Below are 54,133 nucleotides of genomic sequence, written 5' to 3'. Positions count from 1 at the left end.
CGGAACCGACGATGAGGACGTCGTACTCCGTTGCGCGCTGCTTGCTCATCACTCGACCTCCAACGACACCTGAGTTATTACTCGCCAGTATGCACCCCGCGGCTGTGACAGCTGCCACAAGGGTCACCTAACTGTAACGAGAGGTATCAGGAACGGTCGCGATACCCGCAAACGCACGTCGCCCGATGCCTCACCAGTGCAGTTGAACTGCACCGATGTGACATCGGGCGACGAGAGAAAGCAGTGACGGACGGACGCCTCAGGCGCGGACCGTCAGGCCCACCTTCTGGAATTCCTTCAGATCCGAGTACCCCGACTTCGCCATCGACCGGCGCAGCCCGCCGACGAAGTTCAGCGAACCGAACGGGTCATCGGACGGACCCGTGAGGACCCGGTCGAGCGACGGACGGTCACCGAACGAGACCGGCAGCATCGTGCCGCGCGGAACCGAGGGGTGCGCCGCGGCCGACGGCCAGTACCAGCCGCCGCCGGGAGCTTCCGCGGCAACGGCCAGCGGTGCGCCCAGGACTGCGGCGTCCGCGCCACAGGCAATCGCCTTGGCGAGGTCGCCCGAGGACGTGATGTCGCCGTCCGCGATCACGTGGACGTAGCGTCCACCCGTCTCGTCGAGGTAGTCGCGGCGGGCAGCAGCGGCGTCCGCGATCGCCGTGGCCATCGGAAGACCGATGCCCAGCACCTCACCGGTGGTCGTGGCGCCCTCGGTGGAGCCGTATCCGACGATCACACCGGCCGCGCCCGTGCGCATCAGGTGCAGTGCGGTGCGGTGATCGCTCACCCCACCGGCCACCACGGGGACGTCGAGCTCGGAGATGAACGTCTTGAGGTTCAGCGGCTCGCTGTCGCCGTGCGCGACGTGCTCGGCGGAGATGATCGTGCCGTGCACGACCAGCAGGTCGATGCCCGCCTCCAGCAACTGCGGGGTCAGCGCCCGGGCGTTCTGCGGGCTGACCCGCACCGCGGTCGTGACACCTGCATCGCGGACCTGGGCCACGGCAGCGGCCAGAAGTCCCGGCTGCAACGGCGCCGCGTGCAGTTCCTGCAGCTTCTTGATCGGCGCCTCGACGTCGACGTCCGACTCGGCCAGTGCGACGAGTTCGGCGAGCTTCGCCTCGACGTCCGCGTGCCGGCCCCACAGACCCTCACCGTTGATGACCCCGAGGCCACCACGCTTGCCGAGTTCGATCGCGAACGACGGCGAGACCAGCGCGTCGGTCGGATGCGCCAGCACCGGAATGTCGAACCGGTATGCGTCGAGCTGCCAGGACGTCGACACCTCCTTGGAGGAGCGGGTCCGGCGGGAGGGGACGATGTCGATGTCGTCCAGCTCATAGGTTCGTCGGGCTGTTCGGCCCATGCCGATCTCAACGAGGTCGCGCACGCGCGCCCCTTTCTCGTGAATCGTGACTGGTTGCTAGCGAGCGGTGTAGTTGGGAGCTTCGACCGTCATCGTGATGTCGTGCGGGTGGCTCTCCTTCAGACCCGCAGCCGTGATCTGCACGAACTGCGCGTTCTGCAGCTCCTCGATCGACGACGCTCCCGTGTAACCCATGGCGGCCCGCAGACCGCCCGTGAGCTGATGGGTGACCTGGGACAGCGGACCGCGGAACGCGACCCGGCCCTCGATGCCCTCCGGAACCAGCTTGTCCTCGGACAGCACGTCGTCCTGGAAGTAGCGGTCCTTGGAATACGACTTCGCGGCGCCACGGCTCTGCATCGCGCCGAGGGAACCCATGCCGCGGTAGCTCTTGTACTGCTTGCCGTTGACCAGGATCAGCTCGCCCGGCGACTCCGCGGTGCCTGCGAGCAGCGAACCGAGCATGGCCGTCGACGCGCCTGCCGCCAGGGCCTTCGCGATGTCGCCGGAGAACTGCAGTCCACCGTCGGCGATCACCGGCACACCGTGCGGCTTGGCCGCGGCGACCGCTTCGAGGATCGCCGTGATCTGCGGGGCGCCGACACCGGCGATGACACGGGTGGTGCAGATGGAGCCGGGGCCCACACCGACCTTCACCGCGTCCACACCGGCTTCGATGAGAGCGGCCGCACCACTGCGGGTGGCGACGTTGCCGCCGATGATCTGCACACGCTCGTCGACCTCTGCCTTGAGCTTCGAGATCATGTCCAGCACGCCGGCCGAGTGACCGTGGGCGCTGTCGACGACGAGCACGTCCACCCCGGCGTCGGTGAGGGCCATTGCGCGGCTCCACGCCTCGTCGCCCACACCCACGGCGGCGCCGACGAGGAGCCGGCCGTCGCGGTCCTTGGTGGCGTCCGGGTGCTGCTCGGTCTTCACGAAGTCCTTGACCGTGATGAGGCCCGTGAGCTTGCCCTGACCGTCCACGATCGGCAGCTTCTCGATCTTGTGGCGGCGGAGCAGGCCCAGCGCCACCTCCGCGGTCACACCCTCCTGGGCGGTGATCAGCGGGGCCTTCGTCATGACCTCGGACACGGCGCGGTTCTGATCGACCTCGAAGCGCATGTCGCGGTTGGTGATGATGCCGACGAGCTGCCCGGCCTCGTCGGTCACCGGAAGTCCGGAGATCCGGAAGCGGGCGCACTTGGCGTCGACCTCGGCGAGGGTGTCCGACGGCTTGCAGGTGACCGGGTCGGTGACCATTCCCGCCTCGGACCGCTTGACCGTCTCCACCTGCCCGGCCTGCGCCTCGACCGACAGGTTGCGATGCAGGACGCCCATCCCGCCGGCGCGGGCCATGGCGATGGCCATCCGCGCCTCGGTGACGGTGTCCATCGCGGAGCTGACGAGCGGCACTCGCAGCCGGATGTCCCTGGTCAGCTGGCTGGACGTGTCGACCTGGCCGGGGATGACATTCGACGCCGCCGGCAAGAGCAGGACGTCGTCGTACGTGAGACCCAGCATCGCGACCTTGTTCGGGTCGTCACCGCCGGTGTGTACATGCCCTGCTGAACTTGTCATGCGGTTCGGGCCCTCCATGGAACATAGGTGCGGCGCCGGTGGCGCCGTCTGTGGACATTCAGATCTTCGATCTGGTGGAAACTTTCGGGAACACGGATACAAGAAAAAGGCCGGAGCGACGATCGATATTCCCAGCTCCACAAACCATGATATCGGCTCGACGCGATCACCACGGAGCCCACCCACGCTGGGCGTACGCCGAACGGCTGGCGCAGACCGGGCTGACCTGCGTACCGTGGTGCTGTGCGCGATCAACTGCCTCCAGGTCTGCCCCCGGACCCCTTCGCCGGCGACCCCGCCGACCCGTCCGCAGCTCTCGATGCGATCGAACCGGGCCAGCCACTCGACCCCCACGAGCGTCTCGCCGTGGAGGAAGATCTGGCCGACCTCGCCGTGTACGAGGCGCTGCTGGCGCATCGCGGGATCCGCGGTCTCGTCGTCTGCTGCGAAGACTGCCAGCAAGATCACTACCACGATTGGGACATGCTCCGTGCCAATCTCCTCCAGCTTCTGGTCGACGGCACCGTGCGCCCGCACGAGCCCGCCTACGACCCGACACCCGAGGCATACGTCACCTGGGATTACTGCCGCGGCTACGCGGACGCCTCGATGAACGACGCTCTGCACGGCGACGGTTTCGACGCCTGATCCGGCACAACCCGATACAGACCACTGTGGCCCGACACGCGAAGTGTCGGGCCACAGTGGTCTGTGCGGAAGGGCCGCCGAACCGCTAGCTGGTGGGCGGCGGCACCGGGACCGGGGTCGTGGTGGTGGGTAGCGGCACCGTCGAAGGCTCCTGCGGCGGCTGCTGGGTGGATGGCTCCGTCGCCGGAATGTCCGAGGGCAGCGTCGGAACCAACATGATCGTGGGATCCGGGCTCGTGGACGGCAACGTCTCGGGCGGAGGCGGCAGCGTGGGCAGCTGCGGCAGCGGAATGGGCGGCAGTCCCGGAATCTGCAGATCCGTGGGCAGGGTTCCCGGCAACTGCTCGACTCCCGGCGCGGTCGTGGAACCGGGTGTCCCCGGCACCGTGGCCGGCAACTCGGTGGTCTGTGTCGGCGCGTCGGTGGTGGTGGTTCCCGGCGTCGTCGCCGCGGGCGGCGTGGTGGGAGCGATCTTCTCGACCTCCGCGGCGAGCTTCGCACGCCACACGTCGAGTTCGTTGCGCAGGTCGGCGTCGAGCACCCCGCCGGAACGGCCTGCGGCGCCCTCGAGCAGGTTCTTCGCCGCCTCCGCGTCGCCCGCGGCGATCAGCCGCTCGGCCTCCTGCAGCTGCGACGTGGTGTCGATCTGCGCGACGGTCGAATCGGCCTGCTGGCTGAACACGACCGACTTGACGCTCCACAGCGGATCGCCGGGTGCGGCGTTGTACGAGAAGATGGTGACGCCACCTATGACGACCGCGATCGCGGCGGCAGCGCCGGCGATGGGTCGCAACAAGCGGAGCTTGCCGCGGGCAGCGCTGCGTGCGGAACGGGCGTCCGAGGCGTCGATCGCCGCGATCACGTCGTCGAGCACCGGCCCGGTCGGCATCGGCGTCGCCACGATGTCGGCGCGCCAATTGGTCAGCAGAAGCGCGAGCTCGTACTGCTCCGGCGAATCCGTCGCGACAGGACCGCCACCGGCGATCGCGTCGATCAAAGCGTCGTCGCGGCGCACTGCCGCGACGTCCACCGGTGCGTCGTCTCCTGGGAGATCGGCATCGGGATTGCCGTTGCGCTTGATGCCCCTAGCCAAACCTCTCACCTGCCCTCGTCACTTCTTTTTTCAGTTTCGCGATGGCTCGGTGTTGAGCCACGCGGACAGCTCCCGCGGTACTACCCACGGCCGCGGCCGTCTCCTCGGCTGACATACCGACCACGAGGCGGAGGATCAAGATCTCCCGGTGCTTTTCCGGCAGCGTGCTCAGCAGTTCGTTCATCTGCCTGCTCGCTTCCGAGTCCAGCGCCCTCTGTTCGGGTCCGTCATCGTTGGCTACGACATCCGGTACTTCGGCGACGGGCTCCGACTTGTTACGGGCGGAGTTCCGATGCGCGTCGGCGACCTTGTGCGCGGCGATCCCGTAGACGAATGCCATGAACGGGCGGCCTTGATCCTCGTAGCGAGGTAAGGCCGTCATCACGGCGAGGCACACTTCCTGTGCCACGTCATCCGCGGAGAGTTGTCCCCTCTCCGCAGCACCGACCCTGGCTCTGCAGTAACGCACAACCAAGGGCCGAATGTTTTCCAGGACCAGAGCTAAAGCGGCCCGGTCACCCTGCGTTGCAGCGGCGACGGCGGAGTCCAACTCCTCGCTCGTATTAGTCATCGTTGCTGAATATCCTGGCGTTACAGTGGCACCTCCCCCGATGGGTGTGCTCCCGCTCTCAGCGGAACACTCCAAGAGTAACGGTGCGGACCGAACGGTATTCGCCCGGATTCGCAGCGATTCGCGCGCAACCCGCCCGTACGGGGCCGAGCAGCGGAGTCAGATTCGGAAGCGCCCACCTCGCGCCCTGATGACGGCTTCGCACTCCACACGCACGGCCTCCGCACGTGAGTCGGATGTCACACCACTCAGCAACATCGCAGCTGCCCACTTCAGAGGTATCAAGCCGTACCGATCGCACCGGTCGAGCACATCCGCGGCAAGCCGTGCCGCCGGACCCGAATCGGGCTCCCCTGTCATCGACGCGCTCCGCAGCAGATCCGATTTGACGTGGTGCCGCACAGATCCGGCAGCCTCCGAAATTTCCGCTGCGGTCTCGGCGTGGCGGCGCGCCGAGGCGAAGTCTCCGCCCGCGAGAAACAACTCGGCGCTCACCCAGTGCCTGCGGACGCGCTGTCGCCACAGTTCGCCGGGAGCACGCTCGTCGAGGTATTCGGAGCACCTGTCGAGCAGCCGCCGGCCCAGTGCCAGCCGGCCGCACCCCAACGCGTCGGCCGCCAGCCCCGTCATCGCGTCACACCGCGCTTCGTGAACGAGGACGTCGTCGCCGTCGCCGGGACCCGTCCCGACGACGGCGAGAGCCCGGCCGTCGAACCCGGACGCCACACCGTGCCAGCCGAGCTGCCTCAGCAACGACGCCTGCGTGCTCCACGCGAGTGAGGCGACCGCGGGTTCGGCCACCTCGCCGCGCGTCAGTGCGTCCAGCTCTGCGCGGGATCGGGCGTAGTGCCCCCGGGCGCCCCACGCCACCGCTCGCATCCAGCGCTCGACGGGAACGTCGGACGCCGATAGCGGGCACGCGCCCGGATCGGCGCCGAACGCCGCGCGGATCAACGAATTCGTGGGGTCGGACCGGAGAGTGGAGTCGGGCACGCCGAGATCATTGCATCGTCCGGCCGCTCTGCGGTCAGGTGACCGCGGTGACGGCGTCCACCGCCTCGTCCAGCGTGCCCAGCACCGCTATCGACCGTGGAAGTGACTGCGTCCGGCATCCGGGGCCGCCCGCGAGCATCGTCAGCCCGGTGCGCCGCCGGCGGATCGCCCGCAGGAGAGACGGGAGGGCGCATCCGGCGGCGGGCAACCACAGGACGATCACGTCCGGCTCGGCGTTGGTCACGGAGGCGAGGAGCGCCGACCGGCACAGTGGCAGCGCCATCCGCGTGTCCACCGAGGCAGTGGCCAGGGCGGCGCCCAGTGCCCGGAATTCGAGGCCGTACGGATCGGCGGGAACCGTGTCCTTCGAGTCCGCAGGCACGTGCACGAGCAGGACACGGCCACCGCCACCGATCGGCGCGTCCAGCGTCATCGTGGACAGAATCCCTGCGACGCATTCGGCGAAGACGCGGACACTCGCAGCGGCGGCGTCCGAATTCCTGCCCTCGTCCGCCCATTCGAGCACCGGAACGACCAGGGTCGTCCACATGGAGCTGAATCCCCGCTCCGCGACGGCCCGCACGATGATCCGCCGGATGGTCACGACGTCTCGCGCCAGCAGCGCACCCGATAAATTCCGGACGGATGCCTCGGCGCCACCGAGGCCGGAAAAAGGTGACAAAAGGTTCGACGGGTCTGTTTTCATCCCGTTCACCGAGTTGTCACCCAGATTTTTCACACCCGGTCGGCGGTCGCTTTCTGACGAATACGTAGCCATTGCGTTAATCGCATATCTCGCGGCCTCCGCGGAGTTTGCACCACCGTCCAGCGCATGTTGCATGCATTCGAGCCGGGCGACGTCGCGCGGCGTGTACCGCCGGTGACTTCCCTGCACGTGAACGGAGGGCCCGATGCCGTATCTGCGGTCCCAGGTGCGGAGCGTCGACGGAGCCACCCCGAGCTTTCTGGCCAGGGCCGATACCGAGATCGTGGGTCCCTCGTCCGGGGATCCGGAAGAGGGCTGGGTTTCTGGCTCCGCGGGCTGGGGCACCCGGACATCGTTACCCGCGCCCCGGGGTCTTTCAACCCGAAACGGAATCACGGAACCGCGGGAAAGTAAATATTTTCCAGGTTAACTTTCAGTTCGTGGGATATGTAAATCGCCACTGTGAACAACTATTGACGCGATTTCACAACCGACTCTACGGTTAGCGACGTGAATGATTCAGTGGCTTGAACGTACCTACGAGCCCACGGTCCGCTCGTCGCCCGAGGCGAGCTTGCAGCTAAGGAGTCCACATGCCTGCACCCAACCACCTGCCCGGCCCGAACGCCGATATCTGGGATTGGCAGATGCACGGACTGTGCCGCGGGGTCGACTCCTCGATGTTCTTCCATCCCGACGGAGAGCGTGGCCGAGCTCGTGCGCAGCGAGAGACCCGGGCCAAGGAAATGTGCAGACGCTGCCCGGTCCTCGCCCAGTGCCGCAATCACGCCCTGAGCGTGTCCGAACCGTACGGGATCTGGGGCGGAATGTCCGAGACGGAACGCGAGATGCACGCCCGGCACAGACGCGGCCGGATAGCAGTCTGACCGCTCGACCACACTCATCGGGGAACCCTCGTCGCCGCACGGGGGTTCCTCTCGTCACATCGGCACCCTCCCACCCATCCACCGCGACGCGGTCTCCGAATGCCTACCGGCTGGAGGAGATGAGTGGATGTGCACGCTACCGTGGTTCTCGATGAACCGAGATGAGTGCCGGTGACGAACCCCGAGGGCAACACTCCAGCAGAAGACGTGTGTTCGGCGGACGCAGCCGGGGCACACGGGGCCCGGACCACCGAATCCGCGGAACTGTATGAGACCATGGCCCGCGTCGCGAACGGGGACGCCGACGCTTTCGCCGAACTCTACGACCGGACGAGCGCCCGGGTCCACGGCATGGTCCTGCGGGTCCTGCGGGATCCCGGGTACGCGGAGGAGACGACGCAGGAAGTCTTCCTCCAGGCGTGGCGCACCGCGTCCAACTTCGATCCGGCCCGCGGTTCCGTCCTGTCCTGGCTGATGACGCTCGCGCACCGCCGTGCGGTCGACCGCGTGCGGTCCGAGCAGGCCGGCACCGACCGCGAGGCGCTCTACGAGACCACCAACATTGCAGGGCCGTTCGACCACGTCACCGAGGAGGTGACCCGCCGGCTCGAGCATCAATCGGTGCTCGCCTGCCTCGACTCGCTCACGGACACACAACGTGAGTCCGTCGCGATGGCGTACTACGACGGCCGCACCTACCGAGAGGTCGCCTCCCAGCTGGGGGTCGCCCTGTCCACGGTGAAGACGCGCATCCGTGACGGATTGACGCGTCTTCGCGGGTGCCTGGGAGGTCTGTGACATGAACGACGAACTCGTGGGCATGGCGTACCCGTACGCACTCGATGCGCTCGACGACAGGGAGCGCCGCGAACTCGACACCGATCTCGCCACCGCCGACGAGGACACCCGCTCCACCTTCACCGACGAGGTCCGGCGGATCCGGGAAGCTTTCGCGGTGGTGAGCGCGGTGGGAGCCGTAGAACCCCCGCCCCGGGTGCGGACTCGAGTCCTCGACGAAGTCCGGCACTCCGCCGCCGGGCCGACGTCGCTGACCGAACGCCGCTCCCGCCGGCGTCGCTGGCAGATCGCCGTCGCCGCTGCCGCGGCAGTCGGGGTGCTCGCCGGCGGGACGGTGATCGTTCGGCAGCTCACGGAAGGTCCGTCGCCGACTGTGGCGGAGCAGGTTCTCGACGCCTCCGACGTGCACTCGTCGACGAGTGCGATTGCCGCCGGCGGGTCCGCGACCGCCAACTACTCGAAGTCGCAGGACGCCGTGGTGTTCGTGCTGGACGGTGTCGCCCCGCCCAGCGCCGACACCGTGTACCAGCTGTGGTTGATGCCCGCATCCGGGGACGCGCCCGTGCCCGCGGGAACCATCTCTCCCGGAGAGATGCAGCCGACCACGACGGTCGTCCTCGACGACGTGGGGTCGATGTCGAAGCTGGCCGTCACCGTCGAACCGCCCGGAGGATCTCCCCAGCCGACGTCGGAACCGTTCGCGGTGCTGCAACTGAGCTGATCCGGCGCCTGCAGGCAGAAGAAACCCCCGCGCGGTGATCCGCACGGGGGTGTCTTCGCTCGAACGATCGGAGCCCGATCGGTCGCGACGCCAGAGCCTAGTGGCTGTGCCCGTGACCGGTCTGCTGCTCGTCCTCTTCCGCAGGCTTCTCGACCACGGCGCTCTCCGTGGTGAGGATCATCCGCGCGACCGAGGCCGCGTTGACGACCGCGGAGCGGGTGACCTTCACGGGGTCGACGACACCGTCGGCGAGCAGGTCGCCGTAGGTCAGGGTCGCGGCGTTGAAACCGTGGCCCTTGGGCTGCTCGGCAACCTTGCTGGTGACGACGGAACCGTCGAGACCGGCATTGCTGGCGATCCAGAACAGCGGCGCCTGCAGTGCTTCGCGCACGACCTTGACGCCCGTGGCCTCGTCACCGGTCAGACCGAGGTTGTCGGCCAGCTCGGTGCTCGCCTGGACGAGAGCGGAACCGCCACCGGGGACGATGCCCTCGGCGACAGCAGCCTTCGCGGCGTTGACGGCGTCCTCGACGCGGAACTTGCGCTCCTTGAGGTCCGTCTCCGTGGCCGCGCCGACCTTGATGACGGCGACGCCACCGGCCAGCTTCGCCAGACGCTCTTCGAGCTTCTCGCGATCCCAGTCGGAGTCGGTGTTCTCGATTTCGCGGCGCAGCTGCGCGACGCGACCCTTGATGTCGTCGTCGGTTCCGGCGCCGTCGACGATCGTGGTCTCGTCCTTGCTGACCACGACGCGGCGTGCGCTGCCGAGCAGGTCCAGCCCGGCGTCCTTCAGCGTGAGGCCGACGTCGGAGTTGATGACCGTGCCACCGGTGACGACGGCGAGGTCGTCGAGGAACGCCTTCCGGCGGTCACCGAAGAACGGCGCCTTGACGGCGACGGCCTTGATGGTCTTCCGGATGGAGTTGACCACGAGCGTCGAGAGAACCTCGCCCTCGACGTCCTCCGCGATGATGAGGAGGGGCTTGCCGCTCTCGGCAACCTTCTCCAGCAGCGGCAGGAAGTCGGGCAGGGACGTGATCTTCTCGCGGTACAGCAACACGAGCGCGTCCTCGTACACGGCCTTCTGTGCATCGAGGTCCGTGACGAAGTACGGCGACAGGTAGCCCTTGTCGAACTGGACGCCCTCGGTGATCACGAGCTCGGTCGCCAGGGTCGAGGATTCCTCGACCGTCACGACGCCGTCGGTGCCGACGCGGGTGAGCGCCTCGCCGACCATTTCGCCGATCTCCTCGTCACGCGAGGACACGGTCGCGACCTGGGCGATGGACGTCTTGCCCTCGACCGGCTTCGCGGCGGCGAGCAGTGCCTCGACGACCTTGTCGGCCGCGGCGTTGATGCCGATGCCGAGTGCCATCGGGTTCGCACCCGCGGCGATGTTCTTCAAACCGCCCCGCACGATGGCCTGAGCCAGCACGGTGGCGGTGGTGGTGCCGTCGCCGGCGACGTCGTTGGTCTTGGTGGCGACGCTCTTGACGAGCTGCGCGCCGAGGTTCTCGAACGGGTCCTCGAGCTCGATTTCCCGGGCGATGCTGACACCGTCGTTGGTGACGGTCGGGCCGCCGAAGGCCTTCGCCAGCACTACGTGGCGGCCACGCGGACCCAAGGTCACCTTGACCGCGTCGGCAAGCTTGTCGACTCCACGCTCGAGAGACCGGCGTGCGACCTCGTTGAACTCAATCTGCTTGGACATGTGTTCTGTCTTCTCCTGGATCTCAGGGTTACGCGCGTGAACGCACTCCGCCCCGGGATCCTGTGGGGACTCCGGGGCGGATCACGTATGGCTTACTTGGAGACGACAGCCAGCACGTCGCGTGCCGACAGGATCAGGTACTCCTGGCCGGCGTACTTGATCTCGGTTCCGCCGTACTTGGAGTAGATGACCGTGTCACCCTCCTTGACGTCGACCGGGATGCGGTTGCCCTGCTCGTTGACGCGGCCTTCGCCGACTGCGACGACGGTGCCCTCCTGGGGCTTCTCCTTGGCCGTGTCGGGAATGACCAGGCCGGAGGCAGTCGTCGTCTCAGCCTCGTTGGCCTGGACGAGGATCTTGTCCTCGAGCGGCTTGATGTTGACGCTCGCCACGATGAGCCCTCCACTTTGGGGTATGCGGATCCGGAGACTTCTCCGGACTCCTGTTTGAGTGTTCCGTTTACGGCACTTCACACAGCCCCGTCGTCGCGGGTGCCGGAGCTCGATCGGCGCCACTTGGCACTCTATACGTGAGAGTGCCAACGCTCAAGGAGAAGGGGGTGGTAGACCGCGCCGAGCCGAATATCGGCTTGTCTCACGGGTCGTCACCTAAGGTTCCTCTGGTGTCTGACATCACTCGGCGTAAATTCCTGACATTTGCCGGACTCGGGGCGATCGGGGCAGTGGGATTCGAAGCACGCCCGTGGGGGTTGCAGTACGCGGGCGCGGCGCCGCTTCCCACGTCCGGGGCCGGCACCACCCTCGAAGCGGTGGCCGTCCCCCTCGGCGACTCCGGATACCGCAGGCTCGGCGCGGGACCGGGGTGGCCGACCATCGTTCGCACGGAACTCGCCGAGGCCCGCAGCGGGCGCGAGGACCGGCGCACCGCCCTCGCCTCCCTCGTCCAGCTCACGGACGTCCACCTGGTCGACGCCCAGTCCCCGATGCGTTTCGAATACGTGCACCCCTTCACGGGGTCCGCGTTCCGCCCGCACGAGACACTCACCGCCCAGGGTCTCGTCGCCCTCGTCGCACGGGTCAACGCGCTCGCATCCGGCCCGCATACCCAGCGCCCGTTCGACGCGGTCGTGAGCACCGGCGACAACACCGACAACAAGGAATTCGCCGAACTCGGCTGGTTCCTCACCGCGCTCAACGGCGGCACCATCGTCCCCAACACGGGCGCACCCGACCGCTACGAAGGCGTGCAGAACTCGGGCGCCGATCTGTACTGGAACCCGGAGTCGTCCATCCAGGACATGTACAAGAAGGCCGGGTTCCCCGAGATACCCGGCCTGCTCGGCGCGGCGATCTCTCCCGTCACGAGCCCCGGCCTCCGCACCCCCTGGTATTGCGTCTTCGGCAATCACGACGACTCGGTGCAGGGCACCGTCCCGAGCGGCATCCCACCGCTCGAAGCCATGTACACCGGTTCGCTGAAGTTCGAGGTCCCGGGATCGCCGGAAGAGGCGAAGTCGGTCGACATCGCCACCAGGTTCGATCCCGGCGCCATTCCCGCCGCCCTGTCCGCGATCACGACCCCCGCGCGGGTCGTCACACCCGACCCCGCACGCGCGCCGTTCACTCCCCGCCAGTTCATCGCCGCACACCTGGACCCGGCCAACACCGGCCCCGGACCGGTCGGTCACGGCTTCGCACCTGATGCCGGCGAGACCGGGATCGGCTACTACTCGTTCGAGATCGCACCCGGCGTGGTCGGCATCAGCATGGATTCCACCAACCGGGCGGGGTTCGTCGACGGCTCGCTCGGTGCTGCGCAGTTCCGGTGGATCGAGGACACCCTGGTGGCCGGCAGCAGCCGGTACTTCGACACGGCGGGCAACCCGGTGTCCCAGGTACGCAACGACACCTGGTTCGTCCTGTTCAGTCACCACACCAGCGGCAGCATGGACAACGTCGTCCCCGACCCCTCCGCCCCGGCGGAACCCCGGATCCGGGGTTCGCGACTGGTGGATCTGCTGCACCGATTCCCGAACGTCCTCGCCTGGGTCAACGGGCACACCCACGAGAACCGGATCACGCCGTGGCCCGGATCGACTCCGGAGCAGTCGTTCTGGGAGATCAACACGGCCTCGCACATCGACTTCCCCCAGCACGGGCGGATCGTCGAGGTGGTCGACAACGTCGACGGAACCGTGTCGCTGCTCACGACGCTGTTCGAGGCCGACAGCCCCTACTCCGTCGACCACACCGATCTCTCACCGCTCGGGTTGGCGTCGCTGTACCGGGAGTTGTCGTTCAACGACATTCACGCGGACCCCGACCTGCTCGGCGGGACACCCGACCGGAACGTCGAACTGGTACTGGCGTCGGGTCGCTAGACCCGGCGCCTGCGGGCCCAGTCGACGGCCGCGACGACCGCGCGGATGCCGACGCCGAGAAGGATCAGATTTCCGATGATCTGCACACTCACGACGGCTCGCGACGGATCGGTCGTCGCGGCGATGTCGCCGAACCCGACGGTCGAGAAGACGGTGAGCGAGAAGTACAACGCACCCATCCGCGTGAGGGGCTCGGTGAAGTAACCCGGATCACTTTCGGACATCAGGCAATATCCTGCCGAGAACCCGAGCAGGTAGAGCGGCAGGATCAGGGCCAGCGCCTCGATCGCCTGGAGCGCCGGTACGTCGGACTTGACGATCCGCCAGATCTGCCAGGCCGCGACGAGCGCGACCACGAGCAAGCCGCCCGCCAGGAAGAACAGGGCGGACACTTCCCCGAGCGACGTCCACGGCAGGGCGAAGTAGACCACCGTGCACAGGAAGACGGTGACCAGCGGGCGCAGAACTGCACGCAGCAGAAGCCGTCGGCGCTCACGTCTCGTGAGGTTGCGAAAATCGCTGGCGCGTCGCATCAGATTCCTTTGGACAACTGTGCAGGTGAGACCGGATATCGAGCGCCATCCTCGTCTCCCGGGGCCGGAAGTCGGGAGCGAAATCCGTTTGTTTTCTGTAACGTTCAGATAACAGTCGCCGATTCAACGGGCAGGGATTCCCCGCTGAACAGGGCGTTCCGACAGAGACAGCAGGTCACGCGTCGAAAACGTGAGGGGGTGTGTGAGATGGGTATGTCCTTGGGGATGTCGACCGGTGCGGCCGGTGTGGGTTCCGCCCTCGTCACCACCGCCTCCAACGGTACGCAGAACGTCGAGTTCCGTTACCTGTCCGCCGATCAGGCGCACACCGACCTCGGCGACCTGGTCCGTTCCTCCATCTCGCTGATGACCACCCAGGTTCCTGCCGACCCCACCACACCCGACGCGTTCGCTGTCGCGTACCGGACGGCGGAGCAGGCGCATTCGATCCGCAGCGCCGTCAGCAGGCAGCGGCACCGCGTGCATCTCGTGCCCGAGACCGCCGCCACCCTCACCTATCTTCGGCACACCGGCGAGGTCGCCCAGCATGCCACGGTCGCGATCGTCGACTTCGGCGAGTCCGGACTGTCCGTCGCCGTCGTCGACCAGGTCGACGGCACCGTCCTGCACGCCGACCGCACGACCCACGTGAGCGGCACCGGAATCGACGACCTCGTCTTCCACCACGTCGTCGGCAGTATCGCCACCCCGCATCCCCTGCGGCACCTGGACCGCGGCCTGCTCTCGGCGCGGTGCCGCGTCGCCAAGGAGCAGTTGTCCTCGGAGCCGAATGCGCACGTCGACATCGACCTGCACGGCATCCGCCCGATCGAGATCAGCCGCACCAGGTTCGACGAGATCGCCGCACCGACCGTCCGGGTCGCGGTGGAGTTCATCCGTGCCACCGTCGCCGACTCCCCGCGTCGACCGGACGCCCTGGCCCTGGTCGGTGGCGGCGCGAACATACCCGCGATCACCGCCGCCGTCGCCGACGCGTTCACCGCACGGGTCATCGCTGTGCCCGAACCCGACACGGCGACCGCGAAAGGTGCGGCGTTGCTCGCCGTCTCCTCCGCCATCCGCGACTACCCGGCCACCGAGTCGACCCGTCCCGGTTCGGCCGCCAAGGTGTCGGGGGCACTCGTCGGCGCCCTCGTGGTCGGAGGGCTCGTTCTCGGCTACGGCGTGAAGGAACTCGCGCCCGCACCCGACCCCAACGTCTCCCCCGCGGGGACGGACATGTTCCAGACCACCGAGCAGGTCACGACCACGACGTCGGACGAACCGCCCGCGACACGGATTCCGTCGTACGATCCGACGCCGACGTCGGCGTACTACCCGAATCAGGTTGCCCCGCCCACCTCCGAGCCGCAGACGGACCGGACCCCCGAGCAGACGCCCGATTCGACGAGCGAGACCACGACGCCGCGCACCACCACCACTCCGGTGCCGACACCCACGGCTCCCTCGCGTCCGACGCTGCCCGGAACGAACCCGTCGCAGCCGTCGTGGCCGCACATCGAATGGCCCGCGATTCCGCCGCTGTGGCCGCAGGTTCCGGGAGAATCCACGCCGAACGAACCGCGCCCGGGTACGCCCGCACCCGACGTACCGGAAGTAGCACCGCCGCCCACCGAGACGCCCGCCGCGCCCGCGGAATCCACTGCCCCCGCGGCGCCCGAAGGGCTCTTCCCGATGATCCCGGCCCCGGGCACGGTTGCTCCGAGTCCCGATGCGGCGCAACCGAGTGGTGCTCAGCCCGGCGAGACGCTCACTCCCCCGGCCACGCAGACCGTCACGATTCCGGTCAGCTGAACACCTGACTGGTCGCCACCGACAGTCCGGGGTCGCTGGCCACGGTCAGCAGGGACGGCGCGGCGCCGCCGGCGATCAGATGCGCGCCGAGCGAGGCGATCATCACCCCGTTGTCGGTGCACAGGCGCGGTTTCGGCACCCGCAGGGTAAGTCCGGCTTCGGCGCAGCGTTCCTCGGCGAGTGCGCGGATGCGCGAGTTGGCCGTGGCGCCGCCCCCGAGAACGAGTGTGTCCACGCCGACGTCGCGGGCCGCGCGCACCGCTTTCATCGTCAGCACGTCCGCCACGGCTTCCTGGAAACTCGCGGCGATATCCGGCACCGAACAAGCCTCCCCTGCCCGCTCCTTGGACTCCACGTACCGTGCGACAGCCGTCTTCAGCCCGGAGAACGAGAAGTCGTGCCGGGCGTCCCGGGGCCCGGTCATCCCGCGCGGGAAGGGAATGGCGTCTCGGTCGCCGACCTGCGCCGCGGCGTCGAGGGCCGGGCCACCGGGGAATCCGAGGCCGAGGAGGCGGGCCACCTTGTCGAAGGCTTCGCCGGCCGCGTCGTCCACGGTGGTGCCGAGTTCGACGATGGGCTTCGCGAGATCCTCGACGTGCAGGAGGTGGGTGTGCCCACCGGACACGAGCAGCGCCACGCACGGTGGCATCGGTCCGTGTTCGAGGGTGTCGACCGAGACGTGGCCGCCGAGGTGGTTCACCGCGTAGAACGGGATGTCCCAGGCCGCCGCATAGGCTTTCGCGGCCGCGACACCGACGAGCAGGGCGCCGGCCAGACCGGGTCCGATGGTGACGGCGAGAGCGTCCGGCTTGGCGATGCCGGCCGCGGCGAGGGCGCGCCGCATCGTCGGGACGATCGCCTCGAGGTGCGCGCGGGACGCGACCTCGGGCACCACCCCGCCGTACCGGGCATGCTCTTCGACGCTGGATGCGACCTCGTCCGCGAGGAGTTCGCACGTCCCGTCACCGTTCCACCGGACGATGCCGACTCCGGTCTCGTCACAAGAGCTTTCGATCCCCATGACGATCATTGCACCGGCTCCTCACCCGATCCGGGGCGACGCATCGTGAAGGCGTCCGCACCGCTCGGTTGGTAGTACTTCTTACGGGTTCCCACGATCTCGAATCCTTCACGTCTGTACAGGGCGATCGCCGCGTCGTTGTCGGTGCGCACTTCGAGAAACACCGGGCCACCCCGCGCGTCGGCGACGCGCAGGAGTTCGTCGAGGAGGGCCCCGCCGATCCCCCGGCGCTGACACGCCGGGTCCGTTCCGATCGTGTGTATCTCGGATTCGGGATGCGAACCGTTGCCCAGCAGAGCGATTCCGGCGTACCCGACGACGTGGCCGGTGTCGTCCCGCGCCACGGTGTAGTGCACGTGCGGTGCGGCGAGTTCCGCCCTGAATGCGCCGGCGCTCCAGGGCCCGTCACCGGCGAAGAGGAGTGTTTCGAGCTCCGCGCACCGGTCGGCATCCGTGGCCGCCATCGGTTCGATGCGGAATGTCATTTCTTCCGGTCCGCCAGTTCGACCGCGTCCGGGCGCCGCAGGTAGAGCGGTACGAGCGCCGCCGGTGCCGCACCGCTGAACAGGGCATCCGCGGCCACCGTGACCAGCCCTGCGGGCGACGGTGTTTCCACGGGTTCGACCGGCAGATCGAAGAAGTCGACGTGTGACGGCGATCCCGCCACCACCTCGGACGGCATCGGCTCGAGCTCGCGCGGCTTCACCACGGCGGGGCCTTCCACCCGCACCCCTGCCGAGTAGCGCGCCCAGTACACCTCACGTCGGCGTGCGTCCGTGACGACCAGCAGATTCCGGTCACCGTCCACCTGTGCGGCGATGGCGTCGAGGCTGCACACGCCGTGGGCCGGAATACCGAGGGCGTCGGCGAACGCGGCGGCGGTGGCCATCCCCACGCGCAGTCCCGTGAACGGCCCCGGTCCGGCGCCGACCACCACCGCGTCGAGGTCCGCGGCGACGTGACCCGACTCGGTGAGGCACTCGAGGATGTGCGGGGTGAGCACTTCCGCGTGGGCGCGCGGGTTGACCGTCACGCGCACCGCGAGGGTGTCCACCGCCTCCACCGATGCGGAATCGGCCGAAACCCGGACGACTCCGGCGGTCACGGCAGGCGTGGACGTGTCGATGGCGAGAACAAGCACGGTAACTGAGGGTACTCGCACGTCAGAACCGCTCCCGACACCCGACCCGTCAGGAAATCCACTCCCAGTGGGCGGTGCGGACGTCCGTCTCCGGTTCGCGGCGCAGGCGTACCCGCAGGTGACGATCGGCCAGCTGCTCGGCAATGCCCGCGCCCCATTCGACGACGACAACCGCTGCAGCCAGGTCGGTGTCGAGGTCGAGCGCGTCGAGTTCGTCCAGCGCGTGCGGGCCGCTTCCGCCCAGTCGGTACGCGTCCACGTGCACCATTCCGACCGGCGCGCCCCCGTCGGGTCGCGTGCCCGCCCGGTGCTCCCGCGCGATCACGAATGTGGGCGAAGTCACTCGCCCCTGCACGCCGAGCCCGGCTCCGATTCCCTTCGTCAGTGCGGTCTTCCCCGCACCGAGGGGTCCGTCGAGGACCACGAGATCACCGGCGACGAGTCCCCGGGCGAGGTCCCGCCCGAACTGCTCGGTGTCCTCCGCCGTCGGCAACACCACGGTCCCGCTCACGGGCAACACTCCCTCTTCAGCCGACATCGGACTGCTCACGCGATTCGTACGTCGCCAGGCCACGATGCAGCACCCGGTCGACGGCGTCCGATACCACGGACGGGAACTCGAGCTGCACCAGATGGCCGGCACCGCGCACCCGCACCAGTTCGGACTCCGGAAGGTCCGCCGCCAGTTTCCGGGAACTGCCGAACGGGATGATCATGTCGCTGTCGCCGCACACCACGACGGACGGGATGTGCTCGATCGCCTCGAGTGAGGCGGACTCGTCGTGCAATTCGAGTGTGCGCAGAAAGTTCACGACGGTGACCACCGACGTCCGGTCCAGCATGGAGTCGGAGAACCTGTGCAGCCGCGGGCTCACATCCGTGCCGTACGACGCTGCCCGCAGGATCGGGGTGATCAGCACGCGGGCCGCGCCGCGCGCGTGCTGGACGAGTTCGGGCGACGTCCGGACGGCCAGCCGGAAGCCGTCGATGACCGGGTTCTGCAGGTTCCGCGTCAATCCGGTCTCGCTGAGACCCGCAGCGGCCGTGGCAACCAGGCCCACACCGACCACCCGCGACGCCACCAGTTCGGGTCGCTGCCCGGCGAAGGCGAGCACCGTCATCCCGCCCATCGAATGCCCCACGAGCACAACCGGTCCGGTGGGGGCCTTCGCTGCGATCACGGTCGCGAGATCGGCGCCCAGCTGAGCGATGGTGCAGCTCGCCGTGGACGGCACACCCGAATCGCCGTGCCCGCGTTGGTCGTAGAACACCATCCGCACGTCGTCGCCCCACCGCTCGGCGAGCTGGCGGCGCTGGAAATGCCACGACGTCATGTCCAGGCAGTAGCCGTGCACGAACACCGCCGTCACGGGCGCGTCCTCGGGACCGACCTCGCGGACCGCGAGCGCGACGCCGTCCTCGGTGACCACGACGCTGCGCCGGTCCCGCGACATCAGCGTGAAGTCCTCGTCACGATAGATCTCGCGGCCCGGCCGGGTCGCGCTGCGCAGCGCGTTGGCCCCGGCGACCGAACCGAGCGCCAGCGCGCTCAGCACGCCGCCGACGAGCCCCAGACGCTTCGACACACCCATGTCCTACGTACCCGTTCCGCCGACGTAACTGCGCACCGTGCGTCCGCGTACCCCCGTCACCACCTCGTAGTGGATGGTGTCGAGTTCGTCGGCCCACGCCTGCGCGATGGGCTCGCCGAGGTCTCCGTTGCCGAAGAACACCGCGGTGTCCCCCTCCCGGACTCCCCCGCCGTCCGGCCCGAGATCCACGACCACCTGGTCCATGCACACCCGCCCGATCCCCGGCCGTCGTTCCGCGCCCAGCTGGACCTCGAAACGGCCACTGAGCGAGCGCGGGAGCCCGTCGGCGTACCCGAACGGCAGCAGCGCCACCGTCGTATCCCGTGGGGCCACCCACTGGTGCCCGTAGGACACGCCTTCACCTGCCGCCACCTTCTTCACCAGAGCCACCCTCGATCGCAGTGTCATCGCCGGGCGCAACCCGAACTGACCGAGTTCGGGTACAGGCGACAACCCATATATCGCGATTCCCGGGCGAACCATGTCAAACCGCAGGTCGGGACGGGTCAGGGTGGCCGCGGAATTGGACAGGTGCACCACTTCGGGGACCAGTCCCTGACGCTTGGCATCCGCGATCGCGCTGACCAGTCGGTCGCGCTGGGAATCGATCCAGGCGTGGTGCGGCTCGTCGGCGTGGGCGAGATGCGAGAAGATGCCGCGCAGCCGCACCGAGCCCTCGGCCTGTGCGCGCGCCAGATCGACGAGGACCTGCGCCAGCTCGTCGGGTGCCACCCCGTTGCGGTTCAGTCCGGTGTCGACCTTGATCGTGACGATCGCCGGGGTGCCGACGCTCCGGGCGGCAGCGACCACCGCGGCGAGGTGGCGGGGCGAGGACACGCCGAGTTCGACACCGGCCGCGATCGCGGGGGCGAAATCGGCGTCGACGGTGTGCAGCCACGCGAGGACGGGTGCGTCGATGCCCGCGCGGCGCAGAGTCAGCGCCTCCGCCACCGTCGTCACGCCCAGTTCCGACGCTCCGGCGGCCAGCGCTGCGCGTGCCACGGGCACCGCGCCGTGGTTGTAGCCGTCCGCCTTCACGACGGCCATCATCGCCGCGTCCCGGGCGCTGTCGCGCAGGATGCGGACGTTGTGGGCAATCGCGTCCAGATCGACCACGGCCTCGGCCTGCGGTGCCGGCGCGGCCTGTGCGGGCGCTGCGGGTTCGCTGTGTCCGTGGTCGTCGGCCGGTACTGCTTCAGCAAGCGTCATATGTTCGATCCTGCCATTCACGAGGAGGCCGGCATTTCTCCGGGTGACACCCCCGCACGGAGGACTCTGATCGACTCCCTGAGGTGTGCGAGCAGCGTCGCGGCGGAGATCGGTGCTGTTCCGCGCCCTGCGGAGAGGTCCGCGCCACCGCCACGGGCAGCCAGGTTCGCGGCCAGCGAGTGAGCTCGCGCACCCACCGCGGCGGCCCGCGCCGGGGTGATGCCCGCCGCCATGAGCGAGCCGATGATCCCGGCGAGCACGTCCCCCGCACCCGCGGTGGCGGACCACGATCCGCCCGCCTCGTTGACGAAGATCCGGCCCCCGGGTTCCGCGATCACGGTGGCACGCCCCTTGAGCAGCAGGTGAACATTCCAGTCGGCCGCGAGAGCGCGTGCCGACGCCACCCGGTCCGGACCCGGATCCGTCCCCGTCAGCCGGGCGAACTCCCCGGCGTGCGGGGTCAGCAGTGTCGCTGCGGTCCGCGAACGCACCAGGTCCGGGTCCTCGGCGAGCAGGGTCAGACCGTCCGCGTCGACGAGCACGGGCACGTCGGACTCGAGCACCGTCCGCAGCGTGCGACGGGCGGCGTCGTCGGTTCCCATGCCCGGCCCGACCACCCACGACTGGACGCGTCCCGCCTTCGCGAGATCGGCGGTCGCGATCACCTCCGGCGAGTGCGCGAGCACTTCGTTCGTGCACGGCCCGGCGTAGCGGACGAGCCCCGACGTGGCCGTGACCGCGGCGCCCGTGCACAGCACACCGGCGCCCGGGTAGCCGTCGCTGCCCGCGACCACCCCCACCACGCCCTGCGAGTACTTGTCGTCGCCGGCCCCCGGCACCGGCCACGCGGCACCCACGTCGGCGGCGTCGAGGGCAGTGATCCCGGCAGCGCCGAGCGACAGTCCGATGTCCACGAGCTCGACCCGGCCGCAGTGCGCCGCACCGAGCGCGTGGACCGGTTTGAGGGCGCCGAATGCGACGGTGACGGCGGCGCTCACGGCGGGGCCGTCGACCGCTCCCGTGTCCGGGTCCACACCGCTCGGCAGGTCCGCCGACACGATCGGAGCAGCCTCGATCCGGTCGACCAGCGCCGCAGCATCGGGTCGCAGCGGCCCCCTGCCGGAGATTCCGACGATTCCGTCGATCACCAGATCGGGCAGGCCCAGCTCGTCCGACGGGGCGGCCACCCGGCCGCCGGCCGCGGTGAACGCCGCCAGCCCGGCCGCGTGCGCCTTCTCCGGTTTCAGCAGCACCGCGGTGGCCGCGGCACCGCGCTTGCGCAGCATCGACGCCGCCCACAGCGCGTCCCCGCCGTTGTCCCCGGACCCCACCAGCACCGTGATCGTTCGACCGGCGACGCCCCCGGTCCGCGCCCGCAGCTCCGCCGCCACCACCGTGGCGAGCCCATGCGCTGCGCGTCGCATCAGCGCGCCGTCGGGAAGAGACGCCAGCAACGGCGCCTCCGCGGCTCGAACCTCGTCAGCGGTGTAGTAGCCCCGCATGGGAACTCCTCGTCGAGAAGGGTCGGTACCGGGTCAGACTACGCTCGACGTCATGCGTGGACGTGGAAGCTCGTGGATCGCCGGAGTGGCTCTCGCCGCAAGCATTTCGATGGCGGGCGTCGTGTCCGGATGCGGTTCGCCGGACAGCGCGGCGCCCGAGGCGCCGACCGGACCCGTCGTGCAGGTCGCGAACATGGCGTATGCGCCGGCGACGCTCACCGTCACGGCCGGAGACACCGTCACCTGGAATTTCGACGACCGGGGTGTCACCCACGACGTGGTGGGTGTCGGCGCCGCGAAGAGTGTGCTGCGGAGCCGGTTGATGCAGACCGGCACCTTTACGTACACGTTCACCGAACCGGGGACCTACGAATACACGTGTTCGCTGCACCCCGAGATGACGGGCACCGTCGTGGTCACCCCGTAGGGGCGCGGCCCTGCCACGCCCCTACGGTCGCCGCTATTCGACGGTGACGGACTTGGCGAGGTTACGCGGCTTGTCGACGTCGTAGCCCCGTGTCTGCGCGACCTCCGCCGCGAACACCTGCAACGGCACCGTCGACAGCAGCGGCTGCAGCAGCGTCGGTGCCGCCGGGATCTCGATCAGGTGGTCGGCGAACGGGCGCACGGCCTCGTCGCCCTCCTCCGCGATCACGACGGTCCGCGCCCCGCGGGCCTGGATCTCCCGGATGTTGCTCAGCAGCTTCGAGTGCAGCACCGCGCGCCCCTTCGGGGACGGCATCACGATGATCACCGGCAGCCCGTCCTCGATCAGCGCGATCGGCCCGTGCTTGAGCTCGCCGGCCGCGAAGCCCTCGGCGTGCATGTACGCCAGCTCCTTGAGCTTGAGCGCACCCTCGAGCGCCACGGGGTAGCCCACGTGGCGACCCAGGAACAGCACCGTCGACGACGACGCCAGCTCCCGCGCCAGCGCCCGCACCGGCTCGACCGTCTCGAGCACCCTGCTCACCAGGTTGGGCATCGCCTCGAGGTCGGCATACTCGCGTGCGACCTCGTCCGGGTACTTGGTGCCGCGGGCCTGGGCGAGGGCCAGGCCGACCAGGTAGTTCGCCGTGACCTGCGCGAGGAACGCCTTGGTCGACGCGACACCGATCTCCGGACCTGCCCGGGTGTAGAGGACGGCGTCGGCCTCGCGCGGAATCTGGGCACCGTTCGTGTTGCACACCGCCAGCACCCGCGCCTTCTGGTCCTTGGCGTGGCGCACGGCCTCGAGGGTGTCGGCCGTCTCACCGGACTGCGAGATGGCCACGACCAGCGTCGACCGGTCGAGAACCGGGTCGCGGTAGCGGAATTCGCTGGCGAGCTCGACCTCCACGGGCAGGCGGGTCCAGTGCTCGATGGCGTACTTCGCGAGCAGCCCCGAGTGGTAGGCGCTGCCGCAGGCGACGACGAAGACCTTGTCGACGTCGCGCAGCTCCTGATCCGACAGTCGCTGCTCGTCGAGAACGATCTTCCCGTCCTGGAAGTGACCGAGCAGGGTGTCCGCGACGGCGGCCGGCTGCTCCTCGATCTCCTTGAGCATGAAGTAGTCGTGGCCGCCCTTCTCGGCGGCGGCGAGATCCCAGTCGATGCGGAACGGGCGGCCCTGCGCCTCGGATCCGTCGAAGTTCAGAATCGAGTACCCGTCCGCGGTGATCACCACGACCTGGTCCTGCCCCAGCTCGACCGCGTCACGGGTGTGCTCGATGAACGCCGCGACATCGGACCCGAGGAACGTCTCTCCCTCGCCGACACCGATGACAAGGGGCGTCGAGCGGCGCGCCGCGACGATGGTGTCCGGGTGGTCCGAGTGCGTGAAGACGAGCGTGAACGCGCCCTCGAGCCTGCGCAGCACGCTCAGCGCGCTCGCGACGAAGTCACCGGCCGTCTCGCCCGAGGCGTAGGCGCGGGCGACGAGGTGCACCGCGACCTCAGTGTCGGTGTCGCTGGCGAAGTCGACTCCGTCGTGCTCGAGTTCGGCCCGCAGCGGGGCGAAGTTCTCGATGATGCCGTTGTGCACGACGGCAACCGTGTTGCCCGCGTCACGATGCGGGTGCGCGTTGCGGTCGGTCGGCCTGCCGTGCGTGGCCCACCGTGTGTGACCGATCCCGGTGCTCCCGGTGAAGTGCTCGGCCCCGACCTCGTCGAGTTCGGCCTCGAGATTCGCGAGACGACCCGCCTTCCGCTCGACCGCCATGCCGCCGTGTCCGTCGAGCACGGCGATGCCGGCAGAGTCGTATCCGCGGTATTCCATTCGCCGCAAGGCCTCCACCACAACAGTCAGAGCCTGCCGGTGGCCGACGTATCCCACGATTCCGCACATGGTTAATCAGGGTACTTGGACCGGGCGACGCGGCGAAGTCGGAGTGTGTGCCGCATCGGCTCTCTCGCCGGCCCGCGAATCGGATAACGTTCTCCCCGTGGCGCCGAAACCGAAGACCCTGGCCCGTGAACTATCCAAGCGAGGACCGCACCGCGTGCTGCGGGGTGACCTCGCACTCGCCGGACAGCCGGGCGTCGTATACACGCCCGAATCAGGCTTCAACCTGCCCGCCGTCGCGTTCGCGCACAGCTGGATGGCAGGTGCCGACCACTACCGGAAGACGCTCGAGCATCTGGCTTCGTGGGGAATCGTCGTGGCAGCCCCCAACAGCGAGCGGGGTCCCGTGCCCTCTCACCTGGGCCTCGCCACCGACCTCCGGGCCACCCTCGACATCTGTGTGGGCGTGCGACTCGGTCCCGGCCAGATCAGCGTGCAGCCCGACCGCGTCGCGTTCGCAGGACACGGGATGGGTGCGGGTGTGGCAGTGCTGGCCGCCGCGCAGCGGGACGTGTCGGCGGTCGCCGCCCTGTTCCCGGCGCCGACCGCACCGAAGGCCGAGAAGTATGCGTCCAAGATCACAGCGCCGGGTCTGATCGTGGCCGGTGCCGACATCGACACCATGAACAGCAACGCCAAGGCGCTGGCCGAGGCATGGGGCGGGGAACACGTCCTGCGCGCCGTCAACGGGGCGAAGGAGTCGGGGCTCACCGAAGGACGCCGCCTCCTGGGTGCACTCGGCATCGGCGGTTCCGAGCGGAAGACCCAGCAGATCACGCGCGCGCTGCTCACCGGCTTCCTGCTGTATCACCTCACCGAGGACAAGAAGTACGAGGTGTTCGCGAAGGAGGATGCCGAACTTCCCCACACCACGCTCGTCGATCCGCACGAGGAGCACACCGACGCCGGCTTCGAGGGCGTGCTCCCGCACATCTGACGTCTCCGGTCATACCACCCAGCTGCGCGGCCGATAGAACTCGTCGTCGTCGAGTGTTCTCGGTTGCGCAGCCGCAGGCGGTGCCGCTGCAGATTCGGTCCGGCCGCGGCCGGACCGGTTCGCCGCGGCTTCCTCGTCTCTGGCTTTGCGTTCGTCGATCCGCTCCCGGAACATTTCCAGGTCGGCTCGCATCTGTGCCCGTTGTGCACGCAACCGTGCGGCTCGGTGGCTCACAGCGGCCCGGCCTCGGCCAACTCGGCGCCGCTGTCGAATCCGGCCACGGGACCTGTCGCCAGTTCGGGTGCGGACCGCGGCTCCTGTAGCGGCGGGACCTCGACGGGTGTCTCGGGAGCCGGCTCCTGCTGCACTGACACCACCTGTGGTTGTGGGACGGCTGCGGCGTCTCCGGCCGGCGCAAGGGCCGGTGTGTTCTCGTGGGCCGGGACGTTGTCCTAGGCAGCCCCACCGGGCGTCGGCTCTTCCTCGGCTGTCGCGTCCGGGCGTCCTCGGCACCAGCGCTGACCTGCGATTCCGGGGTCGGCGCGGCGGGTGCGCAGCCGGCGTCGCCGGAGTCTCCGTCCCCGGCAGCGGTTTCCGCTGTGATCTGCGGCAGACCGTTGGGGCCGATCTCGACTCCGAACCTGGCCGTCCCGCCCTGTCCGTCGCTCATCTCGAGATGAATCCCCTGACCGTCGGCATCGACGGCGAGCGTCCACGACTGTCCGTCGAGGTTCAGTTCGAGGCTCATGTCGTGTGGGATGCCGTCGGCCGGCTCGCCATCGTCCTCCCGCGTATCGGCGTGTTCGTCGCCGAGGTCCTCGGTGTTCCGTTCCTCGTCGTCCCTGTGGGTGAGGGCCGAGACGGTGTCCTCGATCAACGGGCGAAGGATCGAACCGAGATCCGCCAGACCTCCTGCGAGACCTGGACGCACCAGGTCACCCGGGCCGGGAATGCTCCCGAGGCCCGGGGCACTAGTCGTCGGAGGCACGGCGACCACCGGCGGTGCGATTGCCGGTGGCGCCGCGACCACCGGAGGTGCGGTTGTCGGTGGCGCCGCCGCCATCGGAGGTGCGGTTGTCGGTGGCGCCGCCGCCATCGGACTGGTGGCCGCGTCCCCACCACCGGATCGAGGCGGGACGTACGCCGGTCCGCCCGTTGCTGGGGCCGCGGCGGGCGCCGTCGGCGCTGCAGGTGCAGGCGCGGGCGCCGGCGCAGGGGACGGTGTCGGCGTGTGGCACCTCGGGCCCCCCTCGGCGCGGGTGCCGGATCGGGAGTGTCCTCGGGACGAAAACCGGGCTGCACCTCGATCGACCGCGCCTCGGCGATGACGGCGTCGTAGGCGGCGTGCACCGCTTCGGCGCAGTCCGCACACGCGGCGGTGAACTCCTGCTGCTTCTCCTCGTACACGTGCGGGAAGTTCCCGTCGAGCCAGTCCTTGGTGATTCCGGCGGCCCGCCGCACCACGTCGTCCCGGTCGAGTCGGCGGAGCGCACCTGCGCCCCCGTCCTTGTACAGGCCGTTGACGTGCCGGTAGTCGTCGTCGGCGAGTTCGGGGAACCAGTAGGACGCGTCTTCCATGCAGTCCTTCGCGGCGGAGTTGTCGCCGTCCTTGCCGTCGGCGTAGATCTGGGCGAGAACGTCGATCTGTTCCGCGCTGTACCCCGCGACCGTCGGCTGGTGCAGAGACACCACCTTGTACGCCTTGTTCGTCACCGCGGCGCTCAGCGTGAGGTTCGCCTCGAACAGCACTTCGGCGAGTCCGTGGAGCCGACCAATGGTGGCGTCCGCCTGGATGTTCTGTCGGTCGACGGCGTCGATCGCCGCCGCGGCGGCGACTCCGCTCCACCCGGTTCGCACTGCGGCGACGCATCTCTCGTTCTCGTCGAGTTCGGTGCGGGCCGTGTCGAGACTGCGTCCGAGGGTGTCGACGTCGCGGGCGAGCACGTTCAATCGCATCCCCCGCTCGGCGTCGAACATCGCGTAGTAGCCGGTGAGTTCGCGAGACTCGTATCCCAGTTTTTTCGCCGCGGGGAGGAACAACTCGAAGAATTCGAGGCCCTGCGCGCCGAGATCGAGCATGTCGTCGGGAACGTTGAGACAATTCGGGCGCAGGTGCTCCCCCAGCGCGTTCCGGGATGCGTTCGCGGTCTGGGCGTCGCTGCCGTGCTCCAACAATGCGGCGTAGCGCTGGTCGGCGGACGGAGTCCGGTCACGCTTGTCGAGCCCGTACTCGTCGAAGTACGGCTGCCACGACGCCTCGTCCTCCTCGCGGGAGGCGGCCCAGGCCTGGAGGAGTTGCTCCTTGTATTCGCGGCTCAGGTTCGGGTCGTCGATCAGCGTTCTCGGATCCGTGGTCACCACTGCACCCCGTTCACGTCGGCGGTGACGTTCGCGTCCGTTCCCGAGTAGCGCGCCGCGGCGGCCCGGAACGCGTGGCCGAACGATTCCGCGTCCGCGGCCCACTGGCCGAGCGCGACCCCGACGATGCCGAGGGCGTCATGCACCGCGTCACCTTTCGCGGCGTAGTCGCGGCCCGCGTGCGCCCCACCGAATTCCAGCCGGGCGGTCTCGGCGGCCTGCTGTCTCAGGACCTCCGCCGACCGCAGCAGTCTCGCGCCCGCGTCCGTCACCACCGCGACGTCCACCTCGAGCCCATCGCTCATTGCCCCACCCTCTCTTCGCGACCTACTGCATTAGACGCGACAGCGCACCGATCGGTTCCCCCGGCCGATCGGTGCGCTGTGTCCGCTCACACGGAGGCGACAGTGCCCGCCAGTTCGTCGGCGAGCTTCCTGGCCACTTCGATGTCCGAAGCCTCGACCATCACGCGTACGAGTTGTTCGGTGCCCGACGGTCGCAGCAGTACCCTGCCGTTGTCGCCCAGGCTGCGCTCGGCTGCCAGGACCGCGTCCAGCACGACCGGAGACGCGGCGACGGCGCGCTTGTCGGCGACCCTCACGTTGACCAGAACCTGCGGGAGTGTCGTCATCGCCGCCGCCAGGTCCGCGATCGGCTGTCCGGTCTCCGCCATCCGGCCCATCAGCCGCAGTCCCGTCAGCACTCCGTCGCCGGTGGTGCCGAAAGCGGGGAACACGACGTGTCCGGACTGTTCGCCGCCCAGGCTGAAGCCGCCGGACCGGAGCCCTTCGAGGACGTAGCGATCACCGACAGCAGTGGTGACCAGTGAGATCCCGGCCTCGCGCATCGCGATGTGCAAACCGAGATTGCTCATGACTGTCGCGACGAGGGTGTTGTCCACCAGTTCCCCGGCATCGCGCATGCCCAGAGCGAGGACGGTCATGATGGCGTCACCGTCGATGAGGGAACCGGCGGCGTCGACGGCGAGGCATCGATCCGCATCGCCGTCGTGCGCGAGCCCCAGATCGGCACCGTGCTGCACGACTGCCTTCTGCAGGCTCTCGAGGTGCGTCGACCCGCAGTTCTCGTTGATGTTGAGTCCGTCGGGTTCGGCGTTCATCGCGACGACGGTGGCGCCGGCGGCCCGGTAGGCGGCGGGAGCGACGCCCGATGCCGCGCCGTGCGCACAGTCCACCACCACGGTCAGCCCGTCGAGGCTGTTCGGGAGCGCGGTGGCCAGGTGCTGCAGATACCGTTCCGCGGCGTCGGGCACCGTGCGAACACGTCCGATCCCCGCGCCGGTCGGCGCCCGCCGTGTCGTGGTTCCGGCGGCGACGGCCTCGATGCGGTCTTCCACCTCGTCGTCGAGTTTGTGCCCGCCGGCCGCGAAGATCTTGATGCCGTTGTCGGGCATGGGATTGTGCGAGGCGGAGATCATGACACCGAGAGCTGCGTCCAGCTCCGCGGTCAGGTAGGCCACCGCGGGTGTCGGCAGCACCCCGACGTTCAGAACGTCGACGCCGGCAGACGTCAGGCCCGCGACGACCGCCGCCTCGAGCATTTCACCGCTGGCTCTCGGGTCACGGCCGACCACGGCCGTCTTGCGTCCCCCCGAACCCGGCGACGCCAGCACCGTCGCGGCGGCGGACGCCACCTGCAACGCCAACTCGGCGGTCAGCTCGGTATTCGCGAGACCACGAACCCCATCCGTCCCGAACAATCGACCCATAGACCAGACCCCTCGCACCTAGGAAACCCACTACATCTCGGATAAAGCACGAGAGCAGGCGTCCGGTAACGATGGACGCCTGCTCTCGGGAAGAACAGGTGCCGAAGCCGACCCCGGAGGGCGGCTTCGGCGACACATCAGCGCTTCGAGTACTGAGATGCCTTGCGGGCCTTCTTCAGGCCGTACTTCTTGCGCTCGACGGCGCGGGCGTCACGCGTGAGGAAGCCGGCGCTCTTGAGAGCCGGACGGTCCTCGGGGGTGACCTCGATGAGCGCGCGGGCGATGGCGAGACGCAGTGCGCCGGCCTGTCCGGACGGTCCACCACCGTGCAGCAGTGCCACGATGTCGAAGGACTCGGCACGCTCGACCGTGACCAGCGGAGCCTTGATCAGCTGCTGGTGCACCTTGTTCGGGAAGTAGTCCTCGATGGTGCGGCCGTTGAGCTTGAAGTCGCCCGAACCGGGGGTCAGACGGACGCGGACAACCGCTTCCTTACGACGACCGACGGTCTGGATGGGGCGATCGATCACGATCGGGGCCTGCGGCGCAGCAGCGGCCTCGATGTCCTCGGCGACCTCGGGCTCCTCGACGGACACGTACTCGTCCGCCGCGACCTCGACAGCCTCGGTGATCTCTTCGGGGTTGGACACGTTCTGCTCCTCCGGCGCCGTCACTGGGCCACCTGCTTGATCTCGAATGGCACCGGCTGCTGCGCGGCGTGGGGGTGGTTCGGGCCCGCGTAGACCTTCAGCTTGCTGCTGATGGCGCGACCCAGCTTGTTCTTGGGGAGCATGCCGACGATGGCCTTCTCCACGAGGCGGTCGGGGTTCTTGTCGAGAACCTCACCGACGGAGCGGGACTTCAGACCACCGGGGTGTCCGGAGTGGTGGTAGAGGAACTTGCCCTCACGCTTGTTGCCGCTGATGGCAACCTTCTCGGCGTTGATGATGACGACGAAGTCGCCGCCGTCAACGTGCGGTGCAAAGGTGGGCTTGTGCTTGCCGCGCAGCAAGTTGGCTGCCTGGACGGCAAGGCGGCCGAGCACCACGTCAGTGGCGTCGATGACGTGCCACGTGCGGGTCACATCTCCGGCCTTCGGGGTGTACGTAGACACAGAACTTCCTCGTCTTGTTCAATCCGCTGCTGGCCATTGCGTATCGTCGAGCGATTCCCGGCGGCCAGTTGAGACCCGAGAACCGCCAGCCACTGCGACACGAGGACACAGCGGCGCACGGCACGCCAACGGAGAACAATACCGGTCGGTGAGGCCCAGGGTCAAAACTCACTCGGCGAGCGCATCGGCGAGCTGTTCGACCGCCCACGTCAGCTCGTCCCGTTCGATCACCAGCGGCGGGGCGATGCGGATCGTTCCTTCGTGCGCGTCCTTCGCGAGGACCCTGCGCGCCAGGAGTCTTTCACAGATCGTTCGCGCGGACGGCATACCGCCGGCCAGCTGCACACCGGCCCACAGTCCGCGCCCACGCACCTCCGACACGTGGTCGGGGGGCAGTTGCGACAACATGCTGTGCAGGTAGGCGCCCAGCTCACGGCTTCGCTGCTGATATTCACCGGTCTCGAGCAGGTCGACGACCGCGCTCCCGACCGCGCAGGCGAGGGGGTTGCCCCCGAACGTGCTCCCGTGCTGTCCGGGGCCGATCACCGCCATCACCGGCCAGTCGGCGACGACGGCGGAGACCGGCATCAAGCCACCCCCGAGCGCCTTGCCCAGGACGTACACGTCGGGGGTCACGTTCTCGTGGTCGCACGCGAACGTGTCGCCGGTCCGCCCGAGCCCGCTCTGGATCTCGTCGGCGATCATCAGGATCCCGCGACGGGTGCAGATATCCCGGACCGCCGCGAGGTAGCCGGGCGGTGGCACCAGCACTCCGGCCTCCCCCTGGATCGGTTCGAGGAGCACCGCCACGGTGTTCTCGGTGATCGCGGCCTCGAACGCGTCCGCGTTCCCGTATTCGACGGACGCGAAGCCCGGCGGGAACGGACCGAACCCGGTGTACGCGTCCGGATCGGACGAGAACCCGACGATCGAGATGGTGCGGCCGTGGAAGTTCCCGGCGCACGTGATCACCTCGGCACGTCCCGGCGGCACTCCCTTGACGTCGTAACCCCATTTGCGGGCCAGTTTCAGCGCGGTCTCCACGGCTTCGGCGCCCGTGTTCATCGGCAGCACGGATTCTTTCCGGCACAGCCGGCTCAGGTCCTCGCAGAAGGACGCGAACCGATCGTGCTGGAAGGCGCGGCTGGTCAGGGTGAGCCGGCCGAGTTGTTCGCTCGCCACCCGGACGAGAGTGGGGTGTGCGTGGCCGAAGTTGAGCGCCGAGTATCCGGCGAGGACGTCGAGGTAGTCAACGCCGTCGATTCCCTTCACCCACGAGCCCGCGCCCGACTCGATCACGACCGGCAGCGGCGAGTAGTTGTGTGCGCTGTGTTCGTCGGCCCTGCTCAGCTGCTCACGCGTGGCATCCGACACGGAAACGACACCGTCCGACATTGCTGGTCACCCCTGATCTTCCGCGATCCGGAGCCCACGGAAGCCGCGGAGCTCCAACGTGCTGCACTTGATTCCACCACCGGACTTGAGGAATTCCGAGTAGTCGACCGGCACGGGCTCGTACCCGCGGGCGGACAACTGGTCGGCAAGGTGCGAAGCCTGGACGGGTAGCACCACATTCGCGCCGTCGCTGACCAGGTTCAGTCCGAGCCAGTCGGTGTCCGTCTCGGCCGCGATCACCGCGTCGGGATACATCTGCTCTAGCAGAGCGCGACTGTCCGGCGAGAACGCCGCGGGCAGGTAGGCGATGGTCGAGTCGTCGAGCACACCCAGCGCGGTATTGAGGTGGTAGTAGCGGGGATTCACCAGGTTCAACGTGATCACCGTGCGGCCGAGGTGCGCCGCGGCCTCGGCATGCGACCGCGGGTCGGAGCGGAACCCGGTTCCGGCGAGGATCACGTCGCCGACGACGAGGAAGTCGCCCTCCCCCTCGTTGACGTACCGCGGCAGGGTGGGCCTGATCAGCCCGTTGTCCGAGAACCACCGGAACACGTGCTCGGCCTCGGCCCGCCGCTCGGCGGACCGGTAGCGGGCGCCGAGCGCCACACCGTCGACGACGAGTCCGCTGTCGGTGACGAACACCATGTCCGGAAGTCCCTCGACAGGGTCGATCGTGAGGACCTCGTGCCCGAGTCGCCGGTAGGTGTCCGCGAGCGCCGACCACTGCGATATCGCACGATCCCGGTCCACGGGCTCCTCGGGACGCATCCAATCGTTGATCGCATAGACGACGTCGAAATACGTGGGCGGGCACATCAGGTAACTCCGCGAGTGAGCACGCCGGGCCACGCGGGCGGCGTCGCCCGGCACCTCCGCCGTCTCCTCGTAGGGGTTCTCGGACTCGATACCAGCAGTGGGCGCCATCTCCACTCCCCCTCGATCGGTGTCGGTGAAATCAGTATCCACCCACCAAAAGACCTGATCAATGCGCTAGCGTTCCATCACATGGACGATTCATTGCGTCTGGACGGGCTCGATCGGCGGATTGTTGCGCGACTGGAGCGCAACGCACGGTCCAGCTTCGCCACCATCGGCGCCGAGGTCGGGCTGTCCGCACCCGCCGTGAAGCGCCGGGTCGATCGACTGGTCGAGTCCGGGGTGATCACCGGCTTCCATGCGGCGCTCGATCCGCGCGCTCTCGGCCACGGCGTCGAGGTCTTCGTCGAGTTGTACTGCAGTGGTCGCACGTCGGCAATCGAGATCGCACGGATCGTGTCTCGTCACACCGAGGTTCAGGAGGCGTACACCGTCACCGGCGATGCCAACGCCCTCCTCCGCGTCCGCACCACCGACACGGCACACCTCGAACGCACGCTGGAGAACCTGCGGTCGGAGCCAGCTGTCCTTCAGACCAAGAGCAGTGTCGTCCTCAGCCGGCTGATACCGCCTGCCGACTGATCACTCGATCCACCGTCCGAGACCACAGTGCCCCCGCACCTGCTGGGACACTCGACGTGTCACGTGAGGATCAGAGCAGGCCGCGGCGTTCCGGTCTTCCGCGGTCTGCATGTCGACGGCGCCCTCTTGGACGACCTTCGAGATTGTCTGCAGAACCTGGAGCAGATCGTCATGGGCGTTGTCCCACTTCGCCTGCACAGCTTGGTAGTTCTCCACGAGACCGTTGACGTAGCGTCTACGTAGATCTCACACTATCTGCCACTGGTGTGGCGGGCGCTTGAGATACGCGTGTGTCACGGCTACCCGCATCACCTTGTGGTGGTGTGGATTTGACCGTGTCCCACACCGACGCTTGTGATGCAGGAACATGCTTGTTCGGAGTCACCCCCAGCCGCGGTGTCACGATGGGCCGGCTGCGGCGGACCCGGCGATGCCGCGGCCTACGCCGTGTTGGACCGTTCTTGTCGCGGCACCGGCGCACCGGCGCATGCTCGGCGACCCGGACCGCAGGCGACTGCCCGCGCCGACGGGTGACTTTGCCTTTGCCGAGCAGTGCGCGTTTGGCCAAGTTCACCCCGGCAATGTGGTCGCGGTTGCCGCCGACCCGGCAGCGTGGACACCACGCGTCGTGGTACCCACCGGGGCGGGCGAGTGGTGCGTCGCAGCCCGGACACCATGCGGACGACCCCCGGGCGGGCACCGAAACTACCGCGATACCGGCACCCGCGGCAGTGTGCGCGAGCGCGGCGGCCGCTTGGCGGCGGGCCGACTGCGCGGCCCGATTGTTGTTGACCCGCCCGTGCCCGCGGGTCTCGAGGGTGGTGAGATCTTCCACCGCGATCACCTGCGCCTGAGCGTCGGCGGCGTAGTCGGCAACCTGACGGCCGAAGTGGAAAGACAGCTCCCGATTGATCTTCCCCCGCTTGACACCCACCGCCTCGCGATGCTCGTTCAGGACGGCGATCTTCTCCTCCAGCAGGGCGCGAACCTCCGGTGGGGCGGTGGCGGCCAGTCGGGTCAGCCGGACCGCCTTCCGGTGCAGCAGTTGCCCCTCTGCCTGCAGGCGCGCCAGTTTGATCCCGAGGCCGCGGTCGTCGTAAGTCCAGCCCCGGTAATCCGACGACAACCCGGCCGGGCCCTCTGCCACGGTGGCGGCGGCACCGAGCGTGGACGGGGACCAATCGACCCCCACCGCGACCGTGCCGGCCATTAGATCGGCTGCAGGGGCGAGTTCGGTCGCCGCGCACCGCCACATCAGTCCCTTCCGGTCGAGGACCAGCGTAGGCAGATGCCAGTCGGTGATCGCCCGGCGGTGCAGGTGCTTAGGAATGGTGGCGGTCAGCCGCACCCGCCGCCACTGCGCCCGCCCCGCCGGGGCCGGGCTGGTGGGCAGCTTCACCGTCAACACCAGCTCACGGTCTGCCACGGTGATCCGCGCGAGCTGCCGATCGGCGGCCGACAGTCGGGCCATCGCGCTTGTCTGCGGCGGTCCCTGCAGGTCGGTGATCCGCAGCCGGCCGGCCGGTGCCCCGCCGTCGCGGCGGGCGCGGGCGGCGAGCTGGCGCAGTACGCCCCGAGCGAAACCCGCCGACACGTGATCGCCCGACCCGATCGGCGGCGCCACAACCCCGGTGGCCGGATCGAATCGGGCCGACAGCGCCGCGATCGCTGTGTCACGGTAGGCCAGGGTCCGCAGGGTCGCCACCACCTGAGCGGTCACCACCCGGCTCACCCGCGACGGCACATAGACCCCGGCCGGATAGATCGGAGCCCAGCCGAGACGGGCCGCGGCAACATGCCCCTGAGCGGGCAGCCTCCGGTCCTGGCGGTCTAGGCCGGCGGCGAGCACATCGAACGTCGCCGGATGCCACAGCCGTGACACCAACTCGCCACCGGCCGCGGCAATAAGATTGAGCAGCCACCCCACCCGGGTATCGACGTCATCGAGGCCGATCGGCTCACCGGTCGCATCGTCGACCGCCGTGTACGCGCGGGTGGTGAACGAGAACTGCCGCGGCACGGTCGATCCAGACCCGGTCACGCCGGGCCCAATTCATGAGCGGCGAGCACCGTCGCGTTCCGAGAAGACCCGCGATCGCCCCAGATGCTCACCGGTCACCCCTTCCCGAACCGTGCGGCGGCATCGCCCCGAAGCCGGTGATGATTCCGTGTAGACCGCAGCCGAGACAACCAGCCGGATAGCGATGCCAACCGTGCCATGACATCATCCATCAACCCCCTCCACCAGCGATGCGTCACCCTTTTTCACGCAGGACCTCGACTGTAACGCCGACCTCCGACATTTAGCCTCTGTGGGAGTCCGCAGGCTGGCCGAGGCAATCGATCTCGCCACATGACCCGCACCACCGCGACCCGCCCAGGGCCGCGTCGTCGATCATCCAGCCGCGGCACGCCGCTCCCGCAAACCCGAACGCGATCGTTGTAGACCCGATAGACCGCACCAGCAGGCGCTCTCCCGCAACATCTTTTCCTGATCGGGCAGCGACGCCTCTTGCGATCGCGCCCGACAATGCAATGCGTCCACTTCTCCGGCGTCTGCTCCCGCCCACTCTGATGCGGGCCTGCCCAGATAGGCGTCGCGGTCCGCGAGGTCAATGATTCGGTGACCCGAACCGACACGCCGGGAAGTAACCGGCCCTCCGATGCCTCCTTGCGCACCCCAACTACCGAAGCGCCCACGTTATTGGAGGTAGCGGCAACAGTTGGAGCCTCACGCAGGTCACTCGGGACGGCTTGCAGACGACGCACGAACTCCCCACCGACGCGCTCGCCGCGCGTCTCGTGCAGCACGACATCTCGCTGGCCGGAACCGACATCGCCAGCCACGGTTGTCGCGCCGCGGCGGGCTCCCTCGCCACCGATGTGTACGACCGGCTGACAGGTCCCGCTCCCCGCGACGGCGACCCGGATGGTCTGCCTCGCCCTGCGATTCGACGCCACCGAGGGTGTCGCTGCCGTGGCGCGGCGTGGCGGCGGCGAGGAAGGCGCGTCGCGTGATCACGATCGCGGCGAGCCGCGTGGTACGCGCACTGGCCGATTCCGGCTGCCGCGCGGGCATTCTCACGCCCCCCGAGATCGAATCCGCCGCGCTGCAGATCAGTCGCGGCGTCGACCCGCACTACCTGACGCGAGATCTGCTCGCGAAAGCTCTGGGTCCCGTCGAGCCTCGGCACGACCGTGACGATCCGGCTGCGCCCCAGCGGGCACGACGGGCAGGTGAAGGTCGGTGCGGCCTGCCGGGTGACCACCCGCACGATGCCCGAGCCGCTAGCAATTCCCGGGCTCGTCTCGATGCAGGGCAGGCACCGGGACGGGCTGCTGTCCAATCTGCCCGTCGCGATGTCGGACCTGGACGACGTGATGCCGTTGACCGACGTGTCCGTGGAGCACCTTCGTGCGCTGCAGTTGCCGCCGACGGGGTGCGGCCAGCTCATCGGCTCCGACGACTACGGTCACGGAATCACCGCTCGCATCGCGGGTCCCGGCGTCGGCATGGTCTATGTGGCGGGCGAGCTGTATCTCGCCCAGCAACTGGTGTTCCGCGCCGTGGCGACCGGCGCCCGCGTGCTCATTCACACCGATCGGCCGGACGCGTGGTCGTCGTTGATCGACTCCATCGCCACGCCCGACCGGTTGCGTATCGCCGGCCACAATCCGCAGTCCGACAACAGGTTCAGCACCGTCGTGTTCGACGGCGTCAACGCGCTGCCGCCCCGCGCCGGGGTCACCGCGATCTACCTCTACGGCGAACCGAGCCAGTGGCCCGGTGCCGAACCGGACCTGTCGATCGTCCAACCGAATGCGCTGGGCGACCGCATTCTTCTGTCGACCGGAGGGACGAGCATCGAACTGATGCTGGTCACGATCTCGTCCGAGACGGCGTTCATCGGTCGGCCTCGCGCGGTGGACGAGTGCCCGCCGGTGCACCAGTTCTAGCCGGGGTACGGCGCGGTCCCGCGCTGAACACGGACCGCGTCGGCCCACCATACGAGCTGCGCGAGCATGCGGTCAGCCGAGTCGATGGCGGCGCCGTCGGTCGTCTGCCCCTTGTCGTCGAATCTCTTGCGCACCCGGTGGAAACTCACGCTCTGCCGCACCGACACCATGTGCAATTCGGCCACTACCTGGCGCAGCTGTTCGGTTGCCCGGAGTCCGCCTGCCAACCCGCCGTACGACACGAAACCGATGGGCTTCGAGCGCCATTCGTGTTTGACGCTGTCGAACGCGGTCTTCAGCGCCGCAGGGTAGCCGTGGTTGTACTCGGAGGTGACGGCCACGAACCCGTCGGCTCTGCCCACTCGCTCCCGGAATTCGTCCGTCACCGGGGATGCGCCGAGATCCTGCGGCAGCGGCGTGTCGGCGAGATCGATGATGCCCACGTCCAGTCCTGGGTAGGCACGAGCGCGTTCGGCGAACCAGCCGGCGACGACGGGAGCGATCCGACCCACTCTGACGGATCCGATGATGATCTCGATCCGGACGGGTGCGACTGCGGTCATGAACAGGCTCCTTCTCTTCCGGAGCCATCGTAGGTGCTGACGCCTCCGCAACCGCGGTGGCGATCGACGCCGCGGTTTTGGTCAGTCGCCGCAGCAGCCGCCCGGCACGGTCCTGACGTCCCGGGTGATCTCGTTGCGTGCCGCCAGATCCGCGTCGTCCGGGTAGTCGACGCGCACCAGGGACAGTCCGTGCGCCGGGGCCACCAGGATCGAACTCGACCGCGACTTCTCGCGGAGGAGTCCTTCGATCCAGTCGAGGTCGCGACGTCCCTCCCCCACTGCGAGAACCGCACCGACGAGACTGCGCACCATCGACCAGCAGAAGGCGTCGGCGCTGACGAAGGCCGTGAACACGTCGCCGTCGCGCTCCCAGTCGAAACGTTGGAGATCGCGGACAGTCGTGGCGCCTTCCCGGCGTTTGCAGAACGCCGCGAAGTCGTGCAACCCCAGCAGCGTCGCGGACGCCGCGCGCATGAGTTCGAGATCCAGGACCTTCGGATACGACACGGTGTCCCGGGCTCGGAGCGGATCGGCGCCGTACGCTGCCGACGTCAGGCGGTACTCGTAGTGCCTGCGCATCGCGGAGAACCGCGCATCGAAGTGTTCGGGTGCGAAGGCGATCTGTTTGATCCGCACGTCCTTCGGCAGGAACCGCGCGAGCCTGCGGACGAGCCGGGACGGGTCGTCCGGCACGGTGTCGAGCGGAACGTCGACGTGCGCCACCTGTCCGGTGGCGTGGACCCCGGCGTCGGTGCGCCCTGCCACCGTGAGTTGCAACGGTGTGCGCAGGACGGCGCCGAGCTTCTCCTCGATCTCCCCGCACACCGTGCGCAGCCCGTTCTGGCGGGCCCACCCGGAGAAGTCCGTTCCGTCGTACGCGATGTCCAGGCGCAAGCGGCGGGTCTCATACGAAACGGGCCCGCCGTCCCTCGGGGGGACGACGGGCTCGTTCGATTCAGCGTGTGCCGAAACCAAGTGGACTAGTCCTTCTTGGCCTCTTCGGCCTCGGGGGCGTCGGCCGCGGTGGCGGTCTCGTCCTCGATGGCCTCGACGACGGCGTCAGCGTTCTCGACCTCGGCGTCGGTTGCCTCGGCCTCGACGGCCTCGACGACGTTCTCCTCGGCGGGAGCAGCAGCCGGCGCATCCTTCGATGCCTTCACGCGACGAGCGCGGTCGGCCTCGGAGGTGACGGTCTTCTCCTTGACGAGCTCGATGATCGCCATCGGCGCGTTGTCGCCCTTGCGGGGGACCGTCTTGATGATGCGGGTGTAGCCGCCGTCACGATCGGCGTAGAACGGGCCGATCTCCGCGAACAGGGTGTGCACGACATCCTTGTTGCGGATGACCTTCAGAACCTCGCGACGGTGAGCCAGGGTTCCGGCCTTGGCGTGCGTGACGAGCTTCTCGGCGTACGGGCGCAGGGCCTTGGCCTTGGACTCCGTGGTGGTGATGCGGCCGTGCTCGAAGAGCGCGGTAGCCAGATTGGCGAAGATCGCCTTCTGGTGCGAAGCCGACCCGCCGAAGCGGGCACCCTTCTTGGGCTTGGGCATGATGATCTCCTAGTAAAGGACCGTGAGCTACAGCTGTTCGGTCTCGGCGTAGTCCTCGGTGCCCTCGGCATCACCGAAGGAACCTGCGTCCGTGTCGCTCCACGTTCCGGTGGCGGCGTCGTAGCCGGCAACGGTGGTGGGATCGAAGGACGCGGGGCTGTCCTTGAGGGCCAGGCCGAGCGAATGCAGCTTGACCTTCACCTCGTCGATGGACTTCTGTCCGAAGTTGCGGATGTCGAGCAGATCGGACTCGGTACGGCCGACAAGCTCACCGACGGTGTGAACACCTTCGCGCTTGAGGCAGTTGTAGGAACGGACTGTCAGGTCCAGGTCCTCGATGGGCAGTCCGAACGAAGCGATGTGATCGGCCTCGGCGGGCGAGGGTCCGATCTCGATGCCTTCTGCTTCGACGTTCAGCTCACGGGCCAGGCCGAAGAGCTCAACCAGGGTCTTGCCCGCCGAAGCGAGCGCGTCCCGAGCGGTGATGGAGTTCTTGGTTTCCACATCGAGCACGAGCCGATCGAAGTCGGTGCGCTGCTCGACGCGGGTGGCCTCCACCTTGTAGGTGACCTTGAGCACCGGCGAGTAGATCGAGTCGACCGGGATACGGCCGATCTCGGCGCCGGACGCCTTGTTCTGGACGGCGGGGACGTAGCCGCGACCGCGCTCGACGACGAGCTCGATCTCCAGCTTTCCCTTGTCGTTCAGGGTGGCGATGTGCAGATCCGGGTTGTTCACGGTGACGCCGGCCGGGGGCACGATGTCGCCTGCAGTCACGGCGCCGGGGCCCTGCTTGCGGACGTACATGGTGACCGGCTCGTCCTCTTCGGAGCTCACGACGAGGCCCTTGAGGTTCAGGATGATGTCGGTGACATCTTCCTTCACACCGGGAACTGTGGTGAACTCGTGCAGAACGCCGTCGATGCGGATGCTGGTGACAGCAGCGCCGGGAATCGACGAGAGCAGCGTGCGGCGGAGCGAGTTGCCGAGGGTGTACCCGAAGCCTGGCTCGAGGGGCTCGATGACGAACTTCGAGCGGTTGTCAGCGATGACCTCTTCGGTCAGCGTGGGTCGCTGAGAAATGAGCATTGGAGTTCCTCCTGTACGGGCGTCCGCTATTTGACGCCCACGATGGGAAAGGCACTTCGTGGCCGTGCGCCTTTCCGGTAGTCGGAACTACCGGAAAGGCGCACGAGCCGTCAGGCCTACTTCGAGTAGTACTCGACGATGAGCTGTTCCTGCAGAGGAACGTCGATCTGCGCACGCTCGGGAAGCTGGTGAACCAGAACCCGGAGACGTCCACCGACAACCTGCAGCCAACCCGGGATCGGGCGATCACCCTGGGTCTCGCGCGCAACCTGGAAGGGAAGCGTGGACAGCGACTTGTCCTTGACATCGATGATGTCGTACTGGGAGACGCGGTAGCTGGGGATGTCGACCTTCTTGTTGTTCACAAGGAGGTGGCCGTGGGTGACCAGCTGACGGGCCTGGCGGCGGGTGCGAGCCAGTCCGGCGCGGTACACGACGTTGTCGAGACGCGACTCCAGGATGCGGAGCAGGTTCTCACCGGTCTTACCGGGGCGGTTGTTCGCCTCCTTGTAGTACAGGCGGAACTGCTTCTCCATGACGCCGTAGGTGAAGCGAGCCTTCTGCTTCTCCTGCAGCTGGAGCAGGTACTCGCTCTCCTTGATCCGCGCGCGGCCGTGCTGGCCCGGCGGGTAGGGACGACGCTCGAACGCCTGGTCGCCTCCAACGAGGTCGACGCGCAGACGACGCGACTTGCGGGTGATGGGTCCGGTATAACGTGCCATTTTCTTCTACCTATCCTTCCCGCTAGACCCGACGCCGCTTGGGCGGACGGCAGCCGTTGTGCGGCTGGGGGGTGACATCGGAGATGGTGCCGACCTCGAGGCCTGCGGCCTGAAGCGAGCGGATCGCGGTCTCACGGCCGGAGCCGGGGCCCTTGACGAAGACGTCGACCTTCTTGACACCGTGCTCCTGCGCCTTGCGGGCTGCGTTCTCGGCGGCCAGCTGAGCGGCGAACGGGGTCGACTTACGCGAACCCTTGAAGCCGACGTGTCCCGAGGACGCCCAGGAAATCACGTTTCCGGCGGGGTCCGTGATGGACACGATGGTGTTGTTGAACGTGCTCTTGATGTGAGCGGCGCCGTGCGGAACGTTCTTCTTGTCCCTGCGACGCGCCTTCTGGGTCTTCTTCGGACCGGTGCTACGTGACTTGGGGGGCATTACTTCGCCTTCTTCTTGCCTGCAATGGTGCGCTTCGGACCCTTACGGGTGCGGGCGTTGGTCTTGGTGCGCTGACCACGCACGGGCAGACCACGACGGTGGCGCAGGCCCTGGTAGCAGCCGATCTCGATCTTGCGTCGGATGTCGGCCTGGACCTCGCGGCGAAGGTCACCCTCGACCTTCAGCGACTCCTCGATGTACTCGCGGAGCTTGGCCAGATCCTCGTCCGAGAGATCCTTGCTCCGCAGATCCGGGCTGACGCCGGTGGCGTCCAGGATCTCCTTGGAGCGGGTACGGCCGATGCCGTAGATGTAAGTAAGTGCGATCTCCATCCGCTTTTCACGGGGAAGATCGACACCTGCGAGACGTGCCATGTCGGCATTCCTATCGGTGTGCGGAGGTCTGCTCCCAGTCCATCCCCTGTGCCTCTTCAAACGTCGGCGGTCTCGCGACCGACAATGCTTCAACTAACTCAGTGGGGCCCCGGCCTCCGTGCCGGGGGTGAACCAGTACCTGCTCGAGAGCCGTGAGTACTGGCTGGTGCTGGGAGGTCATCTTTGCTTGTTGCCAAGCAGATCCTCGAAAAGCGGAGATCTAGCCCTGACGCTGCTTGTGGCGCAGGTTCTCGCAGATCACCATGACCCGGCCGTTACGACGGATCACCTTGCACTTTTCGCAGATCTTCTTGACGCTCGGCTGAACCTTCACGTCTTCTGATCTCCTGTTTTGTGGCAGCCCACTACGCAGATCCGCAGCGGACGTACTTCTCCCCGACCTGGTCGGCGGGGAAGCTTTTATTTGTACCGGTAAACGATGCGTCCGCGCGACAAGTCGTAGGGCGAGAGCTCTACGACGACGCGATCTTCCGGGAGGATGCGAATGTAGTGCTGACGCATCTTTCCGCTGATGTGGGCGAGAACCTTGTGGCCGTTCTCGAGCTCAATGCGGAACATCGCATTGGGCAGCGGCTCGACTACTCGTCCCTCGACCTCGATGGCCCCGTCTTTCTTAGCCATATCCTCCGCGATCCATGTGGTTTGGCGTGCTTATTGCATCTGTTTCCGTTACCGTGGCGCCCAATGGGATCTTCACCGGCCGAAACATGAACAATCCGGATCGAATCCGGCACTGGGCACGCAGACAACCGGCACGCATAGCGCACCGTTGATCCATGTTACGGGAAATTGCTCACCAGGCCAAATGCGGTCCCTGACGGACCCGCCCGCCCGGCGAGAATTCGACTTCCGAGACCCACCGGCAACGATGCGAAGGATGGTGTGCGTGCGCGCCCTGGTACAGCGAGTGACGTCCGCGTCGGTCCGCGTCGACGGCGACGAGGTCGGGCGGATCACTCCCCCGGCCGGCGGCCACGGGCTGCTCGTCCTGGTCGGCGTCACCCATACGGACGACGAGGCGAAGGCGGCTCTGCTCGCGAAGAAGGTGTGGACCATGCGCATCCTGGAGAACGAACAGTCCGCGTCCGACCTCGACGCCCCCGTACTCGTCGCCAGTCAGTTCACGCTCATGGCGGACACCCGCCGGGGCCGGCGCCCGTCCTGGTCCGCCGCGGCGCCGAGGCCGGTGGCGGAACCACTGGTGGACGAGTTCACCGGCGCCCTGCGTGAGCTGGGAGCGACCGTCGAGACCGGCGTGTTCGGCGAACACATGGAGATCAGCCTCGTCAACGACGGCCCGGTGACTCTGCTGATCGACGTGTAGGCCCCTACCTGCAGGAGGCCGCTACTCCGGACGCAGGGTCAGGATGCGCGGCCCGTCCTCGGTGACGGCGACCGTGTGCTCCCAGTGCGCTGCACGGGTTCCGTCGGAGGTGACAACCGTCCAATCGTCGTCGAGGACAACGGTGTCGGTGGTGCCGAGGGTCAGCATCGGCTCGATCGCCAGAACGGAACCGACCACCAGTTGCGGCCCCTTGCCCGGAGCTCCTTCATTGGCGAGGAACGGCTCCATGTGCATTTCCCGGCCGATGCCGTGACCGCCGTAGCCGTCGACGATGCCGTACTTGCGGTCGTGCGCGACCTCGGCGGCGCGGGTGCCGAGTTCGATGGCGTGGGAAATGTCGGTGAGGCGGTTGCCGGGCAGCATCGCCGCGATCCCCGCCTCCATGGACAGCCGGGTGGCCTCGCTGAGCTGCTGGTCCGCTTCGATGATGTCTCCGACACCGAAGGTCCACGCAGAGTCGCCGTGCCAGCCGTCGAGAATGGCGCCGCAGTCGATGGAGACGAGGTCTCCCTCGGCGAGAATGTCTTCCGCCGAGGGAATCCCGTGCACCACACGATCGTTCACGGACGAACAGATCGATCCGCTGAACCCGTGGTAGCCCTTGAACGACGGCACGGCGCCGGCGTCGCGGATGACCGATTCGGCCACCTCGTCGAGTTCGAGCGTGCTCACACCCGGCTTCGCCGCTTCGCGGACCGCCACCAGAGCCGCACCGACGATGGCACCGGCGGCCGCCATTGCGTCGAGCTCGCCTGCGGTCCGGAACGGAACGACCTTGCGCTTACGCCCAAAGCCCATTACTTACCCAACGCTGCCAGTGCGCGAGCGTTGACCTCGTCGACCTCGCCCAGGGCGTCGACGGTCACCAGCTGGTCCTTGTAGTAGTCCAGCAGCGGCGCGGTCTCCTCGCGGTACACCCGGAGCCGGTTGCGGATGACGTCTTCCTTGTCGTCCGCGCGGCCACGGGCCAGCATCCGCTCGACCACGACGTCCTCGTCGACGATGAAGGACAGCACTGCGTCGAGCTTCGTGTTCAGCTCGGCGAGGATCGCCTCGAGCGCCTGAGCCTGGTCGACGGTCCGGGGGAAGCCGTCCAGGAGGAATCCGTTGGCCGCGTCCGGCTCGGCGACGCGGGCCTTCACCATGTTGTTGGTGATCTCGCTGGGAACCAGGTCTCCGGCGTCCAGGTACTTCTTCGCCTCGAGGCCGAGGGGCGTGGCCTGGCCGATGTTCGCGCGGAACAGGTCGCCCGTGGAGATGTGGGGGACGCCGAGCTTCTCGGACAGAATCGCGGCCTGGGTGCCCTTGCCTGCACCGGGAGGACCAAGGAGGACAAGTCTCACTTGAGGAACCCTTCGTAGTTACGTTGCATCAATTGACTTTCGATCTGCTTGACCGTGTCCAGGGCGACGCTGACGAGGATCAGCACGGCCGCACCACCGAAGATGCTGCTGGAGGTCTGGCTTCCGGACAGGAAGAAGTGGGGCAGCACCGCGATCAGGCCGAGGTAGATCGAGCCGGGAACGGTGATGCGGTTGAGCACGTAATTCAGGTAGTCCGCGGTGGGGCGACCCGGGCGGATACCGGGAATGAAGCCGCCGAACTTCTTCATCTCGTCCGCGCGCTCTTCCGGATTGAACGTGATCGCGACGTAGAAGAACACGAAGAACACGATCAGCGCGAAGTAGATGACGATGTACACCGGGTTGTTCGGATTCACCAGGTACTCGTTGATGATCCGCTGCCACCAGCTGGGATCGGCGGACGACGTGGCGCCGGTGAGCTGCGCGATGAGGTTCGGCAGGTACAGCAGCGACGACGCGAAGATGACCGGGATGATGCCGGCCTGGTTGACCTTGAGCGGCAGATACGTCGACGAGCCGCCGTACATCTTGCGGCCGACCATGCGCTTGGCGTACTGGACCGGGATCCGCCGCTGGCCCTGCTCGACGAACACGACGCCGGCGATGATGGCGAGGGCCGCGACGCAGATGATCGCGAAGATCAGTCCCCCGCGGCTGTCCAGGATGGCCTTGCCCTCGGAGGGCAGGCGGGACGCGATACCCGAGAAGATCAGCAGCGACATGCCGTTACCGACACCGCGCTCGGTGATGACCTCGCCGAACCACATAACGAGCGCAGCGCCCGCGGTCATGACCAGCACGATGATCACGAGGCCGAAGATGCTCTTGTCGGCGATGATCTCTTCCTGGCATCCCTGCAGCAGCTGGCCGCGCGACGCGAGCGCCACGATGCCGGTGGCCTGCAGGATCGCCAGGGCGATCGACAGATAACGCGTGTACTGCGTCATCTTCGCCTGGCCGGACTGGCCTTCCTTCCGGAGTTCCTCGAACTTCGGGATGACGACCGTCAACAGCTGGACGATGATGCTGGCCGTGATGTACGGCATGATGCCGATCGCGAAAATCGACAGCTGGAGTAGTGCGCCGCCGGAGAACAGGTTGATCAGCGAGTAGATACCAGCGGAATCACCGCCCGACAGCTGATCGACACAGGCTCGGACGTTCCCGTAGTCGACGCCCGGCGACGGAATCACGGCGCCGATGCGATAGAGCGCAACGAGACCGAGCGCGATGAGGATCTTCCGCCTCAGGTCCGGGGTCCTGAGGGCCGAGACGAAGGCGGAAAGCAAAGATCCTCCTGGCACGACGGTGGGGAGACGAGTCGAAAGCAGACTTGTCCGTGAATGAACTCTAGAACTCTAACAGTGGCAACTGAACGCACAGTTGGGAGACCTGCGGCAGTGCTGCCCGTACAGCCGCAAATGGCCGCAGTACAGCGCGAGGCTGTACTGCGGCCATCTACTGGCTAGCGGTGATAGCTCACAGCTCGGTGGCGGTACCACCGGCAGCAGCGATCTTCTCCTTGGCGGAGCCGGTGAACTTGTCGACCGTCACCTGGACGGCGACAGTCAGGTCGCCGTCGCCGAGAACCTTGACGAGCTGGTTCTTGCGAACGGCACCCTTGGCAACGAGGTCCTCGACCGTGACCTGTCCACCCTCGGGGAACAGACGGGCGATGTCGCCGACGTTGACGACCTGGTACTCGGTGCGGAACGGGTTGGTGAAACCCTTGAGCTTGGGCAGACGCATGTGCAGCGGCATCTGTCCACCCTCGAAGGCTGCGGGCACGTTCTTGCGGGCCTTGGTGCCCTTCGTGCCGCGACCGGCGGTCTTGCCGCGCTTGCCGCCTTCACCACGACCGACACGAATCTTGTCGGACTTGGCTCCGGGTGCGGGGCGCAGGTGATGCAGTTTGATGGTCATGGTTAGACCTCCTCAACTGTGACGAGGTGGCGCACCACGTTGATCAGACCGCGGTTCTGCGCATTGTCCTCGCGAACAACAGTCTGACGGATGCCCTTCAGGCCCAGCGTGCGCAGAGAGTTCTTCTGGTTCTGCTTGGTACCGATGGTGCTCTTGATCTGAGTGACCTTGAGTTCGGCCATTACTTCACGCTCCCAGCCTGTGCGCGTGCACGCAGCATGCCGGCGGGAGCCACGTCTTCGAGGGGGAGACCGCGGCGAGCCGCAACTTCCTCGGGACGCTGCAGGCCCTTGAGCGCAGCAACGGTCGCATGCACGACATTGATGGCGTTGTCGCTACCGAGCGACTTCGACAGGATGTCGTGGATACCGGCGCACTCCAGCACGGCACGCACCGCGCCACCGGCGATGACACCGGTACCGGGGCTTGCCGGACGCAGCATGACGACGCCCGCTGCGGCCTCACCCTGAACCGGGTGCGTGATGGTGCTGCCGATCATCGGAACGCGGAAGAAGCTCTTGCGAGCCTCCTCGACGCCCTTCTGGATGGCCGCAGGAACTTCCTTGGCCTTGCCGTAGCCGACGCCGACCAGTCCGTTGCCGTCGCCCACGATCACCAGAGCGGTGAAGCTGAAGCGACGACCACCCTTGACGACCTTCGACACGCGGTTGATCGTGACGACGCGCTCGATGTGGTTCGACTTCTCGGCCGACTGTCCGCCGCGACGATCGTCGCGACCGCCACCACGACGGTCGCCGCCGCCGCGGTTGTCCCCGGTATTGGGGCCATTCTGTCCGGCGGGTCCGCTTCCGCCGTCACGCCTCTGACGTCCCGGCATCAGGCTGTCCTTCCGTTCATGTACTCGGTCTTGGTCATCAGAACTTCAACCCGCCTTCGCGAGCTGCGTCCGCAAGGGCCGCGATGCGACCGTGGTAGCCGTGTCCACCGTGGTCGAACACGACGGCCTCGACACCGGCTGCCTTCGCGCGCTCGGCGATCAGCTGACCGACCTTCGCACTGAGGGCCTTCTTGTCGCCGTCCGCTGCACGCACGTCGGCCTCGGTGGTCGACGCCGCGGCCAGGGTGTGGCCTGCGAGGTCGTCCACGAGCTGGACGTGGATGTGGCGCGAGGACCGGTTGACGACCAGGCGGGGACGCTCGGGCGTGCCGGAGACCTTCTTGCGGAGACGGAAGTGACGACGCACCTTCGACAGGCGACGCTTCGTGGACGCATCCTTGCCGAGCGGAATCCGCTTGGCTTTCTGGTTTGCAGTCTGGCTCATATCACTTACCCGTCTTTCCGACCTTGCGGCGGATCTGCTCACCCTCGTAACGCACGCCCTTGCCCTTGTACGGGTCCGGACGACGGAGACGACGGATGTTGGCCGAGATCTGCCCGACCTTCTGCTTGTCGATGCCCGACACCGAGAACTTGGTGGGCGACTCGACCGCGAAGGTGATGCCTTCCGGAGCCTCGATCGGGACCGGGTGGCTGTAGCCGAGTGCGAACTCGAGGTCCTTGCCCTTGAGAGCGACGCGGTAACCGACGCCGTGAATCTCCATCTTGGTGGTGTAACCGTCGGTGACACCGGTGATGAGGTTCTGCACCAGGGTGCGAGACAGACCGTGCAGCGCGCGGCTGCGACGCTCGTCGTCCGGACGCGTCACGCTGAGCGTGCCGTCGTCGTTCTTCGCAATGGCAATCGGCTCGGAGATCGTCAGGGCCAACGTGCCCTTGGGACCCTTGACCGTGACGTCCTGGCCGTCGATCGAGACATCGACGCCGCCGGGGACGGTGACGGGAATCTTTCCAATACGCGACATTGTGGTGGCCTCCCTTACCAGACGTAGGCGAGGACTTCCCCGCCCACTCCTTGATTGGCCGCCTGGCGATCGGTGAGCAGGCCGGTGGACGTGGAAATGATCGCCACGCCGAGGCCGCCCAGAACCTTGGGCAGGTTGGTGGACTTCGCGTACACACGCAGACCGGGCTTGGAGACGCGACGCACGCCGGCAAGGCTGCGCTCACGGCTCGGGCCGTACTTCAGGTCGACGATGAGGGTCTTGCCCACCTCGGCGTCTTCGGTGCGGTAGTCGGCGATGTAACCCTCGCGCTTGAGGATCTCGGCGATGTTCGCCTTGATCTTCGAGTGGGGCAACTTCACCTCATCGTGGTACGCCGTGTTGGCGTTGCGCAGACGCGTCAAGAAGTCTGCGATGGGGTCGGTCATGGTCATGAGGTTGACCTCTACCTTTCTCACAACGGTTCCCTCTGCCGTTTCCGGCGCAGGCCTATCGCGAAGTAGGTCTTACGTTTCCCGGTCCGAGGTTACGAACCGGAAGTCTGTGGGGGTGACGCCGCCACCGGAGAGGGCGACGGCGTCACCGGCTCACCAGGAGCTCTTGTGAACGCCGGGCAGTTCGCCGGCGTGCGCCATCTCACGGACGCAGATTCGGCACAGGCCGAACTTGCGGAACACCGAGTGCGGACGGCCGCAGCGCTGGCAGCGGGTGTAGGCGCGCACCGCGAACTTGGGCTTCTTGTTGGCCTTGTTGACCAATGCCTTCTTAGCCATTAGCTCAGTTCTCCTTGAACGGGAAGCCGAGGTGCTTCAGCAGGGCACGGCCTTCTTCGTTGTTGGTCGCGGTGGTCACCACGGTGATGTCCATGCCGCGCGGGCGGTCGATCTTGTCCACGTCGATCTCGTGGAACATCGACTGCTCGTTCAGGCCGAACGTGTAGTTGCCGTTGCCGTCGAACTGGTTGCCCGACAGGCCGCGGAAGTCCCTGATGCGGGGAAGCGCGACGGACACGAGACGGTCCAGGAACTCCCACATGCGGTCGCCACGCAGCGTGACGCGGGCGCCGATCGGCATTCCCTCGCGAAGCTTGAACTGCGCGATGGACTTGCGTGCCTTGCGGATCTCGGGCTTCTGACCGGTGATCAGAGCGAGATCGTTGACGGCACCGTTGATCAGCTTGGCGTCGCGCGCGGCGTCACCGACACCCATGTTGACGACGACCTTGACGACGCCGGGGATCTGCATCACGTTGGCGTAGTCGAACTCGGTGTTCAGCGCAGCCTTGATCTCCTCGCGGTAGCGAGTCTTCAGGCGCGGCTGGATCTTGTTCTCAGTGGAGGTCATGTCAGATGTCCTTCCCGTTCTTCCGGGAAATCCGAACGCGCTTGCCGGACTCTTCGTCGGTCCGGTAGCCCACGCGAGTGGGGTTGCCGTCCGAGTCGACGACCGCGACGTTGGAAACGTGGATCGGGGCTTCCTGCGTGACGATGCCGCCGGAGGAAGCTCCGCGCTCGTTCGCGGAAACCGCGGTGTGCTTCTTGATGCGGTTCACGCCTTCGACGAGGACCTTGTTGGTCGCGGGGTAGGCCTGGATGACCTTGCCCTTCGCGCCCTTGTCCTTGCCGGCGATGACCAGCACGGTGTCACCCTTGTGCACCTTCATCACAGCACCTCCGGGGCGAGCGAGACGATCTTCATGAACTTCTTCTCACGCAGCTCGCGGCCGACGGGGCCGAAGATGCGGGTGCCACGGGGATCGTTGTCCGGCTTGATGAGGACGGCGGCGTTCTCGTCGAACTTGATGTACGACCCGTCCGGACGGCGACGTTCCTTGGTGGTACGGACGATGACAGCCTTGACGACCTCGCCCTTCTTGATGTTTCCACCCGGGATGGCGTCCTTGACGGTGGCGACGATGATGTCACCGATCCCGGCGTAGCGGCGAGACGAACCACCGAGAACGCGGATGCAGAGAATCTCCTTGGCACCCGTGTTGTCGGCGACGCGCAGCCGCGACTCCTGCTGAATCACTTACTTCTCCTTGACCTGGACTGTTGCACGGCAGATTTCCGACCCGACGTGCGCGGTCTGTACCCGTGCCCTGCGAGAGGGGCCGCCCGGGTGGGCGGCACAACGGTGGGGTTGCCGTGCGTCTGCCGCAAGGCAACCCCACCATCGTACTGGATACATTATTCGGTTCTTACTTGGCCTTCTCGAGGACCTCGACGAGACGCCAGTGCTTGGTCGCGGACAGCGGACGGGTCTCCATCAGCTGCACGCGGTCACCGATGCCTGCGACGCCGTTCTCGTCGTGCGCCTTCACCTTGCTGGTGCGCCGGATGATCTTGCCGTAGAGCGGGTGCTTGACCCGGTCTTCGAGCTCGACCACGATCGTCTTCTCCATCTTGTCGGAGACGACGTATCCGGTGCGGACCTTGCGGCTGCCGCGCTCTTCAGTGCTCACTGCTTTTTCCTCACTCATGCCGCGTCACCTGCGTCCGGACCAACGGCCAGCCCGAGCTCACGCTCACGCAGAACGGTGTAGATACGCGCGATCTCGTGACGAACGGTACGAAGTCGACGGTTGTTGTCCATCTGGCCCGTGGCCATCTGGAAACGAAGGTTGAACAGCTCTTCCTTCGACTCACGAAGCCGGGTGACCAGCTCTTCTTCAGTGAGCTCGCGGAGCTCTGCGGCTGGGGTTCCAGTAGCCATCAGAACTGCTCCTCCCTTGTCACGATCCGGCACTTGCACGGGAGCTTGTGCATCGCGCGGCGCAGGGCCTCACGAGCGATCTCCTCATTGGGGTAGCTCATCTCGAACATCACGCGACCGGGCTTGACGTTCGCGATCCACCACTCGGGCGAACCCTTACCGGAACCCATGCGGGTTTCGGCCGGCTTCTTGGTGAGGGGGCGATCCGGGAAGATGTTGATCCAGATCTTGCCGCCACGCTTGATGTGCCGGGTCATGGCGATACGAGCGGACTCGATCTGCCGGTTGGTGATGTAGGCCGGCTCGAGAGCCTGGATGCCGTAGTCACCGAAGGTCACCTGGGTTCCACCCTTGGCGGCACCCGAACGGCTCGGATGGTGCTGCTTGCGGTGCTTGACCCGCCGTGGGATCAACATGCGTCAGCCCTCCTTCTGTTCAGTCGTAGCGGGTGCATCGGCAGTGGCGGTCGCTGCGCGGCCGGCTTCGGTGCTGGTCGCGGTGGTGCCGGTGGCACCGGAACGACGGGGACGGCTCGGACGCTCACGGCGCGGGCGGTCGCCTGCGGGAGCAGCCACGTTGGCGGCGAGCTCACGCTTGCCACCGACGATGTCGCCCTTGTAGATCCAGACCTTCACGCCGATGCGGCCGAAGGTGGTCTTGGCCTCGTAGAGGCCGTAGTCGATGTCCGCACGAAGCGTGTGCAGCGGCACACGGCCTTCGCGGTAGAACTCCGACCGGGACATCTCGGCGCCGCCGAGACGACCGGAGCACTGAACCCGGATTCCCTTGACGTTGGGCTGACGCATGGCCGACTGGATGGCCTTGCGCATGGCGCGACGGAAGGCGACACGGTTCGAGAGCTGCTCGGCCACACCCTGTGCGACGAGCTGAGCCTCGGCCTCGGCGTTCTTGACCTCGAGGATGTTCAGCTGGACCTGCTTGCCGGTCAGCTTCTCGAGCTCGGAACGGATGCGATCGGCTTCGGCGCCGCGGCGGCCGATGACGATGCCCGGGCGCGCGGTGTGGATGTCCACACGCACACGGTCACGGGTGCGCTCGATCTCGACCTTCGCGATGCCCGCGCGCTCCATGCCGGTGGCGAGGAGCTTACGGATCGCGACGTCTTCCTTGACGTATTCCGCGTACTGCTTGTCTGCGTACCAGCGAGACTTCCAGTCGGTGGTGATGCCGAGGCGGAAGCCGTGCGGGTTGATTTTCTGGCCCACTACTGAGCACTTCCCTTCCGGCGATTACGGGTCGATGTTCCGGTCTTCGGCAGGCTCTCCACGATCACGGTGATGTGACTGGTGCGCTTGCGGATACGGAACGCACGTCCCTGTGCACGCGGCTGGAACCGCTTGAGGGTCGCGCCCTCGTCCACGAACGCCGTGGCGACGACAAGCGTGCTCGGGTCGAGGTCGAGGTTGTTCTCGGCGTTGGCTGCTGCGGAGGCGATCACCTTGGCGACCGGCTCGCTCGCTGCCTGCGGCGCGAACTTCAGGATGTTCAGGGCGTCTTCAACCGAACGCCCGCGGACCAGGTCCACAACACGACGCGCCTTCATCGGCGTGACGCGCACGTGGCGCGCTACTGCCTTGGCGGTCGGGTTGGCGGTTTCGGTGTTGCTCATCGCCTCTTCGCCTTCCGATCATCCTTGATGTGACCCTTGAACGTGCGGGTCGGTGCAAACTCTCCGAGCTTGTGTCCGACCATCGAGTCGGAAACGAACACGGGGACGTGCTTGCGGCCGTCGTGAACCGCAAACGTGTGGCCGATGAAGTCCGGGATGATCGTGGAACGACGGGACCAGGTCTTGATGACCTGCTTGGTTCCCTTTTCGTTCTGCACGTCCACCTTCGCGAGGAGGTGGTCATCGACGAACGGGCCCTTCTTGAGGCTGCGTGGCATCCTTCACTCCCTCCTAGCGCTTGTTCTTGCCGGTACGGCGACGACGGACAATGAGCTTGTCGCTCGCCTTGTTCTTGCGGGTGCGGCCCTCGGGCTTGCCCCACGGGCTGACCGGGTGGCGACCACCGGAGGTCTTACCCTCACCACCACCGTGCGGGTGGTCGACCGGGTTCATCACGACACCACGGACGGTCGGGCGCTTGCCCTTCCAGCGCATACGGCCGGCCTTGCCCCAGTTGATGTTCGACTGTTCGGCGTTGCCGACCTCACCGATCGAGGCGCGGCAGCGAACGTCGACACGACGGATTTCGCCGGACGGCATACGCAGCGTGGCGTAGGTGCCTTCCTTACCGAGCAGCTGGATGCTGGATCCGGCCGAGCGGGCCATCTTGGCGCCGCCACCCGGGCGGAGTTCCACCGCGTGGATGGTGGTACCCGTCGGGATGTTGCGCAGGGGCAGGTTGTTGCCGGGCTTGATGTCGGCGCCTGCGCCGGACTCGACCGGAGCACCCTGGACCAGGCCCTTGGGGGCGATGATGTAGCGCTTCTCGCCGTCCGCGTAGTGCAGCAGGGCGATACGCGCGGTGCGGTTGGGGTCGTACTCGATGTGAGCGACCTTGGCCGGCACGCCGTCCTTGTCGTTGCGACGGAAATCGATCAGCCGGTAGGCACGCTTGTGTCCGCCGCCCTTGTGCCGGGTGGTGATACGACCGTGTGCGTTACGTCCACCGCGTCCGTGGAGCGGGCGAACCAGCGACTTCTCGGGGGTCGACCGAGTGATCTCGGCGAAGTCCGAGACGCTCGAGCCACGACG

68 protein-coding genes and 2 pseudogenes (2 of these 70 running past the window's edge) are annotated in these 54,133 nt (G+C 67.4%); 12 read left to right on the top strand and 58 right to left on the bottom strand.

Annotated features, from left to right (window positions below; translation table 11 throughout):
• The 3 genes from QM806_RS02895 to guaB form a co-directional block, all read right to left on the bottom strand.
• Positions 1–49: the 5' end (the start) of a GMC family oxidoreductase N-terminal domain-containing protein gene (locus QM806_RS02895; protein ID WP_005257140.1), read on the bottom strand. The gene continues 1,694 nt to the left of window position 1, outside the view; only the first 49 of its 1,743 coding nucleotides appear in the window; its start codon is at positions 47–49; its stop codon lies off the left edge, out of view.
• Between the two features lie 210 nt (positions 50–259).
• Complete coding sequence (locus tag QM806_RS02890; protein WP_005257142.1) at positions 260–1,399, bottom strand: GuaB3 family IMP dehydrogenase-related protein; 1,140 nt, start codon at positions 1,397–1,399, stop codon at positions 260–262.
• Positions 1,400–1,432: 33 nt separating this feature from the next.
• Entirely contained in the window at positions 1,433–2,956 is a 1,524-nt protein-coding gene (guaB, locus tag QM806_RS02885; RefSeq protein ID WP_005570999.1) for an IMP dehydrogenase, read from the bottom strand.
• Positions 2,957–3,199: 243 nt separating this feature from the next.
• On the opposite strand from guaB, the gene QM806_RS02880 reads away from it, so the two are divergent.
• Complete coding sequence (locus QM806_RS02880; RefSeq protein WP_005239778.1) at positions 3,200–3,604, top strand: DUF5319 domain-containing protein; 405 nt, start codon at positions 3,200–3,202, stop codon at positions 3,602–3,604.
• A gap of 85 nt (positions 3,605–3,689) precedes the next feature.
• Here the strand turns inward: QM806_RS02880 and QM806_RS02875 are convergent, their stop codons facing one another.
• From QM806_RS02875 to QM806_RS02855, 5 genes and pseudogenes are all read right to left on the bottom strand, one after another.
• Positions 3,690–4,706: an anti-sigma-D factor RsdA gene (locus tag QM806_RS02875; protein WP_283290225.1), complete on the bottom strand. Its 1,017-nt coding sequence runs from the start codon at positions 4,704–4,706 to the stop codon at positions 3,690–3,692.
• Positions 4,690–5,268, bottom strand: coding sequence for a sigma-70 family RNA polymerase sigma factor (locus QM806_RS02870; protein ID WP_005239770.1), 579 nt, complete (start codon positions 5,266–5,268; stop codon positions 4,690–4,692). The genes QM806_RS02875 and QM806_RS02870 overlap by 17 nt, the downstream gene beginning before the upstream one ends.
• Positions 5,269–5,427: 159 nt before the next feature.
• Positions 5,428–6,261, bottom strand: coding sequence for a hypothetical protein (locus QM806_RS02865; RefSeq protein ID WP_167114419.1), 834 nt, complete (start codon positions 6,259–6,261; stop codon positions 5,428–5,430).
• A 34-nt stretch (positions 6,262–6,295) separates the two neighbouring features.
• A complete protein-coding gene (locus QM806_RS02860) occupies positions 6,296–6,967 on the bottom strand; it encodes a transcriptional regulator (protein WP_245371987.1) in 672 nt (223 codons plus the stop codon).
• 96 nt (positions 6,968–7,063) lie between these two features.
• Positions 7,064–7,312, bottom strand: a pseudogene (locus QM806_RS02855) (MerR family transcriptional regulator); the annotation flags it as partial.
• Between the two features lie 248 nt (positions 7,313–7,560).
• Here QM806_RS02855 and QM806_RS02850 point away from each other — a divergent pair.
• The 3 genes from QM806_RS02850 to QM806_RS02840 all read left to right on the top strand — a co-directional run bounded on the left by QM806_RS02850 (position 7,561) and on the right by QM806_RS02840 (position 9,373).
• Positions 7,561–7,854, top strand: a complete 294-nt coding sequence (locus QM806_RS02850) for a WhiB family transcriptional regulator (protein ID WP_005239766.1) — start codon at positions 7,561–7,563, stop codon at positions 7,852–7,854.
• 165 nt (positions 7,855–8,019) lie between these two features.
• Positions 8,020–8,652, top strand: coding sequence for a sigma-70 family RNA polymerase sigma factor (locus tag QM806_RS02845; RefSeq protein WP_005253895.1), 633 nt, complete (start codon positions 8,020–8,022; stop codon positions 8,650–8,652).
• Between the two features lies 1 nt (position 8,653).
• Entirely contained in the window at positions 8,654–9,373 is a 720-nt protein-coding gene (locus tag QM806_RS02840) for an anti-sigma factor (protein ID WP_054248328.1), read from the top strand.
• A gap of 97 nt (positions 9,374–9,470) precedes the next feature.
• Here the strand turns inward: QM806_RS02840 and groL are convergent, their stop codons facing one another.
• Both groL and groES read right to left on the bottom strand, forming a co-directional pair.
• Positions 9,471–11,084, bottom strand: a complete 1,614-nt coding sequence (gene groL, locus QM806_RS02835) for a chaperonin GroEL (protein WP_005253893.1) — start codon at positions 11,082–11,084, stop codon at positions 9,471–9,473.
• Positions 11,085–11,176: 92 nt separating this feature from the next.
• The gene (groES, locus tag QM806_RS02830; protein WP_003940763.1) at positions 11,177–11,476 is read right to left on the bottom strand and encodes a co-chaperone GroES; all 300 of its coding nucleotides are present in this window, start codon (positions 11,474–11,476) and stop codon (positions 11,177–11,179) included.
• 230 nt (positions 11,477–11,706) lie between these two features.
• On the opposite strand from groES, the gene QM806_RS02825 reads away from it, so the two are divergent.
• The gene (locus tag QM806_RS02825; RefSeq protein WP_169694065.1) at positions 11,707–13,425 is read left to right on the top strand and encodes a TIGR03767 family metallophosphoesterase; all 1,719 of its coding nucleotides are present in this window, start codon (positions 11,707–11,709) and stop codon (positions 13,423–13,425) included.
• Here QM806_RS02825 and QM806_RS02820 read toward each other — a convergent pair.
• Complete coding sequence (locus tag QM806_RS02820; protein WP_005566595.1) at positions 13,422–13,958, bottom strand: potassium channel family protein; 537 nt, start codon at positions 13,956–13,958, stop codon at positions 13,422–13,424. The genes QM806_RS02825 and QM806_RS02820 overlap by 4 nt on opposite strands.
• A 207-nt stretch (positions 13,959–14,165) precedes the next feature.
• Here QM806_RS02820 and QM806_RS02815 point away from each other — a divergent pair, with 207 nt between their 5' ends.
• Positions 14,166–15,773 carry a DUF7159 family protein gene (locus tag QM806_RS02815; RefSeq protein WP_169694064.1) on the top strand — a complete coding sequence of 536 codons (1,608 nt, stop codon included), beginning with the start codon at positions 14,166–14,168 and terminating at the stop codon, positions 15,771–15,773.
• Here QM806_RS02815 and tsaD read toward each other — a convergent pair.
• Genes tsaD through QM806_RS02780 form a run of 7 tightly spaced genes read right to left on the bottom strand, consistent with a single transcriptional unit; the run spans position 15,766 to position 22,238 of the window.
• A complete protein-coding gene (gene tsaD, locus QM806_RS02810) occupies positions 15,766–16,803 on the bottom strand; it encodes a tRNA (adenosine(37)-N6)-threonylcarbamoyltransferase complex transferase subunit TsaD (protein WP_169694063.1) in 1,038 nt (345 codons plus the stop codon). The genes QM806_RS02815 and tsaD overlap by 8 nt on opposite strands.
• On the bottom strand, positions 16,800–17,279 hold the full coding sequence (gene rimI, locus QM806_RS02805) for a ribosomal protein S18-alanine N-acetyltransferase (RefSeq protein ID WP_005566598.1): 480 nt from the start codon (positions 17,277–17,279) through the stop codon (positions 16,800–16,802). Before rimI ends, tsaD begins: the two co-directional genes overlap by 4 nt.
• The gene (tsaB, locus tag QM806_RS02800) at positions 17,276–17,935 is read right to left on the bottom strand and encodes a tRNA (adenosine(37)-N6)-threonylcarbamoyltransferase complex dimerization subunit type 1 TsaB (protein ID WP_007301252.1); all 660 of its coding nucleotides are present in this window, start codon (positions 17,933–17,935) and stop codon (positions 17,276–17,278) included. Before tsaB ends, rimI begins: the two co-directional genes overlap by 4 nt.
• Before the next feature lie 49 nt (positions 17,936–17,984).
• The gene (gene tsaE, locus QM806_RS02795) at positions 17,985–18,473 is read right to left on the bottom strand and encodes a tRNA (adenosine(37)-N6)-threonylcarbamoyltransferase complex ATPase subunit type 1 TsaE (protein ID WP_005569292.1); all 489 of its coding nucleotides are present in this window, start codon (positions 18,471–18,473) and stop codon (positions 17,985–17,987) included.
• On the bottom strand, positions 18,463–19,527 hold the full coding sequence (locus QM806_RS02790) for an alpha/beta fold hydrolase (RefSeq protein WP_005569290.1): 1,065 nt from the start codon (positions 19,525–19,527) through the stop codon (positions 18,463–18,465). The genes tsaE and QM806_RS02790 overlap by 11 nt, the downstream gene beginning before the upstream one ends.
• Positions 19,528–19,530: 3 nt before the next feature.
• Positions 19,531–20,736 (bottom strand): alanine racemase, encoded by a 1,206-nt coding sequence (gene alr, locus QM806_RS02785; RefSeq protein WP_007301253.1) that lies wholly within the window; start codon positions 20,734–20,736, stop codon positions 19,531–19,533.
• A 17-nt stretch (positions 20,737–20,753) separates the two neighbouring features.
• Entirely contained in the window at positions 20,754–22,238 is a 1,485-nt protein-coding gene (locus tag QM806_RS02780; protein ID WP_169694062.1) for an NAD(P)H-hydrate dehydratase, read from the bottom strand.
• Between the two features lie 85 nt (positions 22,239–22,323).
• Between QM806_RS02780 and QM806_RS02775 the strand changes: the two genes are divergently transcribed.
• Entirely contained in the window at positions 22,324–22,665 is a 342-nt protein-coding gene (locus tag QM806_RS02775; RefSeq protein WP_007301255.1) for a cupredoxin domain-containing protein, read from the top strand.
• 33 nt (positions 22,666–22,698) lie between these two features.
• Here the strand turns inward: QM806_RS02775 and glmS are convergent, their stop codons facing one another.
• Positions 22,699–24,561 carry a glutamine--fructose-6-phosphate transaminase (isomerizing) gene (gene glmS, locus QM806_RS02770; protein WP_005253882.1) on the bottom strand — a complete coding sequence of 621 codons (1,863 nt, stop codon included), beginning with the start codon at positions 24,559–24,561 and terminating at the stop codon, positions 22,699–22,701.
• Between the two features lie 97 nt (positions 24,562–24,658).
• Between glmS and QM806_RS02765 the strand changes: the two genes are divergently transcribed.
• A complete protein-coding gene (locus QM806_RS02765) occupies positions 24,659–25,495 on the top strand; it encodes a dienelactone hydrolase family protein (RefSeq protein ID WP_005562364.1) in 837 nt (278 codons plus the stop codon).
• A gap of 9 nt (positions 25,496–25,504) precedes the next feature.
• On the opposite strand, the gene QM806_RS02760 is transcribed toward QM806_RS02765, so the two are convergent.
• From QM806_RS02760 to ddaH, 9 genes are all read right to left on the bottom strand, one after another.
• A complete protein-coding gene (locus tag QM806_RS02760) occupies positions 25,505–25,687 on the bottom strand; it encodes a hypothetical protein (protein ID WP_133986490.1) in 183 nt (60 codons plus the stop codon).
• Positions 25,688–25,725: 38 nt separating this feature from the next.
• Positions 25,726–25,863, bottom strand: a complete 138-nt coding sequence (locus tag QM806_RS02755) for a hypothetical protein (RefSeq protein ID WP_283290222.1) — start codon at positions 25,861–25,863, stop codon at positions 25,726–25,728.
• A gap of 505 nt (positions 25,864–26,368) precedes the next feature.
• Positions 26,369–27,853: a hypothetical protein gene (locus tag QM806_RS02750; protein WP_283290220.1), complete on the bottom strand. Its 1,485-nt coding sequence runs from the start codon at positions 27,851–27,853 to the stop codon at positions 26,369–26,371.
• Complete coding sequence (locus QM806_RS02745) at positions 27,850–28,158, bottom strand: hypothetical protein (RefSeq protein ID WP_005253878.1); 309 nt, start codon at positions 28,156–28,158, stop codon at positions 27,850–27,852. Before QM806_RS02745 ends, QM806_RS02750 begins: the two co-directional genes overlap by 4 nt.
• 86 nt (positions 28,159–28,244) lie before the next feature.
• The gene (glmM, locus tag QM806_RS02740; protein WP_169694061.1) at positions 28,245–29,582 is read right to left on the bottom strand and encodes a phosphoglucosamine mutase; all 1,338 of its coding nucleotides are present in this window, start codon (positions 29,580–29,582) and stop codon (positions 28,245–28,247) included.
• Between the two features lie 137 nt (positions 29,583–29,719).
• Complete coding sequence (gene rpsI, locus QM806_RS02735) at positions 29,720–30,256, bottom strand: 30S ribosomal protein S9 (protein ID WP_005239729.1); 537 nt, start codon at positions 30,254–30,256, stop codon at positions 29,720–29,722.
• Entirely contained in the window at positions 30,253–30,696 is a 444-nt protein-coding gene (gene rplM, locus QM806_RS02730; protein WP_005239728.1) for a 50S ribosomal protein L13, read from the bottom strand. The genes rpsI and rplM overlap by 4 nt, the downstream gene beginning before the upstream one ends.
• A 168-nt stretch (positions 30,697–30,864) precedes the next feature.
• On the bottom strand, positions 30,865–32,091 hold the full coding sequence (rocD, locus tag QM806_RS02725; protein ID WP_133986488.1) for an ornithine--oxo-acid transaminase: 1,227 nt from the start codon (positions 32,089–32,091) through the stop codon (positions 30,865–30,867).
• Between the two features lie 6 nt (positions 32,092–32,097).
• Positions 32,098–33,015: a dimethylargininase gene (gene ddaH / locus QM806_RS02720; RefSeq protein ID WP_133986487.1), complete on the bottom strand. Its 918-nt coding sequence runs from the start codon at positions 33,013–33,015 to the stop codon at positions 32,098–32,100.
• Between the two features lie 81 nt (positions 33,016–33,096).
• Here ddaH and QM806_RS02715 point away from each other — a divergent pair, with 81 nt between their 5' ends.
• The gene (locus QM806_RS02715; RefSeq protein WP_133986486.1) at positions 33,097–33,549 is read left to right on the top strand and encodes an Lrp/AsnC family transcriptional regulator; all 453 of its coding nucleotides are present in this window, start codon (positions 33,097–33,099) and stop codon (positions 33,547–33,549) included.
• A 235-nt stretch (positions 33,550–33,784) separates the two neighbouring features.
• Here QM806_RS02715 and QM806_RS02710 read toward each other — a convergent pair whose 3' ends face one another.
• Entirely contained in the window at positions 33,785–35,590 is a 1,806-nt protein-coding gene (locus QM806_RS02710) for a zinc ribbon domain-containing protein (RefSeq protein ID WP_169694060.1), read from the bottom strand.
• Between the two features lie 888 nt (positions 35,591–36,478).
• Between QM806_RS02710 and QM806_RS41325 the strand changes: the two are divergent.
• Both QM806_RS41325 and QM806_RS02705 read left to right on the top strand, forming a co-directional pair.
• Positions 36,479–36,629, top strand: a pseudogene (locus QM806_RS41325) (type VII secretion protein EccE); the annotation flags it as partial.
• 118 nt (positions 36,630–36,747) lie between these two features.
• Entirely contained in the window at positions 36,748–37,506 is a 759-nt protein-coding gene (locus tag QM806_RS02705) for a hypothetical protein (protein WP_249343895.1), read from the top strand.
• Here QM806_RS02705 and QM806_RS02700 read toward each other — a convergent pair.
• From QM806_RS02700 to infA, 9 genes are all read right to left on the bottom strand, one after another.
• On the bottom strand, positions 37,503–38,069 hold the full coding sequence (locus tag QM806_RS02700) for an NADPH-dependent FMN reductase (RefSeq protein WP_169694059.1): 567 nt from the start codon (positions 38,067–38,069) through the stop codon (positions 37,503–37,505). The two genes, QM806_RS02705 and QM806_RS02700, sit on opposite strands and share 4 nt — an antisense overlap.
• Positions 38,070–38,150: 81 nt before the next feature.
• Entirely contained in the window at positions 38,151–39,044 is an 894-nt protein-coding gene (truA, locus tag QM806_RS02695; protein WP_169694058.1) for a tRNA pseudouridine(38-40) synthase TruA, read from the bottom strand.
• 5 nt (positions 39,045–39,049) lie between these two features.
• Positions 39,050–39,619 (bottom strand): 50S ribosomal protein L17, encoded by a 570-nt coding sequence (rplQ, locus tag QM806_RS02690; RefSeq protein ID WP_005239685.1) that lies wholly within the window; start codon positions 39,617–39,619, stop codon positions 39,050–39,052.
• Between the two features lie 27 nt (positions 39,620–39,646).
• Positions 39,647–40,708, bottom strand: coding sequence for a DNA-directed RNA polymerase subunit alpha (locus QM806_RS02685; RefSeq protein ID WP_005239684.1), 1,062 nt, complete (start codon positions 40,706–40,708; stop codon positions 39,647–39,649).
• 116 nt (positions 40,709–40,824) lie between these two features.
• Complete coding sequence (rpsD, locus tag QM806_RS02680; RefSeq protein WP_005239683.1) at positions 40,825–41,430, bottom strand: 30S ribosomal protein S4; 606 nt, start codon at positions 41,428–41,430, stop codon at positions 40,825–40,827.
• Positions 41,431–41,452: 22 nt separating this feature from the next.
• On the bottom strand, positions 41,453–41,866 hold the full coding sequence (rpsK, locus tag QM806_RS02675) for a 30S ribosomal protein S11 (protein ID WP_005239680.1): 414 nt from the start codon (positions 41,864–41,866) through the stop codon (positions 41,453–41,455).
• A complete protein-coding gene (gene rpsM, locus QM806_RS02670) occupies positions 41,866–42,240 on the bottom strand; it encodes a 30S ribosomal protein S13 (RefSeq protein WP_005239677.1) in 375 nt (124 codons plus the stop codon). Before rpsM ends, rpsK begins: the two co-directional genes overlap by 1 nt.
• Before the next feature lie 220 nt (positions 42,241–42,460).
• Positions 42,461–42,574, bottom strand: coding sequence for a 50S ribosomal protein L36 (gene rpmJ, locus QM806_RS02665; protein ID WP_003938068.1), 114 nt, complete (start codon positions 42,572–42,574; stop codon positions 42,461–42,463).
• Between the two features lie 86 nt (positions 42,575–42,660).
• Positions 42,661–42,882 (bottom strand): translation initiation factor IF-1, encoded by a 222-nt coding sequence (gene infA, locus QM806_RS02660; protein ID WP_003418601.1) that lies wholly within the window; start codon positions 42,880–42,882, stop codon positions 42,661–42,663.
• Between the two features lie 265 nt (positions 42,883–43,147).
• Between infA and dtd the strand changes: the two genes are divergently transcribed.
• Positions 43,148–43,585, top strand: coding sequence for a D-aminoacyl-tRNA deacylase (gene dtd, locus QM806_RS02655; protein WP_005253862.1), 438 nt, complete (start codon positions 43,148–43,150; stop codon positions 43,583–43,585).
• A 21-nt stretch (positions 43,586–43,606) separates the two neighbouring features.
• Here the strand turns inward: dtd and map are convergent, their stop codons facing one another.
• From map to rplB, 20 genes are all read right to left on the bottom strand, one after another.
• A complete protein-coding gene (gene map, locus QM806_RS02650; RefSeq protein ID WP_005564943.1) occupies positions 43,607–44,404 on the bottom strand; it encodes a type I methionyl aminopeptidase in 798 nt (265 codons plus the stop codon).
• The gene (locus QM806_RS02645; RefSeq protein ID WP_005253860.1) at positions 44,404–44,949 is read right to left on the bottom strand and encodes an adenylate kinase; all 546 of its coding nucleotides are present in this window, start codon (positions 44,947–44,949) and stop codon (positions 44,404–44,406) included. The genes map and QM806_RS02645 overlap by 1 nt, the downstream gene beginning before the upstream one ends.
• A complete protein-coding gene (gene secY / locus QM806_RS02640; protein ID WP_005239668.1) occupies positions 44,946–46,259 on the bottom strand; it encodes a preprotein translocase subunit SecY in 1,314 nt (437 codons plus the stop codon). The genes QM806_RS02645 and secY overlap by 4 nt, the downstream gene beginning before the upstream one ends.
• 190 nt (positions 46,260–46,449) lie before the next feature.
• Positions 46,450–46,893: a 50S ribosomal protein L15 gene (gene rplO, locus QM806_RS02635; RefSeq protein WP_005239667.1), complete on the bottom strand. Its 444-nt coding sequence runs from the start codon at positions 46,891–46,893 to the stop codon at positions 46,450–46,452.
• A 2-nt stretch (positions 46,894–46,895) separates the two neighbouring features.
• Complete coding sequence (gene rpmD, locus QM806_RS02630; RefSeq protein WP_005239665.1) at positions 46,896–47,075, bottom strand: 50S ribosomal protein L30; 180 nt, start codon at positions 47,073–47,075, stop codon at positions 46,896–46,898.
• Entirely contained in the window at positions 47,075–47,731 is a 657-nt protein-coding gene (gene rpsE, locus QM806_RS02625) for a 30S ribosomal protein S5 (protein ID WP_005239662.1), read from the bottom strand. The genes rpmD and rpsE overlap by 1 nt, the downstream gene beginning before the upstream one ends.
• Positions 47,732–47,768: 37 nt before the next feature.
• Positions 47,769–48,176 (bottom strand): 50S ribosomal protein L18, encoded by a 408-nt coding sequence (gene rplR / locus QM806_RS02620; RefSeq protein WP_005239660.1) that lies wholly within the window; start codon positions 48,174–48,176, stop codon positions 47,769–47,771.
• Position 48,177: 1 nt separating this feature from the next.
• Positions 48,178–48,717 carry a 50S ribosomal protein L6 gene (gene rplF, locus QM806_RS02615; protein WP_005239658.1) on the bottom strand — a complete coding sequence of 180 codons (540 nt, stop codon included), beginning with the start codon at positions 48,715–48,717 and terminating at the stop codon, positions 48,178–48,180.
• A 14-nt stretch (positions 48,718–48,731) separates the two neighbouring features.
• Positions 48,732–49,130 carry a 30S ribosomal protein S8 gene (gene rpsH / locus QM806_RS02610; RefSeq protein WP_005239657.1) on the bottom strand — a complete coding sequence of 133 codons (399 nt, stop codon included), beginning with the start codon at positions 49,128–49,130 and terminating at the stop codon, positions 48,732–48,734.
• Between the two features lie 153 nt (positions 49,131–49,283).
• Complete coding sequence (locus tag QM806_RS02605) at positions 49,284–49,469, bottom strand: type Z 30S ribosomal protein S14 (protein ID WP_005239644.1); 186 nt, start codon at positions 49,467–49,469, stop codon at positions 49,284–49,286.
• A 4-nt stretch (positions 49,470–49,473) separates the two neighbouring features.
• Complete coding sequence (gene rplE / locus QM806_RS02600; RefSeq protein WP_005239642.1) at positions 49,474–50,040, bottom strand: 50S ribosomal protein L5; 567 nt, start codon at positions 50,038–50,040, stop codon at positions 49,474–49,476.
• Between the two features lies 1 nt (position 50,041).
• Positions 50,042–50,359: a 50S ribosomal protein L24 gene (gene rplX, locus QM806_RS02595; protein ID WP_005239640.1), complete on the bottom strand. Its 318-nt coding sequence runs from the start codon at positions 50,357–50,359 to the stop codon at positions 50,042–50,044.
• Positions 50,359–50,727 carry a 50S ribosomal protein L14 gene (gene rplN, locus QM806_RS02590; protein WP_005239639.1) on the bottom strand — a complete coding sequence of 123 codons (369 nt, stop codon included), beginning with the start codon at positions 50,725–50,727 and terminating at the stop codon, positions 50,359–50,361. Before rplN ends, rplX begins: the two co-directional genes overlap by 1 nt.
• A gap of 169 nt (positions 50,728–50,896) precedes the next feature.
• A complete protein-coding gene (gene rpsQ / locus QM806_RS02585) occupies positions 50,897–51,178 on the bottom strand; it encodes a 30S ribosomal protein S17 (RefSeq protein WP_005239638.1) in 282 nt (93 codons plus the stop codon).
• Positions 51,175–51,411 (bottom strand): 50S ribosomal protein L29, encoded by a 237-nt coding sequence (gene rpmC / locus QM806_RS02580; RefSeq protein WP_005239637.1) that lies wholly within the window; start codon positions 51,409–51,411, stop codon positions 51,175–51,177. Before rpmC ends, rpsQ begins: the two co-directional genes overlap by 4 nt.
• Entirely contained in the window at positions 51,411–51,827 is a 417-nt protein-coding gene (rplP, locus tag QM806_RS02575; protein WP_005239636.1) for a 50S ribosomal protein L16, read from the bottom strand. The genes rpmC and rplP overlap by 1 nt, the downstream gene beginning before the upstream one ends.
• Positions 51,828–51,830: 3 nt before the next feature.
• Positions 51,831–52,637 (bottom strand): 30S ribosomal protein S3, encoded by an 807-nt coding sequence (rpsC, locus tag QM806_RS02570; RefSeq protein WP_005239635.1) that lies wholly within the window; start codon positions 52,635–52,637, stop codon positions 51,831–51,833.
• The gene (gene rplV / locus QM806_RS02565) at positions 52,637–53,041 is read right to left on the bottom strand and encodes a 50S ribosomal protein L22 (protein ID WP_005239634.1); all 405 of its coding nucleotides are present in this window, start codon (positions 53,039–53,041) and stop codon (positions 52,637–52,639) included. Before rplV ends, rpsC begins: the two co-directional genes overlap by 1 nt.
• Complete coding sequence (gene rpsS / locus QM806_RS02560) at positions 53,038–53,319, bottom strand: 30S ribosomal protein S19 (protein WP_003940820.1); 282 nt, start codon at positions 53,317–53,319, stop codon at positions 53,038–53,040. Before rpsS ends, rplV begins: the two co-directional genes overlap by 4 nt.
• A 13-nt stretch (positions 53,320–53,332) precedes the next feature.
• Positions 53,333–54,133 carry the 3' portion of a 50S ribosomal protein L2 gene (gene rplB / locus QM806_RS02555; RefSeq protein WP_005239633.1) on the bottom strand. It continues 36 nt past the right edge of the window, so the window shows 801 of its 837 coding nt (coding positions 37–837); its start codon lies beyond the right edge, outside the window — the gene reads right to left on this strand; the stop codon is at positions 53,333–53,335.

The organism is Rhodococcus sp. IEGM 1351, from assembly GCF_030056875.1.
Lineage (GTDB): Bacteria > Actinomycetota > Actinomycetes > Mycobacteriales > Mycobacteriaceae > Rhodococcus_F > Rhodococcus_F opacus.
The sequence above is the reverse complement of the archived record's forward strand: the minus strand, read 5'-3'. Positions and strand labels throughout refer to the sequence as shown.

What these genes read in the sequence shown, in the direction of transcription:
- guaB (WP_005570999.1), bottom strand. Translation starts at nt 2,956, where the DNA reads ATGACAAGTTCAGCAGGGCATGTACACACCGGCGGTGACGACCCGAAC.
- QM806_RS02870 (WP_005239770.1), bottom strand. Translation starts at nt 5,268, where the DNA reads ATGACTAATACGAGCGAGGAGTTGGACTCCGCCGTCGCCGCTGCAACG.
- QM806_RS02860 (WP_245371987.1), bottom strand. Translation starts at nt 6,967, where the DNA reads ATGAAAACAGACCCGTCGAACCTTTTGTCACCTTTTTCCGGCCTCGGT.
- QM806_RS02850 (WP_005239766.1), top strand. Translation starts at nt 7,561, where the DNA reads ATGCCTGCACCCAACCACCTGCCCGGCCCGAACGCCGATATCTGGGAT.
- QM806_RS02840 (WP_054248328.1), top strand. Translation starts at nt 8,654, where the DNA reads ATGAACGACGAACTCGTGGGCATGGCGTACCCGTACGCACTCGATGCG.
- groL (WP_005253893.1), bottom strand. Translation starts at nt 11,084, where the DNA reads ATGTCCAAGCAGATTGAGTTCAACGAGGTCGCACGCCGGTCTCTCGAG.
- QM806_RS02820 (WP_005566595.1), bottom strand. Translation starts at nt 13,958, where the DNA reads ATGCGACGCGCCAGCGATTTTCGCAACCTCACGAGACGTGAGCGCCGA.
- QM806_RS02815 (WP_169694064.1), top strand. Translation starts at nt 14,166, where the DNA reads ATGGGTATGTCCTTGGGGATGTCGACCGGTGCGGCCGGTGTGGGTTCC.
- tsaD (WP_169694063.1), bottom strand. Translation starts at nt 16,803, where the DNA reads ATGATCGTCATGGGGATCGAAAGCTCTTGTGACGAGACCGGAGTCGGC.
- rimI (WP_005566598.1), bottom strand. Translation starts at nt 17,279, where the DNA reads ATGACATTCCGCATCGAACCGATGGCGGCCACGGATGCCGACCGGTGC.
- tsaE (WP_005569292.1), bottom strand. Translation starts at nt 18,473, where the DNA reads ATGTCGGCTGAAGAGGGAGTGTTGCCCGTGAGCGGGACCGTGGTGTTG.
- QM806_RS02790 (WP_005569290.1), bottom strand. Translation starts at nt 19,527, where the DNA reads ATGGGTGTGTCGAAGCGTCTGGGGCTCGTCGGCGGCGTGCTGAGCGCG.
- alr (WP_007301253.1), bottom strand. Translation starts at nt 20,736, where the DNA reads ATGACGCTTGCTGAAGCAGTACCGGCCGACGACCACGGACACAGCGAA.
- QM806_RS02780 (WP_169694062.1), bottom strand. Translation starts at nt 22,238, where the DNA reads ATGCGGGGCTACTACACCGCTGACGAGGTTCGAGCCGCGGAGGCGCCG.
- glmS (WP_005253882.1), bottom strand. Translation starts at nt 24,561, where the DNA reads ATGTGCGGAATCGTGGGATACGTCGGCCACCGGCAGGCTCTGACTGTT.
- QM806_RS02760 (WP_133986490.1), bottom strand. Translation starts at nt 25,687, where the DNA reads ATGCGAGCCGACCTGGAAATGTTCCGGGAGCGGATCGACGAACGCAAA.
- QM806_RS02745 (WP_005253878.1), bottom strand. Translation starts at nt 28,158, where the DNA reads ATGAGCGATGGGCTCGAGGTGGACGTCGCGGTGGTGACGGACGCGGGC.
- glmM (WP_169694061.1), bottom strand. Translation starts at nt 29,582, where the DNA reads ATGGGTCGATTGTTCGGGACGGATGGGGTTCGTGGTCTCGCGAATACC.
- rocD (WP_133986488.1), bottom strand. Translation starts at nt 32,091, where the DNA reads ATGTCGGACGGTGTCGTTTCCGTGTCGGATGCCACGCGTGAGCAGCTG.
- ddaH (WP_133986487.1), bottom strand. Translation starts at nt 33,015, where the DNA reads ATGGCGCCCACTGCTGGTATCGAGTCCGAGAACCCCTACGAGGAGACG.
- QM806_RS02715 (WP_133986486.1), top strand. Translation starts at nt 33,097, where the DNA reads ATGGACGATTCATTGCGTCTGGACGGGCTCGATCGGCGGATTGTTGCG.
- QM806_RS02700 (WP_169694059.1), bottom strand. Translation starts at nt 38,069, where the DNA reads ATGACCGCAGTCGCACCCGTCCGGATCGAGATCATCATCGGATCCGTC.
- rplQ (WP_005239685.1), bottom strand. Translation starts at nt 39,619, where the DNA reads ATGCCCAAGCCCAAGAAGGGTGCCCGCTTCGGCGGGTCGGCTTCGCAC.
- QM806_RS02685 (WP_005239684.1), bottom strand. Translation starts at nt 40,708, where the DNA reads ATGCTCATTTCTCAGCGACCCACGCTGACCGAAGAGGTCATCGCTGAC.
- rpsD (WP_005239683.1), bottom strand. Translation starts at nt 41,430, where the DNA reads ATGGCACGTTATACCGGACCCATCACCCGCAAGTCGCGTCGTCTGCGC.
- rpsK (WP_005239680.1), bottom strand. Translation starts at nt 41,866, where the DNA reads ATGCCCCCCAAGTCACGTAGCACCGGTCCGAAGAAGACCCAGAAGGCG.
- rpsM (WP_005239677.1), bottom strand. Translation starts at nt 42,240, where the DNA reads ATGGCACGTCTCGCAGGTGTCGATCTTCCCCGTGAAAAGCGGATGGAG.
- infA (WP_003418601.1), bottom strand. Translation starts at nt 42,882, where the DNA reads ATGGCTAAGAAAGACGGGGCCATCGAGGTCGAGGGACGAGTAGTCGAG.
- map (WP_005564943.1), bottom strand. Translation starts at nt 44,404, where the DNA reads ATGGGCTTTGGGCGTAAGCGCAAGGTCGTTCCGTTCCGGACCGCAGGC.
- rplO (WP_005239667.1), bottom strand. Translation starts at nt 46,893, where the DNA reads ATGACCATCAAACTGCATCACCTGCGCCCCGCACCCGGAGCCAAGTCC.
- rpmD (WP_005239665.1), bottom strand. Translation starts at nt 47,075, where the DNA reads ATGGCCGAACTCAAGGTCACTCAGATCAAGAGCACCATCGGTACCAAG.
- rpsE (WP_005239662.1), bottom strand. Translation starts at nt 47,731, where the DNA reads ATGCCGGGACGTCAGAGGCGTGACGGCGGAAGCGGACCCGCCGGACAG.
- rplR (WP_005239660.1), bottom strand. Translation starts at nt 48,176, where the DNA reads ATGAGCCAGACTGCAAACCAGAAAGCCAAGCGGATTCCGCTCGGCAAG.
- rplF (WP_005239658.1), bottom strand. Translation starts at nt 48,717, where the DNA reads ATGTCGCGTATTGGAAAGATTCCCGTCACCGTCCCCGGCGGCGTCGAT.
- rpsH (WP_005239657.1), bottom strand. Translation starts at nt 49,130, where the DNA reads ATGACCATGACCGACCCCATCGCAGACTTCTTGACGCGTCTGCGCAAC.
- QM806_RS02605 (WP_005239644.1), bottom strand. Translation starts at nt 49,469, where the DNA reads ATGGCTAAGAAGGCATTGGTCAACAAGGCCAACAAGAAGCCCAAGTTC.
- rplE (WP_005239642.1), bottom strand. Translation starts at nt 50,040, where the DNA reads ATGACCTCCACTGAGAACAAGATCCAGCCGCGCCTGAAGACTCGCTAC.
- rplX (WP_005239640.1), bottom strand. Translation starts at nt 50,359, where the DNA reads ATGAAGGTGCACAAGGGTGACACCGTGCTGGTCATCGCCGGCAAGGAC.
- rpsQ (WP_005239638.1), bottom strand. Translation starts at nt 51,178, where the DNA reads ATGAGTGAGGAAAAAGCAGTGAGCACTGAAGAGCGCGGCAGCCGCAAG.
- rpmC (WP_005239637.1), bottom strand. Translation starts at nt 51,411, where the DNA reads ATGGCTACTGGAACCCCAGCCGCAGAGCTCCGCGAGCTCACTGAAGAA.
- rplP (WP_005239636.1), bottom strand. Translation starts at nt 51,827, where the DNA reads ATGTTGATCCCACGGCGGGTCAAGCACCGCAAGCAGCACCATCCGAGC.
- rplV (WP_005239634.1), bottom strand. Translation starts at nt 53,041, where the DNA reads ATGAGCAACACCGAAACCGCCAACCCGACCGCCAAGGCAGTAGCGCGC.
- rpsS (WP_003940820.1), bottom strand. Translation starts at nt 53,319, where the DNA reads ATGCCACGCAGCCTCAAGAAGGGCCCGTTCGTCGATGACCACCTCCTC.